The sequence below is a fragment of the Chryseobacterium candidae genome, assembly GCF_004916905.1.
GTDB classification, from domain to species: domain Bacteria; phylum Bacteroidota; class Bacteroidia; order Flavobacteriales; family Weeksellaceae; genus Chryseobacterium; species Chryseobacterium candidae.
The window spans coordinates 173,015-230,685 of the sequence record NZ_SDLV01000003.1; the positions used below are offsets into that span (position 1 = coordinate 173,015).

45 protein-coding genes and 1 riboswitch (2 of these 46 running past the window's edge) are annotated in these 57,671 nt (G+C 34.5%); of the genes, 31 read left to right on the top strand and 14 right to left on the bottom strand.

The genetic code is table 11. The features are described from left to right. The 6 genes from EK417_RS01580 to EK417_RS01605 all read left to right on the top strand — a co-directional run. On the top strand, nucleotides 1-540 hold the final stretch of the coding sequence (locus EK417_RS01580) for a SpvB/TcaC N-terminal domain-containing protein (protein WP_136521137.1). Its footprint begins 1,713 nt before the window's first position; only the last 540 of its 2,253 coding nucleotides appear in the window; its start codon lies beyond the left edge, outside the window; the stop codon is at nucleotides 538-540. A 24-nt stretch (nucleotides 541-564) separates the two neighbouring features. Next, a complete protein-coding gene (locus EK417_RS01585) occupies nucleotides 565-5,187 on the top strand; it encodes an RHS repeat-associated core domain-containing protein (RefSeq protein ID WP_136521138.1) in 4,623 nt (1,540 codons plus the stop codon). Next, on the top strand, nucleotides 5,184-5,741 hold the full coding sequence (locus EK417_RS01590; RefSeq protein ID WP_136521139.1) for a hypothetical protein: 558 nt from the start codon (nucleotides 5,184-5,186) through the stop codon (nucleotides 5,739-5,741). The genes EK417_RS01585 and EK417_RS01590 overlap by 4 nt, the downstream gene beginning before the upstream one ends. 213 nt (nucleotides 5,742-5,954) lie before the next feature. Then, nucleotides 5,955-6,440 carry a hypothetical protein gene (locus EK417_RS01595; RefSeq protein ID WP_136521140.1) on the top strand — a complete coding sequence of 162 codons (486 nt, stop codon included), beginning with the start codon at nucleotides 5,955-5,957 and terminating at the stop codon, nucleotides 6,438-6,440. Between the two features lie 350 nt (nucleotides 6,441-6,790). Further along, the gene (locus EK417_RS01600) at nucleotides 6,791-8,638 is read left to right on the top strand and encodes an RHS repeat domain-containing protein (RefSeq protein ID WP_228457869.1); all 1,848 of its coding nucleotides are present in this window, start codon (nucleotides 6,791-6,793) and stop codon (nucleotides 8,636-8,638) included. A gap of 7 nt (nucleotides 8,639-8,645) precedes the next feature. Further along, on the top strand, nucleotides 8,646-9,320 hold the full coding sequence (locus EK417_RS01605; protein WP_136521142.1) for a hypothetical protein: 675 nt from the start codon (nucleotides 8,646-8,648) through the stop codon (nucleotides 9,318-9,320). Nucleotides 9,321-9,423: 103 nt separating this feature from the next. Here EK417_RS01605 and EK417_RS01610 read toward each other — a convergent pair whose 3' ends face one another. Together EK417_RS01610 and EK417_RS01615 are read right to left on the bottom strand one after the other, a co-directional pair. Beyond that, the gene (locus EK417_RS01610) at nucleotides 9,424-10,917 is read right to left on the bottom strand and encodes a RagB/SusD family nutrient uptake outer membrane protein (RefSeq protein ID WP_136521143.1); all 1,494 of its coding nucleotides are present in this window, start codon (nucleotides 10,915-10,917) and stop codon (nucleotides 9,424-9,426) included. 18 nt (nucleotides 10,918-10,935) lie between these two features. Then, nucleotides 10,936-13,869, bottom strand: a complete 2,934-nt coding sequence (locus EK417_RS01615; protein ID WP_136521144.1) for a SusC/RagA family TonB-linked outer membrane protein — start codon at nucleotides 13,867-13,869, stop codon at nucleotides 10,936-10,938. Nucleotides 13,870-13,952: 83 nt separating this feature from the next. Next, nucleotides 13,953-14,052: riboswitch (SAM riboswitch) on the bottom strand. A 244-nt stretch (nucleotides 14,053-14,296) separates the two neighbouring features. Here EK417_RS01615 and EK417_RS01620 point away from each other — a divergent pair. Beyond that, nucleotides 14,297-14,704 carry a type II 3-dehydroquinate dehydratase gene (locus tag EK417_RS01620; protein WP_076595936.1) on the top strand — a complete coding sequence of 136 codons (408 nt, stop codon included), beginning with the start codon at nucleotides 14,297-14,299 and terminating at the stop codon, nucleotides 14,702-14,704. Nucleotides 14,705-14,869: 165 nt separating this feature from the next. Here EK417_RS01620 and pckA read toward each other — a convergent pair whose 3' ends face one another. The 8 genes from pckA to EK417_RS01660 form a co-directional block, all read right to left on the bottom strand. After that, nucleotides 14,870-16,486 (bottom strand): phosphoenolpyruvate carboxykinase (ATP), encoded by a 1,617-nt coding sequence (pckA, locus tag EK417_RS01625; RefSeq protein WP_136521145.1) that lies wholly within the window; start codon nucleotides 16,484-16,486, stop codon nucleotides 14,870-14,872. 127 nt (nucleotides 16,487-16,613) lie between these two features. Continuing rightward, complete coding sequence (locus tag EK417_RS01630) at nucleotides 16,614-17,519, bottom strand: GYDIA family GHMP kinase (RefSeq protein WP_136521146.1); 906 nt, start codon at nucleotides 17,517-17,519, stop codon at nucleotides 16,614-16,616. A gap of 7 nt (nucleotides 17,520-17,526) precedes the next feature. Next, nucleotides 17,527-18,402 (bottom strand): ACP S-malonyltransferase, encoded by an 876-nt coding sequence (fabD, locus tag EK417_RS01635; RefSeq protein ID WP_076595939.1) that lies wholly within the window; start codon nucleotides 18,400-18,402, stop codon nucleotides 17,527-17,529. A gap of 70 nt (nucleotides 18,403-18,472) precedes the next feature. Further along, entirely contained in the window at nucleotides 18,473-20,440 is a 1,968-nt protein-coding gene (locus EK417_RS01640) for a LysM peptidoglycan-binding domain-containing protein (RefSeq protein ID WP_228407974.1), read from the bottom strand. Between the two features lie 38 nt (nucleotides 20,441-20,478). Further along, a complete protein-coding gene (bshC, locus tag EK417_RS01645) occupies nucleotides 20,479-22,065 on the bottom strand; it encodes a bacillithiol biosynthesis cysteine-adding enzyme BshC (protein WP_110366464.1) in 1,587 nt (528 codons plus the stop codon). A gap of 12 nt (nucleotides 22,066-22,077) precedes the next feature. Next, complete coding sequence (locus tag EK417_RS01650) at nucleotides 22,078-24,015, bottom strand: putative porin (protein ID WP_136521147.1); 1,938 nt, start codon at nucleotides 24,013-24,015, stop codon at nucleotides 22,078-22,080. Nucleotides 24,016-24,107: 92 nt separating this feature from the next. After that, complete coding sequence (locus EK417_RS01655; protein WP_136521148.1) at nucleotides 24,108-25,547, bottom strand: RagB/SusD family nutrient uptake outer membrane protein; 1,440 nt, start codon at nucleotides 25,545-25,547, stop codon at nucleotides 24,108-24,110. A gap of 12 nt (nucleotides 25,548-25,559) precedes the next feature. Beyond that, nucleotides 25,560-28,355 (bottom strand): SusC/RagA family TonB-linked outer membrane protein, encoded by a 2,796-nt coding sequence (locus EK417_RS01660; protein WP_136521149.1) that lies wholly within the window; start codon nucleotides 28,353-28,355, stop codon nucleotides 25,560-25,562. A 384-nt stretch (nucleotides 28,356-28,739) separates the two neighbouring features. On the opposite strand from EK417_RS01660, the gene EK417_RS01665 reads away from it, so the two are divergent. Then, entirely contained in the window at nucleotides 28,740-29,417 is a 678-nt protein-coding gene (locus EK417_RS01665; protein ID WP_136521150.1) for a hypothetical protein, read from the top strand. A 69-nt stretch (nucleotides 29,418-29,486) separates the two neighbouring features. Here EK417_RS01665 and infB read toward each other — a convergent pair whose 3' ends face one another. The 3 genes from infB to rimP form a co-directional block, all read right to left on the bottom strand. Then, a complete protein-coding gene (infB, locus tag EK417_RS01670) occupies nucleotides 29,487-32,456 on the bottom strand; it encodes a translation initiation factor IF-2 (RefSeq protein WP_136521151.1) in 2,970 nt (989 codons plus the stop codon). 76 nt (nucleotides 32,457-32,532) lie between these two features. Then, nucleotides 32,533-33,768, bottom strand: coding sequence for a transcription termination factor NusA (gene nusA, locus EK417_RS01675; RefSeq protein WP_034691439.1), 1,236 nt, complete (start codon nucleotides 33,766-33,768; stop codon nucleotides 32,533-32,535). 16 nt (nucleotides 33,769-33,784) lie between these two features. Then, a complete protein-coding gene (rimP, locus tag EK417_RS01680) occupies nucleotides 33,785-34,252 on the bottom strand; it encodes a ribosome assembly cofactor RimP (RefSeq protein WP_076595947.1) in 468 nt (155 codons plus the stop codon). A gap of 214 nt (nucleotides 34,253-34,466) precedes the next feature. Here rimP and EK417_RS01685 point away from each other — a divergent pair, with 214 nt between their 5' ends. From EK417_RS01685 to EK417_RS01795, 23 genes are all read left to right on the top strand, one after another. Then, the gene (locus tag EK417_RS01685) at nucleotides 34,467-35,780 is read left to right on the top strand and encodes a UDP-glucose dehydrogenase family protein (protein ID WP_136521152.1); all 1,314 of its coding nucleotides are present in this window, start codon (nucleotides 34,467-34,469) and stop codon (nucleotides 35,778-35,780) included. Between the two features lie 4 nt (nucleotides 35,781-35,784). After that, on the top strand, nucleotides 35,785-36,864 hold the full coding sequence (rfbB, locus tag EK417_RS01690; protein ID WP_076595949.1) for a dTDP-glucose 4,6-dehydratase: 1,080 nt from the start codon (nucleotides 35,785-35,787) through the stop codon (nucleotides 36,862-36,864). A 131-nt stretch (nucleotides 36,865-36,995) separates the two neighbouring features. Next, entirely contained in the window at nucleotides 36,996-37,859 is an 864-nt protein-coding gene (rfbA, locus tag EK417_RS01695) for a glucose-1-phosphate thymidylyltransferase RfbA (RefSeq protein WP_076595950.1), read from the top strand. Nucleotides 37,860-38,033: 174 nt separating this feature from the next. Further along, nucleotides 38,034-38,882 (top strand): ABC transporter permease, encoded by an 849-nt coding sequence (locus EK417_RS01700; protein ID WP_110366470.1) that lies wholly within the window; start codon nucleotides 38,034-38,036, stop codon nucleotides 38,880-38,882. Nucleotides 38,883-38,926: 44 nt separating this feature from the next. Continuing rightward, on the top strand, nucleotides 38,927-40,186 hold the full coding sequence (locus EK417_RS01705) for an ABC transporter ATP-binding protein (protein WP_136521153.1): 1,260 nt from the start codon (nucleotides 38,927-38,929) through the stop codon (nucleotides 40,184-40,186). Continuing rightward, complete coding sequence (locus tag EK417_RS01710) at nucleotides 40,183-40,584, top strand: sugar 3,4-ketoisomerase (RefSeq protein ID WP_110366472.1); 402 nt, start codon at nucleotides 40,183-40,185, stop codon at nucleotides 40,582-40,584. Before EK417_RS01705 ends, EK417_RS01710 begins: the two co-directional genes overlap by 4 nt. Beyond that, a complete protein-coding gene (locus EK417_RS01715; protein WP_110366473.1) occupies nucleotides 40,574-40,999 on the top strand; it encodes a sugar 3,4-ketoisomerase in 426 nt (141 codons plus the stop codon). Before EK417_RS01710 ends, EK417_RS01715 begins: the two co-directional genes overlap by 11 nt. Then, the gene (locus tag EK417_RS01720) at nucleotides 40,986-41,915 is read left to right on the top strand and encodes a DegT/DnrJ/EryC1/StrS family aminotransferase (protein ID WP_136521154.1); all 930 of its coding nucleotides are present in this window, start codon (nucleotides 40,986-40,988) and stop codon (nucleotides 41,913-41,915) included. The genes EK417_RS01715 and EK417_RS01720 overlap by 14 nt, the downstream gene beginning before the upstream one ends. Next, nucleotides 41,902-42,390, top strand: coding sequence for an acyltransferase (locus EK417_RS01725; RefSeq protein ID WP_136521155.1), 489 nt, complete (start codon nucleotides 41,902-41,904; stop codon nucleotides 42,388-42,390). The genes EK417_RS01720 and EK417_RS01725 overlap by 14 nt, the downstream gene beginning before the upstream one ends. Then, nucleotides 42,380-43,312: a GNAT family N-acetyltransferase gene (locus EK417_RS01730; protein ID WP_136521156.1), complete on the top strand. Its 933-nt coding sequence runs from the start codon at nucleotides 42,380-42,382 to the stop codon at nucleotides 43,310-43,312. Before EK417_RS01725 ends, EK417_RS01730 begins: the two co-directional genes overlap by 11 nt. A 3-nt stretch (nucleotides 43,313-43,315) precedes the next feature. Continuing rightward, nucleotides 43,316-44,416, top strand: coding sequence for a DegT/DnrJ/EryC1/StrS family aminotransferase (locus EK417_RS01735; RefSeq protein WP_110366477.1), 1,101 nt, complete (start codon nucleotides 43,316-43,318; stop codon nucleotides 44,414-44,416). 3 nt (nucleotides 44,417-44,419) lie between these two features. Continuing rightward, on the top strand, nucleotides 44,420-45,919 hold the full coding sequence (locus EK417_RS01740) for a glycosyltransferase family 4 protein (RefSeq protein ID WP_136521157.1): 1,500 nt from the start codon (nucleotides 44,420-44,422) through the stop codon (nucleotides 45,917-45,919). 15 nt (nucleotides 45,920-45,934) lie between these two features. Next, on the top strand, nucleotides 45,935-47,047 hold the full coding sequence (locus EK417_RS01745) for a glycosyltransferase WbsX family protein (RefSeq protein ID WP_136521158.1): 1,113 nt from the start codon (nucleotides 45,935-45,937) through the stop codon (nucleotides 47,045-47,047). After that, nucleotides 47,044-48,168, top strand: coding sequence for a glycosyltransferase WbsX family protein (locus EK417_RS01750; RefSeq protein ID WP_136521159.1), 1,125 nt, complete (start codon nucleotides 47,044-47,046; stop codon nucleotides 48,166-48,168). The genes EK417_RS01745 and EK417_RS01750 overlap by 4 nt, the downstream gene beginning before the upstream one ends. Continuing rightward, nucleotides 48,161-49,006, top strand: coding sequence for a glycosyltransferase family 2 protein (locus EK417_RS01755; RefSeq protein WP_136521160.1), 846 nt, complete (start codon nucleotides 48,161-48,163; stop codon nucleotides 49,004-49,006). Before EK417_RS01750 ends, EK417_RS01755 begins: the two co-directional genes overlap by 8 nt. Before the next feature lie 66 nt (nucleotides 49,007-49,072). Next, nucleotides 49,073-49,741 (top strand): NAD-dependent epimerase/dehydratase family protein, encoded by a 669-nt coding sequence (locus EK417_RS01760; RefSeq protein WP_136521161.1) that lies wholly within the window; start codon nucleotides 49,073-49,075, stop codon nucleotides 49,739-49,741. A gap of 174 nt (nucleotides 49,742-49,915) precedes the next feature. Continuing rightward, nucleotides 49,916-50,824, top strand: coding sequence for a glycosyltransferase family 2 protein (locus tag EK417_RS01765; RefSeq protein ID WP_228457870.1), 909 nt, complete (start codon nucleotides 49,916-49,918; stop codon nucleotides 50,822-50,824). 227 nt (nucleotides 50,825-51,051) lie between these two features. Continuing rightward, nucleotides 51,052-52,083 (top strand): hypothetical protein, encoded by a 1,032-nt coding sequence (locus tag EK417_RS01770; protein ID WP_136521163.1) that lies wholly within the window; start codon nucleotides 51,052-51,054, stop codon nucleotides 52,081-52,083. Next, nucleotides 52,067-52,993: a GDP-L-fucose synthase family protein gene (locus EK417_RS01775; RefSeq protein ID WP_136521164.1), complete on the top strand. Its 927-nt coding sequence runs from the start codon at nucleotides 52,067-52,069 to the stop codon at nucleotides 52,991-52,993. The genes EK417_RS01770 and EK417_RS01775 overlap by 17 nt, the downstream gene beginning before the upstream one ends. Further along, entirely contained in the window at nucleotides 52,993-54,066 is a 1,074-nt protein-coding gene (gene gmd / locus EK417_RS01780) for a GDP-mannose 4,6-dehydratase (RefSeq protein ID WP_136521245.1), read from the top strand. Before EK417_RS01775 ends, gmd begins: the two co-directional genes overlap by 1 nt. Before the next feature lie 82 nt (nucleotides 54,067-54,148). Further along, a complete protein-coding gene (locus EK417_RS01785; protein WP_136521165.1) occupies nucleotides 54,149-54,973 on the top strand; it encodes a glycosyltransferase family 2 protein in 825 nt (274 codons plus the stop codon). Between the two features lie 29 nt (nucleotides 54,974-55,002). Then, complete coding sequence (locus tag EK417_RS01790; RefSeq protein ID WP_136521166.1) at nucleotides 55,003-56,001, top strand: acyltransferase family protein; 999 nt, start codon at nucleotides 55,003-55,005, stop codon at nucleotides 55,999-56,001. 9 nt (nucleotides 56,002-56,010) lie between these two features. Beyond that, the gene (locus EK417_RS01795) at nucleotides 56,011-56,949 is read left to right on the top strand and encodes a glycosyltransferase family 2 protein (RefSeq protein ID WP_136521167.1); all 939 of its coding nucleotides are present in this window, start codon (nucleotides 56,011-56,013) and stop codon (nucleotides 56,947-56,949) included. 48 nt (nucleotides 56,950-56,997) lie between these two features. On the opposite strand, the gene EK417_RS01800 is transcribed toward EK417_RS01795, so the two are convergent. Next, nucleotides 56,998-57,671, bottom strand: partial view of an acyltransferase family protein gene (locus EK417_RS01800; RefSeq protein ID WP_136521168.1) — the 3' portion only. Its footprint extends 361 nt past the window's final position; 674 of the gene's 1,035 nt are visible here — the last part of the coding sequence; the start codon falls outside the window, past its right edge; it ends in the stop codon at nucleotides 56,998-57,000.

The window sequence follows — 57,671 nt, forward strand, 5'->3', positions numbered from 1 at the left end:
TTAGAAGATAAGAAATGTAAGTATGTAATCATTGTTCCTGATCCCCCAAAAGGAAGATGGCAATGCAAAACACAAGGTAACAGATATTTGATTGTAGATAACAATGACTTACAAAATAATACAATCCATATCCCACAAATTACAACACCAAAGAATATTTTAGGTAATGGAGGCATTATGGATTTTGATAAAGACGGAAAACAGGATATTTTATTCATTGAGCCAACGGGATCCAATACCCAGGTAACCTATCTTACAAAAAATAATACAGGAGGATTCAATGGAATACCACACTATGAATATGGTTCAAAAACCATAAACACACCTTTAAATACTCTTAAACAATATAATCTAACAAAAGAAGGTAATGATTATAATATAAATTTAGCAAAAAGCCACACCGTAAAAGGACTTAGTGAAGGAGTGCAGTTTGCAGACTTCAATGGAGATGGGAATATTGAAGTTCTCCTACCTCTTGCTCTTCGTTTAGATTCTGGTTCAAGTGGAGGATTTAATGGAACTATAGACCCCAATAATTAAGGAAATGACGGATGGTCAATATATTTGAATAAAGGAAACAATTTAGATGAAAGTTTCAGAAGCCTTGTTCCTTATAATCCTAATGGAGTTGAGGAAAGCGGTTCTATGACAAATTATTATAAGAATGGATTTATTGATATCAATGGAGATGGAAAAACCGATATTATCAAAACATTATCGAAAGTGAACTATGTTCCAAACATGGGTGTATATAAAACATTTTTCTATTTTTCAATACTATCGGAATTTCAGTATAACGAAAATGCAACTGGCTATAAATGGGAAAACGAAAAGCTTTTTGATGCTTTTTCCAAAGAATACGACAGACTTCAGGTCACTCCTATATTTGGAAATTTCAGAATTAACAACAGAGTTAATAAATTAGTCCTTCTTACCGGTAATGTTGACAACCAAAATGATAGAAAAATAATCTACTATAATAACTTCAATCTGCAAAGCGATCAATATATTACTAAAATAGACCAAGGTGATAATTTATATGAAATAACTTATCAGGAACTCGATCCTGTAATCAACCCGAATGTATACGCTCCTGTTAAACAGGAAAAATATCCTTATATGGAGATGGAGAGGTTGTCACAGGTATATGCTGTAACCCAACTAAAAGCATTTGGAAAAAAACAGGATTTCAGATATAGAGGGTATCTAGCACATTTACAAGGAAGAGGGGCAATTGGTTTCCGCCAAACAGCACGCTCTTCATGGTATGCAGATGGAATGGAAAATACCAAAATATGGAATGGAACAGAAATAGATCCACTCAATGAAGGAGTTCCTATTAAGGAGTGGTCTATAAGGACAAATAATGAATCCAATATTTTCCCGGCAGACCTTTCTGAAAACAACACTCAGCTATTGAGTTTCAAATCTACCATATATCAAACCGACAAATTGTTAAACGGGCAGATTGTTAATTCAGTTTCTTATGCTGACAGACCTAATATTGTAACAGCAGTAATACCAAAAAGCACTAAAATTAAAGACTTTTTAACGAATACTACTACCGAAGGAACTGTTACTTATGGAAACTATTATCTTCCGGTTCAAAGTGAATCGAAAATCAATAATGGATATGGAATAACAACCTCTACTTTTGAATATATAAACAATCCAAATGGTACAGGAGTCGATTATTATATTGGTCGCCCTAAGTCTAAGACAGATATAGTGCAAGCTTATGGTGATACAAAATCAGCCAAAGAAGAATATACCTATGAAAACAATTTGCTAAAAAACCAAAAAACATGGAATAGAGACAATACAGGATGGTTGCAAACCAATTATAATTACGATAGTTTTGGAAATATTGTCCAAAAAACAACATTAAATAGTATAGATTCTCAGACACAGACTCAAAGTTCACAATATGATCCACAAGGAAAGTCTGTTATTAAAACAATAGACAACTTAGGTCTAGAAACCAACGTCATCTATAATGATCAGGGACAAATTATAAAACAAACTGATCCTTTAGGAAATACTTTGGACAATGTGTATGATAATTGGGGTAAATTACTGAAATCAAAAACTAATTTAGGAGGAACTACAACCTACCAATACGAGAAGGATAGTAATTCTAATATAATTATTACCCAGTATGATCCAGATGGTAATATTTCAAAAAAATATACCAATAAATGGGGACAAGAATACAAAACGAGTACAAAAGCATTCGGACAGGGACAATATCTTTCTAAAGACATTCAGTATGATGCTTTAGGAAGAAAAAAGACAGAAAGTGAACCCTATTTTGAAGGACTAAATGCTTATCAATGGAATTCTCTCATCTATGATGACTCTGTATTTCCAGCTAAAATTTCTTCTTTATCATTTAACGGAAAGGAAATAGAAACCACTATTTCTGGTTTTACTACAACAGTGAAAGAAACAAATGGAAATGGAAGAACAACCTCTAAAACCACTGATGCTTTAGGCAATACTGTATCTACAACTGATAAAGGCGGTACAATTGTATTCTCCTACAACGCAGCCGGAGAACAGATCAAGGCACAGTATGCTGAAAATATCGTAACTACAAAATATGATGTTTGGGGAAGAAAAACTGAGTTTAATGATCCCTCAAATGGAATTTATAAATATGAATATGAAGGATTCGGACAACCAAAAAAGACCACAAGTCCAAAAGGCACTAAGGAATACACTTATAATAACTTAGGCCAACTTATTTCTCAAAAAGAAAAATCTATAACAGATGGAGGACAATCAACTGATAAGTTTATATCCTACACTTATGATAGTAAAGGAAGAATAATTTCAAGATCAGGAACATCTAAAGGAAAATCTTTTAGTTCGAATATATCGTATGATCCTCAAGGAAGAATTCTATCCTCTTCTGAAAGTAGTTATGGTAAATATTTTATACAGAAAGGAATGACTTATGATGATAAAGCAAGGGTTATTTCTTATGAAAAACAGTTATACTCTTCCGGGATTATGACTAAAGTAAATATTGAAAATATTTACAGCAGCTGGAATGGAGACTTGTATCAGGTAAAAGATAAAACTTCAGGAAAAATATTATGGCAACTTAAAGAAACCAATGATAAAGGACAAATACTGAGAGCACAATTAGGAGCCTCAGAAATTTATCAAAGTTTTGAGACTGATGGTTCATTAAGCCAGTTAGCTCATTCTTCAGCTATTAAACAAAATATTTTACGCCTTTCCTACAATTTTAATGTTATTAAAAATGAATTAAAGAACAGGACAACGGGAGGTGATTTTCAAATTTCGGAATCATTTGATTATGACACCAATAATAGGCTTGTAAACTGGACCAATCCTGTAACAGGAATAAAACCTAATGACCATCGTAATGTTTATGATACCAAAGGAAGAATTCTAAAAAATGACCAGGTTGGGGATATTAAATTTGATAATGCTTCTAAAATTTATCAACCTACAGGAATGACCCTAAATACCTCAGGAGAACAGAATTATAACAATGATCTTATCCAAAGTATAACTTTCAACGAGAACAATGATCCCGTATTTATTGATGGAGAAAAGGGAGATGTTGGCTTCCAATATGGGCTGACAGCCATGAGACAAACCGTAACATTTGGAGGAAATTTCAGCACGGATGGAGAAGGTAAGTTCACCAAATTTTACAGTGAAGATGGAAGTTTTGAAATAGTGAAGGACAATATTACCCAACAGGAGAAGCATATTATTTATATTGGCGGCAGTCCTTATGAAAGTAATATCGTATATTTAAAAAACTATACAGAGAGCAGTGGTTCTTACAATTTTTTGCATAAAGATTATTTGGGAAGCATATTGGCCATTAGTGATGAAGCAGGAAATAAACTTGAGCAAAGGCATTATGATGCATGGGGTAATTTAACCCATTTACAAATTGGAAACGGCCCAATTATTACCGATAAAAGTATTATAAATCAATCTTCATTACTTATTGACAGGGGATATACCGGACATGAACATTTTGCTGAAGTTGGAATCATTCATATGAACGGAAGGTTATATGATCCTTTATTAAGAAGATTCTTAAATGCCGATGAAAATATACAGGATCCATATAATACACAGAATTATAATAAATATGGATATGTAATGAATAATCCACTGATGTACAATGATCCTAGTGGAGAATTTATCTGGACAGCAGGATTTTTCTTAACTTATGTAGCTCCAGTTATCTGGGGTGCGATTATAGGTACGGCAATTAGTGTCGGTATATATGCTATCCAGTCCGCTATTAATAATAACTGGACAATGGGAGGATTCGGAAAGGCTGTTTTATTAGGATCAGCCACCGGAGCCGTCTCTGGAGGCCTTGGTCAGATTTTCAGTGCCAGTGGTTTCTGGGGGACAGTAGGAAATGCCACATTAGCTGGTGGAGGAAGCGGGGGAATTGCTTCCTTGCTTACCGGACAAAATTTCCTTGAAGGAGTGATTAAAGGCGCTGTAATTGGCAGTGCAGTAGCAGCAATGAGTTACACTGCAAATTATTTTTTAAAATATGCAGGTATGAAAGATGAATTCAAATATTACGACGGTGAAGAGCCTCTTACAGAAAATGAAAAAAATGTAGAGTACTCTGAAAAAAGCATCCAAAAAATGAGAAAAGATAATTTCACCCCTGGGGAAATTCGAATATTTAAGGTTGGAAAAGATATAATTGGATCTGAAAAATATTCACAAACATCAAACGGGTTTTTCCAGACATCTAATGGTAGGGCATATGCTTATACAACCAAACCCAATTTCTTTTCTGGAACTTCTAATATTCATTACGCCAAAGCAGCTTTTGCGTCCAAAGAATTACTTTTCACAACCATGGTTCACGAAACAGGTCATGCTTATATAATGAATGCAGGAAACTTTTTTATTAAACAATATGATAAAACAAAATTATTTAATAGAGGATATGCATCAACTATAGATGATTTGGGACACGCAGCAATTTTTGATGGAGAAAATTATTTATCCACAATAAATAGATTTAAATTTAATCCAGCAATAGGTGTAGACAGTGATGTAATAAGTGATGCTATCAATAATAACATCACGGGGAACAACAAACAAGGGTTGAATTTACTTAGGCAATTTTTATTACCTGTTTTTAATCGTATAATGAAATGAAAAGAATAATTATATTAACAATGATTACATTAGGAATGTACTCTTGTTCAGATGTGCATAAGAATGAGTGTAAGCTTATTAGCTTAGAAAAAAAATATAATAAGAATCAAGAAAATCCTATTATAGATTTAAGTTACAATATTAATAAAAAAACAATAGAATTATCAGTTTTAAATTTAAGAAAAGACTCTGTTGTTTTCACACTTCCAAAATTAAACTTCGTTTTAATGGAACCTAATAATAAAGCAAGTAATGATAATATTGTAATAAAACCATATATATCGTATGTCTATATTAACAAATCAATTTCATATATAAGAAATAATTCTAATACTAAAGTTATTAGTACTGATTTTACTATGCAAAGAAATGAAAAATATCTTCCCGTCAAAATTGGATTTAAAGAAAAGTTTATAAAAGAACTTTATATAGATTGTAAAAAATCTGATATAGGAAATTATATGATTTATTTCTTAACAAAAAAGGATCCAAAGAATGATAAGGTTATTCAAATCCAATATCCACAAAATGCTATTTTAAGAATAAAAAATTAGTGCTAAATATTTATAATTATTTAGAGATGATAAAATTATAATATGGATATACAGACAGAAATCTTATATCTAGAACTAAAAGATTATATAGGAGACCTCCCAATAGATTTTATAATAATTTAGACCAGATTTCTCAAAGTATAGTTAATAATGCATATAATAAGCTTATGCCAGTATTTAACAGATTTATGTTTTATACCAAATAAATAATATATGAAAAATTATAAAATAGCCACTTTATTTTTGCTTATTTTAAGTGTACAAAGTTGTTTCGCTCAAGAAAAAAACAGTGATTTAAATCTTAGTTATAAGAAGATATTTGTTAGAGATAATAAAATAACCAGGTCGTTTATTTACAATAGTAAAACCGCAATCTATGAAGTAAAACAATTATTTCCCGATGGAAATTTTAAGAAAAAAACTGTCACTGTAAATCTGACACCAAAAAACATTAATGAAATTCATGATTTATATTTAAAGCTACAACCTAAAAATATGCGCAATTGTACATTTAATGATATTAATGAACTCTTTTCCAGTTCAACAATCAGTTTTAACAGAAATGAAAATGTGGATAATTTACCATGTAATACAAATTGGGAGGATAAAGAGAAGTATAATCAGATTGAAGCAAAATTATATGAATTCATTTTACCTACATATAAGTTACAATTTCCGGATGAATCTGTACAGAAGTAATAGCAATACTTCAGATATGTTAGCAAAACAATGAATAAAATCTATCCCCCAATCATTTGGGGGATTTTTATTTCACAAAAAAACCACCGCAAAAGCAGTGGCTTAAAAAAATCAATCTAATTATGGACTATATCTTATAAATTCGGGTTGTTTTCAAATTCCCTTTGTGGAATGCTGAATAAATAATAGTTACTGTTGGATACAAAAGCAGATTTATCCGGGAAGTTAAGAACAGAAATATTCTGCAACCCTCCTACTCATTCGATGCAATCAGAAATGAACTAAAGAGCAGAACAACAGGAGGAGATTTTAACATTAATGAGTCTTTTGATTATGATGACAATAACCGTTTGGTCAACTGGACGAATCCGGTAACCGGAATCAAGCCAACAACGAACAGAAATGTCTATGACATCAAAGGAAGAATTACCCAAAACGATCAGGTAGGAACGATCAAGTTTGAAAATTCTGCTAAGATTTATCAAGCTACGGGAATGACATTAAATGCTGCCGGAGAACAGAATTATAATAATGATTTAATACAAAGCATCACTTACAATGAGAACAATGACCCTGTATTCATTGATGGAATGAAAGGAGATGTTGCCTTCCAGTATGGATTAACTTCAATGAGACAGAGAGTAACTTATGGAGGTAATTTTAGTGCCGATAGTGATGGTAAGTTTACTAATTTTTATAGTGAAGATGGAAGCTTTGAAGTCGTGAAAGATAATACAACAGGAAAGGAAAAGCACATTCTTTATATTGGAGGGAATCCTTATGAATCAAATATTGTATATTTAAAAAACTTTACAGAGAATAGTGGTTCTTACAAATTCTTACATAAAGATTATATCGGAAGTATCCTGACGATCAGTGATGAAGCCGGAAACAAATTGGAACAAAGGCATTTTGATGCATGGGGTAATTTTACTCACCTTCAGATTGGGAGCGGGACAATTATTACAGATAAAAGTATAATTGAAAATGCTTCATTACTTATAGAAAGAGGTTATACCAGCCACGAACATTTTGCAGAGATAGGAATTATCCATATGAATGGAAGATTATACGATCCTATATTAAGGAGATTCCTAAATGCAGACGAAAATATACAAGATATATTCAATACACAAAACTATAATAAGTATGGGTATGTTTTGAATAATCCATTAATGTATAATGACCCAAACGGAGAGTTTATCTGGTGGCTGCCATTGGCAATAGCTGTGGTTTCAGAAGGAATTAATATGTATGTTACCCAGACCCCGTTCAGTTTTGACAGACTGTATATGGGATTAATTACCTCATACGTTAGTGCTTCAGTGGCTTCAGGAATTGGGGCTGTATTTCAGGCCGGAGGTGCTATTGCCAATTCACTGGGAAACATCTGGACCATTATAGCGAGAGCCGGGGCTCATGCTATAACCCAGGGAACGCTTTTCTACATGCAGGGAGGAAACTTCTGGAGTGGAGCTTTAAGCGGAGCCTTTACAAGTGCTTCTAATGATTTGTTAGATTTGGCCGTAAAAAATGTAGGTGAAAATAATATACTTAGAAGCGATGGTTTTGCTCTATTCAACGGAGCTGTGAGTGGTGGCGTTGGTTCTGTCCTTGGAGGAGGAAACTTCTGGATGGGTGCAGGACAGGGATTGATTGTAACTGCTTTTAATTTCTTAGCACATAAGGAAACATTCCGAACTAATCTAAAAGAACAATTAGATAAAGCCGGATATGAACTAGATGGTAAACCAGATTTTTCTGATGAAGCAATAAAGAAAATGATTGATACAGTTCCTGAGTTAAGAAGACTATTCGAACTTGGTGGCAAAACAGCTGTAATAAGAGCTATTGAATATATTCCCGGAGAAAATCTGAATACTCGAAGTCGAGACATGGGATTAACTAAAGGCAATAATGTACTTATATCTAAAAGTTTAAATTTAACTAATTGGGATTTAGCCATCACATTAGGACACGAAATGATTCATGTTTATCACAATGTTTATCTGACCTCAAAAATAAGAGAGTTTACAAAAAAAAGCTGGAGAGCCGGATTTGACATTTCTGAAATTGAAGCATATAGTTGGGAAATTGAAATGGGAAATACTATTCATGGTAAGGCAGGATTAGCTAAATATCAAAGCATACTCAAAAGCACTTATAATATTGAATATAAACCTAATAGATTTTACTAAAATACTTATGAAAAATACATTCATCATATTACTCTCCATCGCTTCAAATTATTGTTTGGGACAAAATGACCTCGAAATAAGAATTGTAAATGATACTATAAAAAAAGTCTCCTATTTTGATCAAAATAATATCGTTTATAACATAACTAATAATTCAGAAAAAAATTATTTATTAATTTTGGATGCTGCAGAATTCAATGAAGACCCTGAATATGCAGTAGAACCCTTTTTCATTGGATTACCAGACTATTATCTTTACGAAAAAAACACACTTCTATCCCCTATGTTTTCTTTTGGAGCGCGCAGTACCAATAGCCATCATCAATTCGACCTAAGCTCAAAAGAATTTCAAAAATTTAGAAAGCAGTTTTTAAAAGAGTTTGACGAATTCGAGATGAAGATTGCGTATAGAATTTCAAAAAAAATTATCATAATAAAATCCAAAGAAAAGAAAATCTTCAGTACTAAAGTTAATTTTCCAAGTTATATGGGAAGATATTTTAACATGGAGAATTCCAAAGATTATTATTTCCAAGTAAGCTTACAAAGCCCACAGGAACTTATTTCTAAATATTACAAAGTACTACAAAACAAAAATAAAGAACTGGAGCCCATAATATTTACTGGTCAGATATTTTCAAATAAGATCCCTTTAATATATGAAGTATATAATAATCAATAATTCAATCCCCTGAAAAATCGGGGGATTTTTATTAAATAACATTCACAAAAAACCACCGCAAAAGCAGTGGCTTAAAAAAATCAATCTAATTATGGACTATATCTTATAAATTCGGATTATTCTCAAACTCCCTCTGTGGAATGCTGAACAAGTAATAATTACTATTCGGTACAAAAGCAGATTTATCCGGGAAATCAAGCACAGAATGTCCTTTACCGTCTACGGTTTTCACGGTACCGTCCGGCGTGGTTATCTGAACTTTTATCGGTTTGCCATCTGCATCTACAAACGGTTTTCTTACTACTGTACCCTGCGTTCTGATAATATCTGAAAGCGAAAATCCTTCTCCAAACAATTCTTTTCTTCTTTCAATCAAAATGGCATCTACTACTGCATTCTGTGACAATGATCCAGAATAAATATTAGCATTTCTCGCTGATTTCAATTGATTCAAAACAGCTACAGCCTGAGAGACATTTCCGTTTCTCGCTTCAGCTTCGGCTTCAATTAAATACATTTCTGCAGCTCTCATATACACAATGTCTGCAATAAGAGTAGGTTTAAATTTAAACTTAGCATACCTCAGCAATCCCTCTCTACCTTTCTGCCCATCCCATGAAAACAACTGGGATCTGATGTCATTAGTATCAAAAAGATCCTTAAAATAAGGGTCTGCCATAAAACTGTAATAATAACTTCCCGATGAAGACACATCCAGATAATGGAAAGCATAACTCGCATCCGACTGCTCCTGTGTCTGTGCATGTCCCCAGATCCATTCTGCATTGTTGATATCATTGAAGCCATCCTTATATTTTTCCGAAGCCATCAATGGGAATCCTTCTCTTGCAATTTTCGCAGATGCTGAAGCTTTGCTCCATTCACCTGTATTCAGGTAAGTTCTTGCTAAAAGCCCGTTCACTACAGCACGGTTGATCTTGTCTTTATTATTTCTTGTATAACTTTTTAACAGGTTATCAGCATCCATAAGATCGCTTTTAATCAAGGTATAAATATCCTCAAGGCTTGCTCTTTTCTTCCCTACCGTACTTGTTGTAGAAGGTTCAGTATAAATAGGAGCCGTCAAAGCCGACTTATCTTTAAGATAGCTGAACTGATAAAAACTCGCCAGATTAAGGTAGCAGAAAGCACGTAATGCTTTTGCCTGTCCTTTCACCTGATTCTTTTTCTCCTGACTTCCTTCCGTTCCATCAATTCTTGTAATCACATTATTCATATTATTGATGGTGGAATATAACATCGTCCAGATAAATAAAGGTCTGCTTGCCGTACTGTTCACCATTTCGGTGAAAGCATAAGTAGAAGCAAATCCATATTTATTGGTAAGTACCGCCACATCACTTCCCATCGCATCACTGGCTCTTAAAACTGTGGAATAACCGATATTGGCATAGGTTGTTCCATCGTTATTAAACTTTGCCCAGGTACCATTTACAACAGTTTCTGCACTTTCAGCTGTTTTGAAAACCTCCACGCTGTTGGCCTGATCAGTCGGAGCTGTGTCCAGATCATTTTCACAGCTTGTCAATGACAAAAACCCGATAAGTGCAAATGATATGTATTTTAATTTTTTCATTGTTTCAATTTTTAAAGGTTAAAGAGTTGCCTGAAGGCCAAAAGTGATTGTTCTCATTGCAGGATATCTGTAATACGTCGTTCCATCCAAAGCCTGTTCAGGATCCATTCCTTTATGTTTATAGAAAGTCAGAAGGTTTTCTGCCTGAATATAAATTCTGAACTTTTTCAATCCTATTTTCTCAAAATAATCCTCAGGAAGTGTGTATCCTAAGCTTAGATTTTTAAGTCTTGCATACGTCCCGGAATACAGGAATCTTGAAGAAGTTGAGGTCCAGTTATTCGTTGTTGTACTCAATCCGGGAACGTCTGTATAAGGATTTTCCGGTGTCCATCTGTTCAATATTTCAGCACTCCATGCGCGTCCTCCGGCACTTCCGTTATGCATAATGGAAGTATAATCGGTATCTAAAATTTTTCCTCCGATTTTAAATGTCAGCAATCCTGAAAAATCAAAATTCTTATAGGTGATGCTTGTACTTATTCCACCTGTCAGCTTAGGTAATGCAGAACCTTGCAATAGTTTTGTAGCTTTTGAATATTCCGAAGTCGTTCCTTCCACTGAGTTTCCGCTGGAATCGGTAGTAACCGTCTTCCATAAAGGTTTTCCATTGCCTGGATCTACACCTATCCATTCCGGAATAAAGAAATCATATACTGAACCTCCCACTGTTAATAACTTCGTTCCTACCACAAGAGAACCTCCTGGTAATTTGGTTACTTTGTTGTTTAAAGTACTTAGGTTAACATCCACATTCCACTGGAAATCATCAGTTTTAACAGGGGTTGTAAATAATGAAAATTCAAATCCTGTATTCTGGATGGTTCCGATATTCGCAGGATAATCACTGATTCCCAATGATGGTGCAACCGGCATATTAAACAGAAGATCCTGGCTTTTTCTTTTAAAATATTCGATATTCCCTTTAATCCTGTTATTCAGAATCGCGAATTCCAATCCAACATTTAAATTAAGGTTGGTTTCCCATTTCACATTATTGGTAGAAGTCTTTTCAAGGGTTGTTCCCGGCTCTCCGCCAAGGCTTATAAATCTATAAAGCTCCTGATACGCATAATAAAGCGGCTGCCCATTAGGTCTAAGTAATTTATCATTCCCCTGACCTCCGTAGCTGGCACGCAATGTCAACTGATTGAAAACATTCAGGCTTTTAATAAATTCCTCGTTCGAAATTTTCCACGAACCTCCTACTGACCAGAATCTCCCCCATCTGTTATCCTTCGCAAATCTCGAAGAACTGTCTGCCCTTCCTGAAGCTGACAGGAAATAGGTATTATTATAGTCATACTCTACTTTTCCAAGGAAACTTAATAAACTCAATTTATTGCTGTTTCCACTGAAACTTCCCAGCAGAGAAGCAGCATCCGGTTCATAGTAATAAGGAAGTGAAAACTGGCTTCTCGTTCCTGAAATGGTCTGATAATCGTATTTATAAAACTCGTGTCCTGCTAAAGCATTTACATGGTGCTTTCCAAACTTTTTATCATACGTCAGAATATTGCTGGTTGTATAAGAAAGTGTTCTGGTATTGGTTTTCGTTACCGAACCTCCTATTTCAGCACCTTGCCCCAATAATGGATTTGAGTAATAATGTCCGTTATAATTCACTAAATCCACAGAGAAGCTGGTCTTGAATTTCAACTCCGGCAAGAAAGTGAATTCCATGAATCCTTTTCCGGAGAAGTTATCTTCTTTGTTTTCGTTTTTGTCTAAAGGCAGTGTTGCAGCGGCATTCTGATTCTGAAGCGCATTTGTAGGCCTGTATTTTCCAAAATCATAAACCGGGTTTCCATCAGCATCCAAAATATAAGTACCATCTGCATTTCTTTCATAATAAGGATAGAATGAAGGAATAAATCTTGCTGCGTTGATGATGTTACTCGCCTTGGAATCCGAAGAAGTAGGCGCCTGCTGAATACTGTTTGTATAATTCAGGTTTACTCCAACATTAAGCCATTTTTTCACTTCGGAATTGATTTTTAATCGGGTATTATATCTTTTAAAACCGGATTCAATCGCCATCCCTTTATCATCCAGATATCCCAGTGAAAAGAAGTAATTGCTTTTATCACTTCCTCCGCTGATATCAAGATCCACCTGATTTCTTGAAGCTACTCTCTGTAAAATATCTCTCCAGTCATCATTCCAAAGCGGCGATGCACCAGGTAATAATTTCCCATCTGTTCCTACCGGTTTTGGATAAGCAGTGCCATATGGATTAATTCCAAGGGTCGAAACAAGATTATCTGTTGCCATTTGTGCAGCCTGCTGAGAAGAAACTTTGCCAGACTGATATCCGTTTTTTAATGCTTCCCAATATAATTGAAAGTATTGATCTGTGTTTACCTGTTCATAATCTTTGACAGCTCTTCCTGAGAATCCCTGACTGATATTAAAATTAACTCTGGCTTCTCCTTTTTTCCCTGATTTTGTAGTGATGATAATAATCCCGTTTGCTCCTCTTGAACCATACAAAGCACTTGCTGTAGCGTCTTTCAAAACACTTATAGATTCAATATCGCTTGGGCTAATGGAGTTCAGGTTTCCGTCAAAAGGAATCCCGTCCACTACGTATAAAGGATCACTGGAAGCACTGATTGAGCCAATTCCTCTGATACGGATGGTAGAAACTGCTCCGGGCTGTCCCGATGCACTGGTAGTTTGAATTCCGGCAACCTGTCCTTCCAGTGCTTTGGTAATATTCGTAACTGGTCTGTTATTGATTTTATCGCTGGAAATTGTAGCTACAGAACCGGTATAGCTGTTTCTTTTTGCTTTTCCGTACGCTACCACTACTACCTCATCAAGTTCCTTTTCATGAAGGCTATCTTTTTTCGGCATGGAATTCTGTGCATTGATGCTGGTTATTCCCAGAAAAAAAGCAGCAACCGGAGGTATCCATGCTTTAGAATTGAATAAATTTTTGCTAATCATAATCAATTTTATTTATCATATATTAAAATTTTACCCTTTGCAGAAAAGTCAGCAAAGGGCATCGATAAATACGACAAACCAAATGCTTATTTTTCCTTAAAAGGCTGAATGTAACACCTTGCCCCACGAGGTAGGTTGTTAAGATTTCACAGGGTCAGTTCCCTCCATCTTTCTTTATAAGCCGATCGAAATATGATTGCAAAGCTAAAAACTTTTAGTCTACAAAACAAGTAGACTTATTTATTTTTCATGATAATTTTTTAATAATTAACATAAATTTTTAATAAAACCCACTACAATAAGAAGTTGCAGACCTTATCATTTATTCAAACATGACAAATATCATTGTCAATAATTCAATAGCATGAAAATTCAGTATACCTTAATTTTTGTGTGATTTATTGAAAAAACTTTTTAATTTTATGCTATGAAAGTTTTGATCATCAATGGCCCTAACCTCAATCTGTTAGGCACAAGAGAACCGGAAATCTATGGAAATGTTTCTATGGAAAGTTATTTGGAAAATTTAAGATCCGAGTTTCAGGCTTATGAATTACAATATTACCAGTCTAATATTGAAGGTGAGCTTATCAACAGGCTTCAAGAAGATGATTTTGATGCGGTGGTAATTAACCCGGGAGCTTTCACCCACTATTCTTATGCAATTGCTGATTGCTTGAAGAATATCCGCAAGCCGAAAGTAGAAGTTCACATCAGCAATATCTACAAAAGAGAAGAATTCCGACAGAAATCTGTAACAGCCGCTAATACGGATGCCGTTTTATCTGGCTTTGGAATGGATGGGTATAGATTGGCTTTATTGAGTCTGAAATAATTCAGTCGTTTATTTTCCCACAGATGGCACAGATTTTCACAGATAATTATAGAAAAAAAATACATATGTCAGTAGTTACACTGCTGCAAAAATCTATTAAATTTTGAGAAATAAAATACAAAAGCCTCATCAATGATGAGGCTTTTGTACGTTTATGGTTAACTATTAAATAGTTTGTTCATGTAATTGAGGTCCTGAAGCTACTAACTTCTTACCTTCTTCAGTATCACAGTACTGTTCAAAATTCTTGATATATCTTGAAGCAAGATCTTTTGCTTTTTCTTCCCATACCGAAGTATTTTCATAGGTATCTCTAGGATCTAAAATACCTGCAGAAACGTTTGGTAATTCAGTAGGAATTTCAAGATTCATAATTGGAACCTGAGCTTTAGGAGCATTATCAATAGATCCATCAATGATTGCGTCAATGATTGCTCTGGTATCTTTAAGCGAAATTCTCTTTCCTGTACCGTTCCAGCCTGTATTTACCAAATAAGCTTTTGCACCGTGTTCCTGCATTTTACCGATCAATGTTTTAGAATACATTGTTGGGTGCAATGTAAGGAATGCTTCCCCAAATGCAGGGGAGAAAGATGGTTCAGGTTCTGTAATACCTCTTTCCGTTCCGGCTAATTTTGATGTATACCCGCAAAGGAAGTGGTACTGAGCCTGATCTTCATTCAGGATAGAAACCGGAGGAAGTACTCCGAATGCATCTGCTGAAAGGTATACAATCTTCTTGGCATGACCTGCTTTAGAAGGCAATACAATTTTGTTGATATGATATATTGGATAAGAAACTCTTGTGTTCTCAGTGATTGAACCGTCTGTATAATCTGCTACTCCATTGTTAATAACAACGTTTTCAAGAAGTGCATCTCTTTTGATGGCAGCGAAGATATCCGGTTCTTTTTCTTCAGATAAGTCAATCACTTTAGCATAGCATCCTCCCTCATAGTTGAATACTCCGTTGTTATCCCATCCGTGCTCATCGTCACCGATAAGGTATCTTTTAGGATCTGCTGATAAAGTAGTTTTACCTGTTCCAGAAAGACCAAAGAATAAAGCAACATCACCTTTCTCTCCAACGTTCGCAGAACAATGCATGGAAGCCATACCTTTTAACGGAAGGTAATAGTTCATCATGGCAAACATTCCTTTTTTCATTTCACCTCCGTACCAGGTACCTCCGATGATCTGTAGTTTTTCAGTAAGGTTGAACATAATGAAGTTTTCAGAGTTTAATCCCTGAGCTTCCCAGTTCGGGTTTGTTGTTTTTGATCCGTTGATTACGGTGAAATCCGGCTCACCGTAGTTTTCAAGTTCGTAGTGAGAAGGACGAATGAACATATTAGTAACAAAATGCGCCTGCCATGCTACTTCAACGATAAATCTTACTTTAAGTCTCGTATCTGCATTCGTTCCGCAGAATGTATCTACTACATAAATCTTTTTAGATTCAGCAAGCTGGTTCAGCACTAGTTCTTTACAAGACCCGAAAATTTCTGCTGTTGTAGGTAGGTTTACTTTACCATCCCAGAAAATTGTATCTCTTGTAACATCATCCTGAACAATATATCTGTCTTTAGGTGAACGACCTGTGAAAATTCCTGTTTTTACCGATACTGCGCCAGATTCCGTAAGCTCAGCTTGCTCAAACCCCTGATTTTCAGGAGAAACTTCAGCCTGATATAATTCTTCATAAGAAGGATTATACACTACTTCATAGTTTCCTTTAATCCCTAATTTCTCTAAATCCTGGATGATTTTAGTGTTTTTCATTTTACTTATATTTTCTATTTCTTTATTGACTTCAACAAAAATAATATTAATTATTTGTTAAAGGTGGTTTAAATATACTGATATAAGTCAGAATGACAAATAAAAAAAAAGGATTGCAATTGCTTGATTATAAGCTGATTATATTTTCCCATTCTAAAACAGTGGAAAAACCTTTCTCCCAAAAATAGTTCTTATAGTCCCCAAATTTGGCACTCATTACAAAATCTCCACCCCATGCACCTAAACTTTTGACAAATAAAGGGCAATCTGAGAATAATTTTTCTTTAACTGTGAGAATTTCAAGAAAATTTGCAATTTTATGCTCATGAATCATCATTAATTCGGAAAATTTTTCCAATTCATTGCATAACAATATTTTTTTTGTGAGATCTGAAAATTCATTCACCAATTCCGGAGACTTCTTTTTGGACTTGTATAAGTTGATTCCCTCTCTACTATCCTGCTTCTGATTTAAATGGATAAAAATCAGTTCATTTTTAAAGGATGGACTGAAATCTACCTTCTCATATTTTATCTCAGGTTTACTCTGGAACAGAACTGCAGATTTTTCTTTAGCTACAGCGATATCGTATCCACTGCCACCTAAGCTGATAGTATTAAGATAAAAAGGATCAACCTCTGCCCATTCTGCCAGATTGTTCATCAGGGTGGAACTGCTACCAAGCCCATAATCCGCCGGAAACTGAAGATTGGTTTTTAAATGATAAGTAAGGTCTGCTTTGAATTTACTGCTAGAAAGCTGCTGAACATTTTGTAGTGTTTTGGTAATGAATTCAGCACTTGATGGAATATTGGTTTCCAGAATCTGCCAGTTTTTATAATCTATGACAGCTTTTAACCATAATGTATTCTGATGATAAGCTTCCCAAAAAATAAGAGATTTTCCATCTTCTTTTTCTTCAAAGAAAAACTCTTGTCCTAGCCTGGTAGGTACCGCTAAGACAAGAGCTCCATCTATTGCGAAATATTCTGAAGTAAGCATAAGCTTGCCCGGTGAAAATATCGCGTTCATATTTTTATTAGATTGCAGAAGTTGCTTCTACAGATCCGTCAATTTTTTTGATCAATCCCTGAAGGGTTTTTCCTGGCCCTACTTCTACAAAGTTTGATGCACCGTCTTTAATCATATTCTGAACAGACTGTGTCCATTTTACAGGACCGGTAAGCTGAGCGATCAGGTTTTGTTTGATCTCATCGGGATTTGTTACCGCTGTAGTCGTGATATTCTGGTATACAGGAATTGTTGCTTTTCTGAATTTTGTTTTTTCGATAGCTGCGGCCAGTCTTTCCTGTGCAGGCTGCATCAATGGTGAATGGAAAGCTCCGTTTACTGGCAATAACAATGCTCTTTTAGCTCCTGCTTCTTTCAGTTTTGCGCAAGCTTCTTCTACTGCGGGTGTTTCTCCGGAAATTACCAATTGTCCCGGACAGTTATAGTTGGCAGGAACAACAATTCCGTTGATCTGTGCACAGATTTCTTCAACCTTAGCATCTTCTAAACCTAAGATAGCTGCCATAGAACTTGGATTGGCATTGCAAGCTTCCTGCATAGCCTTTGCTCTTTCAGAAACTAATTTCAAACCGTCATCAAAGGATAAGACTCCGTTGGCAACCAAAGCTGAAAACTCTCCTAAAGAGTGTCCTGCAACCATTTCAGCACCAAGACCATTTACGGCTTTTAACGCTGCTACTGAATGTATAAATATTGAAGGCTGGGTAACCTCTGTTTTCTTAAGATCCGCATCCGTACCGTTAAACATAATGGAAAGAATGTCGAAACCTAAAATTTCATTGGCAGATTCCATCAGATCTTTAATATCTTTTCTAGAATCATACAATTCTTTTCCCATTCCTACGAACTGAGATCCCTGCCCTGGAAATACAAGTGCTTTCATGTATTGAATTAAATATTATGCAAATATAACTATAATGTTAATAATATTCTTTTAAACAGCTATAAATCATTTAAGGTACTAACCTGATTACTCTATAACCGGTATTTACATAAGCACCATTAGCTTTAGATTTTACAAACTCAAATTTGGTAGCAAGCTGAGTCTGAACTTTATTCATCTGTTTAAAGATCTCTCCTTTTTTATTTTCTCTGGTTAACATGTCATTAACAACATCAAAACCTACGATTGCATATTTTGGTGGAGTTTTACAGTATTTGCTTTTATAAGCAGCCAGAATTTCTTTTTCAAAATTTCCGTCCGTATTAATCTTTCTATCCATCAGATATACCAGACTTGCCTGGCTCAGTTCGTCTACTCTCTTCTCAAAAACCGGAGAATAGAACATACTGAATGCTTTTATTCCCTGAACTTCTTTAGAAATAGCGATCATTCTGTTGGCAAAAGAATCTCCAGCAGCATTATCATCATTTGCTAAAATGGCAATAACCGGTGCAGACTGTCCTGTCATCATATTCTGATCCGGCTGAATATCTGCCGGGGAATTAACAATAATGATATTAGGATTTTTCACCGCTTTTTCAAGTCCGGCTTTGATATAATTGGCATTTTCTTTTTTAGCATCTGCCACTATATATATTTTCTGATCTGAATAAATTCCTTTTACCTCTTCTACAATCTTATCAGCATAGGTCTGATTGTTGGTCTCAACAATAATAAGATTACTGTAGTTATAGAGTTCCGGAGAGTTGGCAAATGGTGCTACAACCGGAATTTTCTGATTTTTGGTAAAATCAAGAACATCAATTACATTGGATTTAAAGAAAGGCCCTATGATAAGGTCTGTATTATCAGGATTGATCTGTGTTAAAGAGTTTTTGAATGAAGCTTCATTTCCAGAATCTACCACTTTAATATCCAGTTTTTGTCCTCCTCTTGCATTTCTTTCAATGGCAAGTTTAGCTCCTGTCAAAAAATCAAGAGCCATTGCTCTATACTGAGTTTCGTTGGTACTGTATCCGAAAGGAAGCATTAAGATAACACTTAAAGCATCACCGTTTTTCTTTACGTATGCAGCATCCTGCTTTTTAATTTTTAAAACCATTCCGGTTTTCAAACCATGTGAAAGATCCGGGTTAAGAGCAATAAGCTCATCAATAGAAACACCGAATTTGTTAACGATAGAGAATACTGTATCACCCTGCTGAACTGTATAGGTTACATAATCATCACCTGCGGCAACATTGGAAATAGTTGTTGATTTTTCGTTCCCGGAATCCATTTTTGCTTTTGGATTGGCAGTTTCTGCAACAGTATCAGTATGAGTCGTTGTATTTATTCTTTTTATTTTAATGGTATCACCTGGTTTCAGTCCTTTTTCTTCCAATCCCGGATTTAAAGCATAAAGGTCCTGCTGGCTGATGCCAAACTGTTTTGTAATTCTGTAATAATTATCTTTAGCCTGGATAACATAAGACTCTCCTTCTACAGCAGCAGTAGCGGTTGTAGGGGTAATCGTCGTTATATTTTTTTCTACAGCGGGTTCAGCATGTTTTTCTGCTGTTACAGCCTGCTGCTCACCACCATATTTTTTAATGCTGGCAAGAGGTAAGGTGATTTCGTCCCCTATTTTCATGTGAGAATCCAGTTCAGGATTCAGTTTTCTCAAATCAGTTTCGGAAATTCTGTATTGTTTTGTAATACCATATATTGTTTGCTTTGGCAGTAAAACAATTTTACCCAGAGAAGAAGCACTTGTGTTTGAAGTTACTTTTTCTGCCGGAGCAGTTTTTGTTACAGCCGGAGTGGCTGCTTTGTCTGATTTTATGGTTAAAACATCTCCAATCGCCAGTTTGCCATCTTTATGTTTGGGGTTTAGCTTCAGCAATTCATCTACAGTCATTCCATACTTTTTGGCAATGTTGTAAGGATTGTCACCTTGCACAACCGTATGTGATTTCTGGGCTGAAACTCCCAAAACCATACATAAACTGGATAGAATAAAAAACCTCTTTATCATATTCGATAATTATAATTTACAAAAATACTTCTTTAAAATTAAATGGCAATAATTATTAATTTGGAATCATCAACCACCATCTCTTCCAAACAATTTTCAAGCCACGAGTAGCCGTAATCTGAAAAGAATACACTAAAGTTATAGACTCTTTCCTGCCATGTTTTTGCGGGATGAACATCTAAAAACAGATTTTCAAGCCGTTCCAGCAATTCGTTCTGTTTTATTTTTTCAGCATGAAGCAGACGTTTTTTCATTCTTTTAAAAGATTTCAACTGTCGTACTTCTTCTGCCTTTACCATATTTCCAAAAGATTTTTCAGTGGTTTCCGCCGAAGCTTTCAATGCAGAAAAATTACTCATCAATAATTCTTCTTTTTCTTCAAGTAATTGTAAAATCGGATTATCTTTTAACATCTTCTGATGGGTAAGTACCGAGAAGTTATGGAAAAAATCTTCAATTTTAAGATCAAGTTTCTCAATTTTCCCCAATGTTTTTTCTTTCAGGAATAGCATCGAGTTTCTTGGAATAAGGATAGGGAAAGGTGTATTAATTTTTGAGAAATAATCTTTCAGTTCCAGCCAGTACATGATTTCGGCATTTCCACCGATGTAGGCCAGATTTGGCAGTACATTTTCCTGATACACCGGACGCATCAATGCATTCGGACTGAATTTTTCAGGATGATTTTCCAATTCTTCAAGAATTTCTTCTTCTGTAAACTGAATAGGTTTATCTACAATACTATATTTCTGTCCGTTAAATTCTATTCTGTCTCTGGTTTCAGAAAGGTAGAAAAGGTTTATTTCACGAGGGTTCACCTGAACCTTTCCGTATTTCTCTGTCAGAAACTTTACTTTATCTTCAGAAGTTTTCTGTAAGCTAAAATGAAGAAGCTCATCTTTAAAAATGGTCTTCATCTGATTTTTAAGTTCCTTAGAATCTCCGTCTACAATCAAAAGCCCAAATTCTGAGAAAAGACGATTGACAAGAATCTTAATAGCTTCCGTTAAAGTGTTTCCTGCCTTATAAGCTTCTTTCATCATTAAGATCAGCTCTGTACCGAAAATAGAATCTTTGAATTCTTTTTCAAATTCCGAAATAAAATAGGTATCAGTGATTTCAATTCTCCCTACCGGACCTCCGGATTTCTCATGGGTTTCGTAATAATTATTCTCGGTTTTAAAATGATTGATCTCCGCAAAGTCATGGTCTTCCGAAGCCATCCAATACACCGGAACGAAATTAAAATCCGGGAAATTTTCTTTCAGATAAGTACATGTCTTTATCGTCTGAAGAATTTTATATACGAAGAAAACAGGTCCTGAAAACAAGTTTAGCTGATGCCCTGTCGTAATGGTGAACGTGTTGGGCAGTTTAATATTCTCAAGATTTTCTTTCTGCCTTGAAGATAGGGAAAGAGTTTCTAACTGACCTTCTAACACATCAGCTAAAATATTTCTTTTTTCTGAAGCAAAAGAATCTTTTTTCAGATGAATCTGCTGTCTGAAATGCTCTAAGGAAAATGTATAATTTTCAAAACCTTCAATTTTCTGATGTAAAAAATCTTTTACCAATTGAGGAATGCTTTCTATATCGTTAAATGATATTTTATTAATTGTTTTCAACCTGTAAAGTTTTTAGTTGAACAAATACCACACGATTCCGATATTCAATCTGAAATCATACACCGGGTAATGTGGAAATGCATATGCTTTGTTATTGGAAATCACTGTTCCTATCTGCTGTCCTTCTATGAAAAAGAACATTTTCTTCACCTTCATATTAATATAAACATCAGCGATAGGCTGTCCTCCAATGGAGAATGAATCTGCTCTTGGAAGGATATATTCATTAAGAACAGGGAAGTATTCTCTTGAAGCGAATTTAGAAAAGTAATATACTTTAACACCTGCCTGAATTTCTGCTGCTTTTTTGAAGGCCTGAGTCTGGTAGAAGAAATTGGCTCTACCAATGAAGCCCGGCATTGGAAGCAGATCTTTGTTCGTTAAGGTATTCTGGAAATGCACTCTTGTATTCAGATGGAATTTGTTGAAGCTGAATGTAGCATCTCCTCCGATCTGAGAGATATTGACTGAATTGTCACTTTGCTTCGGACTTCCATTGCTGTCAAAGTACGTATAGTTATCAACTCTGAAGTAATTGGCGAAAATTTCAGTTTTAAACCATTTCAGATTGATACTTCCTCCCACTTCCATTACAGACTGGTTCTTTGCATCTTCAAGATAATAATTGAAATTATTATAAACGGAGGTATTCAATAAGTAATTGAATGAAGGATAGGCACTTTGGAAGTTCACTTTTGCATTAACAAAATAATCTTTGATGGGTTCAAATTTCAGATTATTGGTTGTTTTAAGGTAGCTTTTAAACTGGCTACCGTTTGAAAATTCCAGGAATGAATTCAGTTGAATTTTATCCCAAAGTTTTACCTGCAGATTTCCTACGGCTCCTATTCTGTTTTCTTTGAGTTCACCAGGAAAAGGCACATTGTTGAGTGCAACAATATCTCTTATCCCGAATTTAATCATCTGATAACGTACACCAGCATCCAGCTTGAATTTTTCATTATTAAAGATAAGGCTTACTGTATTGCTGAAATTTTCAGAATATTTCTTGGTTGTGAGTGGAAAACCATTGACTAAATCTGTAGGATCATCATACCAATAAGATTCCAAAGCGGTTTGGTTATAATAGTATTTATTTCCCTGATGAGAAAGAATATGTCTTATGCTGAAAGGAAATTTCTCAGAATTGAATGGAGTAAACTGATGACTCAGATAATATCTTCTGTAAGAAAACTGCGAGCTTGAAGAAGCCAGATTTACCTGTGCGTTTTGTCTGTTGCTATAATTACTGTCTCCACTCTGAAACAGATTATCTTCGGTAATCCCTCCACTTTCCTGATTATTTACATTCTGATGAAGATAATGGGCAAAAAGCTCATAGTTTCCGCTTTTCGAAATATAATGCCCCGAGAATAACGTATTGTTGTTTGCTGACAATGAGTTTCTGTAAAGCCCCTGAGAACGAAGTCCCATATATTCAAGAGCGAAGTTGAATCTCTTTCCGATATTCTGGGTATAGGTTGATTTCAGAGCAGCTCCGTTACGCATTGCATTATGATAAATAAATGATGCGGTAGGTGTTTTTACATCATAGTATTTCACATCATTGGCTCCAATGATCATGTAAGATTTATTGGAAGGCAGTAAGGAAAGGTTTTCTTCCGGGTTTACCTCAAATACAAGTGGATTGAATCCTGAACCAATGTTGGCAGGCTGTACTCTTCCGAAGTTATCTTTATTATTTTGCTGTGAAAAGATATAGGTTTTATCAAAAGTCATTACGGTATCAAAAACTTTCTTTTCAGAAAACTGAGTCTGATACTGGTAATCATTAATGGTAGGCTTAAAAATTTTCAGGGAATCTTTTTTCCCGGAATCTATCACAAGGGTATCTTCTTTTTTGGACCGAGGCTTTGTCTCTGCTTTATTAACGACCTGAGCCCTGGCTACAAAACTTAAAGAGAAGAGTATGAAAAGGATGTACTTCATTATTCATTATTGTACAGCAAAAATAAGAAATAAAAGGACATAAAAAACCCCTGCTTTGAGCAGGGGTTCTATATAAAATGATTATTGTATGATTAATAACCAGGATTTTGCTGAATCTGAGGGTTATTATCAATTGCTCCTTGAGGAATTGGTAATTGCCACTTATGACTTGCAACAGGAAGCGACAATACAGTCGCAGGGTTTCCTGTTCCATTAGATTCAGGACCAAAGTTAGATCTTTGAATTGGCAACGCAAGTCTTTTTAAAGTAAAGAATCTGTCTGTTTCAAATGCTAATTCCAGTCTTCTTTCTAACATAATTGCGTTCCAAAGAGTTTGCCCAGTTTCTGTTCCAGAAACAAAGCCAGTATATCTTTGTGCCCTTAACGTATTTAATAAACCTAGAGCTCCAGCTTCATTTCCTTTCTTATACATTGCTTCAGCAACATTTAATAGTACTTCCGAAGTTCTTAAATACTTAACATCAACAGCTTCAATAGGTTTATCTGTAGCTTGTTTGTATTTAATTACATTATTATAATTTTTACCATTAAAAGGAGAAGTTACAATGTAAGAAGACTTTCTAATATCTATGTCCTTAAATTTAGTATATAAATCATAGTCTACAACATATTCTGATTTAATCTGGCCTCCTACAGTCTGGTTATAAGCAGAGCCAGTTTTAATGTTTTCAATACTTGAATTCAATACTTTAAATAAAACTCCATCAACTGAAGTATCATTCCAGATATTTTTGAAAGTTCCAATTGTACCTACACTTGGTTTTAGAGCAAGAGCTTTTTGTCCCCAAGTAATAGTATTATCATAATCACCCTTGTATAGATATACTCTTGATAGCATTCCTTGTACAGCAGCCTTTGTAAGTTTGCCTACATTCGCAGATTGTGTAATGTTTTGTTCCGCAAAAAGTAAATCACCAATAATTTTGTCATAAACCTGGTTTACGTTCAAATTTCTTGTAGTCATTAAGAACGGATCAAATTTATCTACATATGCTATCCCCATTGACCCACCAGCATCCGCAGACTGAGTAGGTATTTTACAATATCTTCTTACGATATCAAAGTGAGCAATCGCACGAATTCCCCTTGCTTCAGCCTCTATATTAGTTCTAAATGCTCCTGATGGTAAATTATTAATCTTATCAAGAACCGCATTAGCTCTGGCTGCTACAGCATAACCTCCTCCATAAACAGAAGTTATTTCTCCTACGTTTCCAGCAAAATTTAAATTGTAACCATCGTTATTTGATCTTCTTCCCTGAGGATTCTGGATTAAGTTATCTGAAAGAATATCTGGAATTATTAATTGGCTATTATCACCAGCATAATATCCTCCAATCTTAAACGCGTCATAAGCATAATCTACTCCTCTTCTGAAGTCTCCCTCGGTTGTATAATAGTTATCTACAATCAGTCTATCATTTGGCACTACACTTAAATCATCAGTACAAGACGCAACAGTGAAAGCCATTGATGCAAATAATACTATTCTTACTATATTTTTTTTCATGATAAAATTGAATTAGAAGTTAACTTGCACTCCCATTAGGAATGTTCTTGTATTTGGATAATTGTATAAACTTAAAGCTCCTGGAATAAATGCTCCATTATTAATTTGAGTTTCAGAAGCTACAGCAATTTCTGGATCTCCTGTGAAGTTTGTCCAAAGAGCTAAGTTCTGACCTGAACCATAAACTCTAATACTATTTACAGGAAGTTTTTCACCTAAAAATTTCTTATCAAATGTATATCCGATTTCTACTGATCTTAATCTTACAAAATCTGTTTTTTGTAAGAACTGATCTGTAGTTTGAAGACCATTTACATTTGGTTTTGGTAATACACCTGAATCACCTGGATTTTTCCAATAGTTGAACGCATCAGTACTTAAGTTTTGGTTATAAGCAGAGAAGTCAACAAGGTTTTGTGCTACAATATTATAACTATATCCACCTGTTTGGAATGAGAAATCTGCGTTTAAGTCAAAGCCTTTATATCTGAACGTTGTCCCAAAACCTCCATAAGCACTTGGCAATGTAGATTTTCCTGGCAGGAACTGAGCATCACCTGAACTATATACATTAGTGATAGAACCATCAAGTTTGTAATACAATGCATCTCCAGTTGTAGGATCTACACCTGCACTTTTAACCATTTTAAATACAGTTGGTTCATTTCCAATGCTCATGAATGTATAACCATCTAAACTAAGCTGAGTATTAGTTCCATACAAGCTCTTCACATTATATTTAAGCATTGAAATATTTCCTCTTACAGACCAGTCAATATCTTTACTTCTAATAATATCAATGTTTAATTCAGATTCTAAACCTTTAATTTCGATGTTACCTGCATTAGTAACACTCGAGAATAGATATCCACCTCCTTCATATTGTGTACTTGGAATTGCATAAAGGAAGTCCTTTCTATCATCCTTAAATACTTCCGCACTTAATTTCACTCTGTTGTTCCACATTACGAAATCAACCCCTAAGTTTTGAGATGTTTTAGATTCCCATTTAAGGTTTTTATTTCCAACGTTGTTAGATGGACCAGAAGTAGGATCTAAACCATAGTCACCAGATACGATCGAAACAAGGTTTTGGTAATCAGCAAGAGCAGAGATATTACCTGTTGTACCAATACTATATCTGAATTTAATATCATTGAAGAAAGGAACATCAAAGAAAGATTCTTTTGCTAAATTCCATGCTGCTGAAGCAGACCAGAAATTACCATATTTATTACCTTCCCCTAGTCTGGAGTTACCATCTCTTCTGATTGATCCGGATACTATATATCTGTTAGCATAATTATAGTCAACAACTCCTAATAAACTCACATAGTTTGTTGTAGTTGTGTTACCTGTAATAGCGAATGGAGTAGCTGCCGAACCTACGTCAGTAATATCTGGTCCTAGCATAACTCTTTTTGTACCAGATAAACTTCCAAATTGTTCCTGGCTATATTCGAATGCTGCAACTGCAGATACTTTATGTTGTCCGAAAGATCTTGAGAAGTCAAATCTGTTATTGAATACATATGTCCAGAAATCTGATCTTGTATCTCTGATACTTCCATCCGGATATCCATATACTTTAGCAATATCTGAACCTTTTCTTACAACATATTTGTTTTTTCTAAGGTCATAAATTGTACCGAAAGTAGACTTAAATGATAATCCTTTAAAGAATTCATAGGTACCGAATACCTGCCCTGACAATCTTGTTCTCCAATCTGTTGTCACCTCATTTCTTCTAAGATCAATTGGGTTAATAGAGTTTGTTGTAGGGTTGAATGAACCATTTGAATTATAAATAGGTTCATATGGATTCAGTGAATATACTGAATAGAATGGGCTTAATGCATTGTATGAGAATCGCTGATCCTGTGTCTTAACATTTACGACACCAAAATCAAAACCTAGCTTCATTTTATCCGTAATCTTCTGATCGAAGTTAAATCTTGCATTGTATCTTTTGAAACCTTCTAATTCCTGTAAGATCCCTGAGTCAGAATCATAACCAATAGAAGCATAATATGAATTTTTATCACCTCCACCTCTTACAGACAAGTTATGGTACTGAATACTTGAGTTTCTTAAAATTTCTTTTGACCAATCATGATCCTGCGCTAGCAATGCTGCTTTTTCTTGGTCTGTATAAAGCGGGTTTGGATTGATTCCAATTGTAGACATTTCATCTTCAAACTGAATCTTTTGTGCAGTATTCATCATTTTAAAGTTGATATCCTTTGGCTTATAAGCAAAACCAAATCTTGTATCATATGTAATGGCAGGTTTTCCTAATTTACCCCTTTTAGTAGTAACTACGATAACCCCATTTGCAGCCCTAGCTCCATATACAGCAGTAGAAGCAGCATCTTTCAATTCGGTAACACTTTCAATATCTGTTGGAGGAATCGAGTTAAACTGACGCTGTGTCATATAAATACCATCAACCACGAATAATGGATCAGATGCTCCTAGAGTAGAAGACACATTGATAGCTCCTCTGATTCTAATTGATCCTGGTTCTCCTGGTTTACCAGAGTTTGTAGATACCTGCAAACCTGACATTTTACCTTGAAGCATGTTTGTAATACCGGTACTTGAAGCAGCCATCCTAGTTAGCTCATCTCCATTTACTACAGAAACAGCTTGGGTAACTTCTTCTTTTTTCTTTTTTTGTACCCCAACTACAACAATCTCATCAATTACTTTAGTATTTGCTGTATCTTTTTTAGTTGTTTGCGCAAAAGCGGATTGTCCTAAAAAGAACATAACTCCTGCACTCAATACACATAATTTAACATTCATATTAACAAATTTTAATATATTTTAGGAGCAAATATGTTAATAAATATTAACACTAGCAAATTTTTCACATTCACAAATCATAGATATATTCATTACAAACCAATATAATATCACAAAGAACATTAAAATTCATAATATTACATGTAAAAAAATATTAAAATTTAAATTAGAAACTTAAATTATTTACTTTTTAACACTTTGAAACCAAAAGAAAAATAATTATTTATAATGAATCTAAATTAAAACAATACTAATATTCAGCCTTATAGCCGTTTTTTTTTATTTATATGATTATTATTTTTTATTTTTTTCAACACAAATACTTTATCCAATTAAACAGATAAAAATTATCTAGTTTCTTTTCATTAATAACCAAAAAAAAACATGAGAAAAATAGTGTTAACAGCTTTAGCCATATGCTTCAGTTTTAGCTTTGCACAAAATACACTTTCGGTAAATGGTGCGACAGGAGCACAATCCGTATTTGATGGCATCAACTCAACTACAGGTAAAACATTTAAATATGATGAGATTGCAGGAGATTCCCCATATATTGGGAAAGAATTTTCTGATGCAAAGATTGCTGTTAATTATGAGCAGATTCCTATACGCTATAACAGCTACACTGATGAAATAGAATTTAAGAAAAACGGAAATGTTCAGGTTCTTCCAAAAACCACAGATTTTTCAAGAATTGAAGTTCTGTCTCCTAGACAAGTAATCGTTTTACTTGATACTTCAGATAATTTAAACGGATATTTTTTTGAATTGATCAACGGAAAAAACAATCTGTACAAAAAAATCAAAACTAAATTTACTGATGTTGTACCAGCCGCAAATTCTTATGCAAGTGAAAGACCTGCTAACTTCAGAACATTGCCTCCAGTGTACTACATCAAAACACAAAACGGCTTTATCAAGAAGCCTAAAAATCAAAAGGATATTATTAATCAGTTTCCAGATAAAAAAGACAGCTTAACCACCTTCTTTAAATCCAATAAAATAAAGTTTGATAAGGATGAGGATTTAATAAAGCTTGTTACCTTTTTGAATGAAAATTAACGAAATATTTATAAACAATCATAAAAAAAAGCAGGCATCTGAGATGCCTGCTTTTCTTTTCTTAAATTATTATTTCAATTTCTTCTTGACTGCTACTTCTTCGTAAACTTCAAGAATATCTCCGATTTCAATGTCATTGTAACCTTTAAGGTTTAGACCACATTCATAACCCTTAGTGACTTCCTTCACATCATCTTTGAAACGTTTTAAACTTTCAAGCTCTCCGTCGAATTTAACAATACCGTCTCTTAATAAACGTACTTTGGATTGTCTTGTCACTTTTCCGGTAAGAACCATACAACCTGCAATTGTTCCCACTTTAGAAATCTTGAATACCTCACGGATTTCAACATTACCAATCACCTGCTCCTGAATCTCCGGAGAAAGCATTCCTTCCATAGCTTCTTTTACCTCATCAATTGCCTTATAGATTACAGAATAGGTTCTGATCTCAATTTCTTCACGATCTGCAAGCTCTTTCGCATTAGCACCCGCTCTTACGTTGAATCCGATGATAATTGCATCTGATGCAGCCGCTAAGTTGATATCAGATTCTGTGATCTGTCCAACCCCTGAGTGAAGAATTTTAACGCTGATTTCTTCTGTTGATAATCTTTGTAACTGATCAGAAAGAGCTTCTACTGAACCATCCACGTCACCTTTAAGGATAATATTCAATTCTTTGAATTCTCCTAAAGCAATACGTCTACCTAATTCTTCAAGTGTCGTATGCTTCTTAGTTCTGATTGACAATTCTCTCTGCAGCTGTTCTCTCTTATTGGCAATAGCTTTACCTTCACTTTCATCAGCATATACCCGGAATTTATCACCTGCAGTAGGTGCCCCATCCAAACCTAAGATTGTAGCAGGAATTGATGGACCGGCTTCATTAAGATTTTTACCTCTTTCATCAAGCAAAGCTTTTACTTTACCATGATTTTTACCTGCTACCACATAATCTCCAACTCTTAAAGTTCCGGTCTGTACCAGCATTGTTGCTACATAACCTCTACCTTTATCTAAAGATGCTTCAATAACAACTCCGTTTGCTGCACGTTCAGGATTTGCTTTTAATTCAAGCATTTCAGCCTGTAGTAAAACTTTCTCCAACAATACATCTACGTTATTACCGAATTTGGCTGAGATTTCTTGTGCCTGTACATTTCCACCCCACTCTTCTACCAAAACAGGAGGGTTTAAACCTGAAAGTTGCTGACGGATGTTATCAGGGTTGGCATTTGGCTTATCCACTTTATTGATTGCAATAATCATTGGTACCTGCGCGGCCTGAGCGTGAGCAATTGCTTCTTTCGTTTGTGGCATCACATCATCATCGGCAGCAATTACGATAATTGCAATATCCGTGATCTGAGCACCTCTTGCTCTCATCGCTGTAAAGGCTTCGTGACCTGGTGTATCTAAGAAGGTAATTCTCTGACCGTTTTCCAGTTTCACGTTATAAGCACCGATGTGCTGAGTAATTCCTCCTGATTCACCAGCGATTACGTTGGTTTTTCTGATGTAATCCAATAATGAAGTTTTACCGTGGTCAACGTGTCCCATTACAGTAACTACCGGAGCTCTCTGTAATAAGCTTTCTTCAGTATCCACTTCATCTTCAGCATCTGTATCTTCAAGATCAGCATCTGAGAATTCGATTTTATAACCGAATTCATCTGCTACTAATAATAAGGTATCCGCTTCAAGTCTCTGGTTCATGGTAACCATTACCCCTAATGAGAAACAAGCAGAGATTACTTCCGTTGGAGAAACATTCATCAAACTTGCCAATTCACCTACTGTGATGAATTCTGTTACTTTCAGCGTTCTGTCTTGTGCTTCAAGCTCCTGCTGACGCTCATCCTGCTCTCTACGGAAAGTTCTCTTGTCTTTTCTGTGTTTTGCAGATTTAGACTTACCTCCTTTGTTAGTAAGTTTTTCTAATGTTTCCTTGATCTGGTTTTTAACTTGTTCGTCAGTTAATTCAACTGGCATAACTCTTTGTCCGGGTCTGTTGTTCTGGCCTCCTTTTTTGAAGCCACCACCTTGCCCCTGACGGTTTCCACCCCCTTGGTTATTTCCAAAACGGTTTCCACCCTGGCCACCCTGACCTGGAGGACGATTTCCTTGTACTCCCTGACCTTGGCGGTTTCCACCTTGTCCACCGTTATTATTCTGACGGTTTCCCTGGCCCTGACCACCCTGGTTGTTATTATTTCCTGAGTTTTGATTATTCCCCTGACCTTGTTGGTTATTCTGGCCACCTGGTTTTTCAATTCTCTTTCTTTTCTTTTTTGCTCCTGCACCCGGCTTTGGCGCAAACTGAGTTAAGTCTATCTTTTCACCAACGATCTTAGGACCGTCAAGTTTCTGATACACTGTCTCAATTTTCTGTGGTTCCTGAGATTCAGGCTCAGCCTCAGCTTTCGGAGTTTCCACTTTTTTCTCTTCTACAATAACTGGTTTTGGAGTTTCTTTTACTGGTTCCACAGGTTTAACTTCTTCTTTTTTCTCCTCCATTTTTGGTTTGTCTTTTTTCACAGGTCTGTTTCTAGATTCTATTTGAGACAAATCAATTTTATCCAAAACTTTAAATTCCTGCTTTTCTGGTACTGTTTTAACTTCCGGTTGCTGTTCTTCTTTCACGATTTCTTCTTTCTTTTCTTCAACCGGTGTTGCAACAGGAGCCACAGGAGCCGCAGGAGCTTCTTCAACTTCAGGCTTCTTAGGCTCTAAGTCTATTTTACCTAAAATTCTGGTTTCTGGTTTATTTGCTTTAGCTCTTATCACTTCAGGGGTTTTCTTTTCTTCAATTTCCAGCTTTTCTTCCGGAACTTTAGTGATCACCACCTCATGGGAAGCCTTTCTTTGTTCGCCGTCTTTAGCAAACTCAGCCTCCAATGCAGAATATGCCGCTTCTTCCAATTGAGCGTTAGGATTGCTTTCAACCTCGAACCCCCTTGACTGTAAAAACTCTACTAATCTGGACATCGAAATGTTGAATTCCTTAACCGCTTTATTTAATCTAATTTTTGGCATTTATATTATTTACTGTTTTTAATTTTTAAAATTAAAGTATTTCTTTTTTACTGTTTATTAAGATTTATTTACAATCTTAATCTTCAAATTCTTCTCTCAGAATACGTTTAACCTCTTCGATTGTTTCTTCTTCAAGGTCAACCATATTTAAAAGACTTTCAGTTTCTTTATCCAATACTGATTTTGCAGTTGTAAGTCCTACTTTCTTAAACTCATCCAAAATCCACTGCTCGATATCATCGTTAAATTCTCTCAATTCAACATCGTCATCCTCGCTGGATTCTCTGTATACATCAATTTCATATCCTGACAACCAAGAAGCCAGTCTGATATTCTGTCCTTGCTTTCCAATCACTTTAGAAATCTCTTCAACAGGGGTGTAAACCAATGCATAGTTTTGATCCTCGTTGATGTCAATTTTATTGACGGTCACATTTCCTAATGCTCTCTTCACCAAAATCTCAGGGTTTTTAGACCACTGAATAACATCGATGTTTTCATTTCTCAACTCTCTTACAACGCCATGAATTCTGGATCCTTTAACTCCAACACAAGCTCCTACCGGATCAATTCTGTCATCATAAGCATCTACTGCAATCTTTGCCTTTTCACCAGGAATTCTCACTACCTTTTTCAGGATAATTGTTCCGTCCTGGATTTCAGGAATTTCCAGCTCTAATAACTTCTCAAGGAACTTAGGTGCAGTTCTGGAAATAATAATCTGTGGTTTAGAACCTTTAAAATCTACTGTCTCAACAATAGCTCTGATATTCTCACCCTTTTTAAAGAAATCGGATGGGATCTGGTTTTCTTTTGGTAAAATAAATTCATTTCCTTCATCATCCAGCAGAATCACGTGCTTATGACGGATATGATGGATTTCACCAACAACGATTTCACCAATTTTATCTCTAAACTGTTCGTACAGCATTGCATTATTGTGCTCCTGAAGTTTTGTAGCCAGAATCTGCTTAAGGGTAAGAATATTTCTTCTTCCCAATTGTGCAACAGGAATTTCCATTGTAAAGTCTTCTCCTACTTCGAAGGTAGGATCAATCTTCTTAGCTTCAGAAATTTCAATTTCCAAATCATCATCTTCAGACATTTCGTCCTCTACAATTGTTTTATTTAAAAATATCTGAAAATCTCCTTTATCCGGGTTTACAATCACATCAAAATGATCATCTGAATCAAATCTCTTTCTTAAAAGAGTCTTCAGTGAATCTTCAATAATTGCCATAAGATCAATCTTACTGATCCCTTTTTCGTCTTTAAAATCACCAAAGGATTCAATCAACGCTATATTATCCATCTATTCTTTTTTCTTTTTAAAATTTAATTACTACTAATGCTTTTTTGATCTCAGGATAAGAAATCTCTTTCTCCTCCTCCACATCTACTTTTCCTTTTCCGATATCTTTTGGCTTACGGTAACGTAAAACAAGTGTGATCTTCTCATCGTCTACTTTTGACAATTCTCCTTCAATTTTGGAAGAATCCTCCAGCATCACCTCAATCTCTCTTCCAATGTTTTTATTGAACTGTCTTGGTGTGGATAATGGCTCGCTCAGTCCTGCAGACATCACCTGAAGGCTGAAGTCATGCTCTTCACGATCCATATTAAATTCAATGGCACGGCTTGCATCAAGACAATCCTGCAAAGAAACTCCGTTATCACCATCCAAAATCACTGTAATATCATCCCCTGCAGAAATTTTAAGATCGATAAGAAACAGATCTTTTCTGGTCTCAAGGAATTCATTTAATAATTCTTCAATTCTTTTTCTAAACTCCATATTTATTTATCTTGATTTACAGTACGAAAAAAGGCTTTCTTCCGAAGCCTTCCCATTTTTTCCGTAAATCCATTGCAAATATAAGCTTTTTTTCTAAAAATGCAAAATTATCTTAAGTATCAAGTAAATAGCGCAAGATTCATTTACAATAAATTAAAAGAATATGTCACAGGATTTTTATTACTTTTGTGTTTAGAATTTTAAAACAAACATTTTGAATATAACGATTGTAGGAACAGGTTATGTAGGATTAGTTACAGGAACTACTCTGGCAGAACTTGGCAATTCAGTATACTGTGTTGATATTGATGAAAAAAAAGTAGAAGGTATGAAAAGCGGCATTGTTCCCATCTATGAGCCGAACCTTGAAGAAATGTTTTTAAGAAACATCCAGTCTGAAAGATTATTTTTCACTACCAATCTTAAAGAAGCGCTGGACAAAAGCGAAGTTATATACCTGGCATTACCTACTCCTCCGGGAGAAGATGGATCTGCGGATCTGTCTTATGTACTTCAGGTAGCTAATAATATTGGTGAACTGATGACTGAATACAAAGTCATTGTCAATAAAAGTACGGTTCCCGTAGGAACTGCGGACAGAGTGAGAGAAGCAATTGCTTCCAAAACAGATATCGCTTTTGATGTAGTTTCAAACCCTGAATTCTTAAGAGAGGGCTTTGCTGTTGAAGATTCAATGAATCCCTCAAGAGTGGTGGTTGGCGCAAGTTCAGAAAGAGCTAAAGACATTATGTCTAAAATATACCAGCCTTTTACCAATACAGGAATTCCAATTATCTTCATGGATGAGAAGTCTTCAGAACTTACCAAATATGCAGCAAATTCATTTTTAGCGGTAAAAATTACCTTTATGAATGAAATTGCCAACTATTGTGAAAAGGTAGGTGCAGATGTGGATAAGGTAAGACTGGGAATGGGTAGTGACGACAGAATCGGGCACAGATTCTTATTCCCGGGAATCGGATATGGAGGAAGCTGCTTTCCTAAAGATGTAAAAGCGCTTATAAAATCCGGAAAACAGGAAGATTTTAATTTCCAGATTCTGGAAGCTACTGAAAATGTGAATACCACCCAGAAAGTTATTTTAGTTTCTGAAATTGAAAAATATTTTGGCGGAAGCATTGAAGGAAAGAAAATTGCCATGTGGGGGCTTGCCTTTAAAGCAAACACAGATGACATCAGAGAAGCTTCCTCTTTAGATAATATTGCTCTTCTGCTGGAGAAAGGAGCTGAAATCATAGCCTATGATGCGGTTGCAGAAAATAATGTACAGAAACTCTTAGGCAATAAAATACAGTATGCCAAAGGGATGTATGACGCACTGGAAAACGCAGACGCACTATTTATTGCTACAGAATGGCCGGAATTCAAAAACCCTAATTTTGAACTGATGGCTAAAAAAATGAAAAACAAAGTCATTTTTGACGGTAGAAATATGTACCCGCTGGAAATCCCTGAACAAAACGGATTTCATTATAAAAGTATAGGAAGAAAGACCATCACAAAATAAATCAATGAAAAACATTATCATCACAGGAGGTGCCGGATTTATCGGTTCTCATGTTGTAAGAGAGTTTGTAAAAAACAATCCGGATACTACAATCATCAATCTTGATGCTCTTACCTACGCCGGAAATCTGGAAAACTTAAAGGACATCGAAAATGAGCCTAATTATGTTTTCGAAAAAGCAGATATCACAAAACCGGAAGAACTTAGAAAAGTTTTCGAAAAATATAACCCGGATGCTGTTGTACATTTGGCAGCAGAAAGCCACGTAGACAGAAGTATTACAGATCCAATGGCATTTATCAATACGAATGTAAACGGAACTGCTAATCTTCTGAACCTTTGTAAAGAATTCTGGACATTAAATCCTGATCATACTCACGGCAGATTCCCGGATGAAAAAAGAAAGAATCTTTTCTATCACATTTCTACTGACGAAGTATATGGAAGCTTAGGCGAAACCGGGTTCTTTTTAGAAACAACGTCTTACGACCCTCAATCTCCATATTCTGCTTCAAAGGCTGCTTCCGATCATTTGGTGAGAGCTTACGGAAATACCTATGGAATGCCTTTCATCGTATCAAACTGTTCCAACAACTACGGTCCGAATCATTTCCCTGAAAAGCTGATTCCTCTTTGTATTTCTAATATTATCAATGAAAAACCGCTTCCCATTTATGGCGACGGAAAATACACCAGAGACTGGTTATTCGTCATTGACCATGCCAAAGCGATTCATCAGATCTTTAAGGAAGCAAAAACCGGAGAAACTTATAATATAGGAGGTTTCAACGAATGGCAGAATATTGACCTTGTAAAAGAACTGATCAAACAAATGGATGCCAAACTGGAAAGACCCGAAGGCTATTCTGAAAAACTGATCTCTTTTGTAAAAGACAGACCGGGCCACGATAAACGCTACGCCATTGATGCAACAAAACTGAATAAAGATTTAGGCTGGAAACCTTCAGTAACTTTTGAAGAAGGGCTGGCAAAAACTATCGACTGGTATCTTGAAAATAAAGAGTGGCTTGAGAATGTAACTTCAGGCAACTATCAGGATTACTACAGCAAGCAATACAGCTAAATTTCCTGCTATTAAGGAAGAATTATAGAATCTGGGATAATTAATTACATTTCAGTTTTTATCATCAACCAGAAATAGCTAAATAAATGCATTTACAACACAAAAGAAATACGCGTAATACGTACCAAAACATGAAAGGAATAATACTAGCCGGAGGTTCCGGAACAAGACTTTACCCTCTTACCATTGCAGTAAGCAAGCAGCTGATGCCTGTTTACGACAAACCCATGATTTACTATCCGCTTTCCACACTACTTTTAGCAGGAATCAAGGATATTCTCATCATCACTACTCCACATGACCAGGAAGGTTTCATCAAGCTTTTGGGTGATGGCTCACAAATTGGCTGTAATATAGAATATGTTGTACAGCCTAGCCCGGACGGTTTAGCACAAGCTTTTATTCTGGGCGAACAGTTTATTGGGAATGACGCCGCTGCACTGGTATTGGGAGATAATATTTTCTACGGTTCAGAAATGGGAACTTTATTGAAAAACAAAACCAATCCGGAAGGAGGAGTTGTTTTCGCTTATCACGTAGCGGATCCGGAAAGATATGGTGTAGTGGAATTTGACAAAAATCTGAAAGCTGTTTCTATTGAAGAAAAGCCTTTAAATCCTAAGTCAAACTATGCTGTCCCTGGCCTTTATTTTTATGATAACAGCGTAGTGGAAATCGCTAAAAACATCAAGCCTTCTGCAAGAGGCGAGCTGGAAATCACAGATATCAACAATGTTTATTTAAACAATGGAAAACTTGAAGTAGCTGTTCTTAACAGAGGAACCGCATGGCTGGATACAGGAACTTTTGATTCTCTTCATGACGCTTCAGAATTTGTGAGTGTTATTGAAAAAAGACAAGGATTTAAAATTGGCTGTATTGAAGAAATTGCCTTCAGAAACAAATTCATTGATGAAGAGAAGCTGCTTGAAACTGCGACTAAATATGGCAAAAGCGGATACGGTGAATACCTGAAACAACTTATCGGAAAATAACACATATAATTTATAAAATTCATAGACTATTGGCTTTATGGTCAATAGTTTTTGCTCATACCAACAAATATCAATATATTAGTTGTTGATTTTTAGTTTTATTGACAATGAAAATTCATAAACTAATACATAAGGTAAGAATTAATTATTATAAATTTGCAAAAACTTACACAGATGAATGAACCACAACAGAAGTGGACAGAAACGATTGATGCAGATCATTCGCTATTTGACTTGAAGCTAAAAGAAGTCTGGAGATACAAAGACCTTGTTTATATGTTTGTAAAAAGAGATTTTGTATCCAGCTTTAAACAGACTATTTTAGGCCCGATATGGTTTTTTATCAATCCCATTTTAACGACTATCGTTTATCTGGTTATTTTTGGAAGAATTGCCAAATTGCCTACAGACGGAGCTCCGCCACTGCTTTTTTATCTGGCTGGTGTTACCCTTTGGAATTACTTTTCTTCCTCATTAATGGCCACCTCCTCTACTTTCACCGGAAATGCCGGAATCTTTGGAAAAGTATATTTCCCAAGACTGGTTACTCCGTTATCTATCGTTATTTCAAACCTGATGCGGTTTGGAGTACAGTTTGTCTTATTTATTCTTGTGTGGGCATATTACCTGAACGAAGGAAAGGTTCATCCTAACATCTGGATTCTTGCGACTCCGTTCCTTATATTCTTAATGGCACTTTTTGCCTTAGGAGTTGGGATGATCTTTTCGTCACTGACTACAAAGTATAAAGATCTTGCTATGTTACTGGGTTTTGGAGTAAGCTTATATATGTATGCAACTCCCGTAATCTATCCTGTTTCTTCACTACCAGGATTCTTTAAAAAACTGGCTTATTATAATCCTTTAACCGGTATTTTTGAATGTTTTAAATATGCTTGGATAGGTGCTGGAGACTTTTCTCCCGCCATGCTTGGAATCAGTACGGTGATTATTCTCATTCTTTTAATGACAGGAATCGTCGTATTCAATAAGGTTGAAAAAAGCTTTATGGATACTGTATAGCATCTATTGAGAAACTTTCGTATTAATTTTTAAATCATTTAAATATGCTGGCTTTAAAAGCAGAAAATATATCAAAACAATACCGTCTGGGACAAGTCGGGACAGGTACTCTTTCCCATGACCTTAACAGGTTCTGGCATAAAGTAAGAGGAAAAGAAGATCCTTATCTGAAAATTGGAGAAGCCAATGACAGAACGACAAAAGGAGATTCAGAATACGTATGGTCTCTTCGGGATATCGATTTTGAAATCGCACAGGGAGATGCTGTTGGAATTATCGGAAGAAACGGTGCAGGAAAATCTACACTGTTAAAGGTTTTAAGTAAAGTTACAAAACCTACTACAGGTAAAATTTATACCCATGGAAGAATTGCATCATTGCTGGAAGTAGGAACAGGTTTCCATCCTGAAATGACGGGACGGGAAAATGTCTTTCTGAATGGAGCTATTCTGGGAATGACAAGAAAAGAAATTACCAGGAAATTTGATGAAATTGTAGACTTTTCCGGTGTTGAAAGATATATTGATACTCCTGTAAAAAGATATTCTTCCGGAATGTACGTCCGTCTTGCTTTTGCTGTAGCAGCGCATTTAGAGTCTGAGATCCTTATCGTAGATGAAGTTTTGGCCGTAGGCGATGCCGAGTTTCAGAAAAAATGTTTGGGTAAGATGAATGATGTGACCAGAGGTGAAGGCCGAACTATTCTTTTTGTAAGCCACAATATGACTGCCATAAAAGAGTTATGTTCAAAAGGAATTCTTTTAAACCAGGGAAAAATTGATTACCAAGGAGATATTCTTAATACCATTATAGAATATCAAAAAAGCAGCACAAAAGAAAGTTCCTATATCTATAATGGGAATCTTGATGAGGCTCTGGGAAATGAAAATATCAGAATAAAAGAATTTTCAGTATCTCCTATTAAAGGAGATTTACTGGATATTGATTCCGGGGTACATGTAAAACTTGTTTTCCATAATTACTGCCCGGATATTACACTTGACACAACATTTGAGTTAAAAAATTATGAAGAACTGGTGATTTTCCATGTTGGAAAATTTGTTTCTGAGAACAATGATTCAAAAATTGGAGAATATACTGTAGAATTTGATATCCCTGCCGGACTTTTGAATGCCGGAAACTATTATTTCAGACTCTATTTTGGAAAAGATCAAAAAATTCTGCTCTATGGAATTGATGAATTTATCGGTTTTGAGGTAGAAAACGTAAAAGTGGGAACAATGATGCACATCTATCCGGGAATCACCAGGCCGTTTTTTGAATATAAAGTACAAACACCATGAGTCCTAAGATAATAGAATTGCCTAAAATATATGATAAAAGAGGGAATTTATCCTTTTTTGAACATCCCAATCAACTGCCATTTGAGATACAAAGGACATATTGGGTATATGATGTGCCAGGAGGAGAAGTAAGAGGAAGCCATGCATTCAAGGAACAGCAGGAATTTATCATTGCTCTTTCAGGTAGCTTTGATGTGGTAATAGATAATGGAAAATCAGAGCAGAGATTTTCACTGAACAGATCTTACTATGGCTTATATATTCCTAAAATGTTTTGGCGAAGATTGGAAAACTTTTCGACTAACTCATTAGCACTTATTGTTTCCGACAAAGAGTACAATGAAAATGACTACATAAGAAATTTTGAAGAATTTAAAATACTGACTAATGAAGAATAATATTTCTGTATTTGACTGTAATGTTATTGATTTAGGTAAAATCAGTTTTGATGAAGGTAATCTTACAGTAGTTGAAAACAATTCATCTTTTCCTTTTAATGTAAAAAGAGTTTTCTATTTATATGATATTGCCGGAGGTGAAAGCAGAGGGGCTCATTCTCATAAAGAATGTCACCAATTTCTCATTGCAGCAAGTGGTAGTTTTGAAGTTTCTTTAGATGATGGAAAATTTAAGCGACAGGTTTTCCTTAACCGTCCTGATTTAGGATTACATATTCCTCCCGGGATATGGGCTTCTGAAATTAATTTTTCTTCAGGAGCAATTTGTCTGGTACTTGCCTCTCATTCTTACAATGAAGCAGATTATATAAGAAATTATGAGGATTTCAAAAAATTAAGAAATGATCTTTTATAAAGGGCAAATCATAAATCCTGAAAATTTCAGACAACCGTCTTTTTTCATTAGTCCATTCAGAACATCTGATTTAGGAAAGAATGATTCAATTATAAAGGACGAATACCCTTCTGATGAAGAATTATTAAAAAAATTTCATTCATTTTTTGGAGAAACGCATGAATACTTTTTGAGCGGCAAGGAAGCAATAAACCAAGCATTAAGTCTCTATAATCTTGAAAGTGATGATGAAGTTCTCATCATCACTACAACTTCCAATTCTTACATAAGCAGCTGTGTTACTAAAGAAATTGAAAAATTTTGTCAGTGGTCCAGAGAAAAGACAAATAAAACGAAATTAATTTTTGTTATTCACGAGTTTGGAAAGGTTTACCCTGATATGGAAAGAATAAAAAGTTATAATATTCCTATTATTGAAGACTGTGCCATGAGTATGCTGTCCAACAACTCGCAACATCAAATAGGTCAATATGGAGACTTTACTATTTATAGCATTCCGAAATTTTTCCCAGTACAATTTGGTGGAATATTAAGGATTAATAATAACTATAAATTAGAAACTCAAAAACCATATCAGAATTATTTGCAGAAGATATGCCTATATTATCTAAAAGATATTGAAAATATTACTATACAAAGAAGAGCAAATAATCAATATTTAATTTCAAAATTAGAAAAAATAGGTTTCAAATCATTCTTTGATTATAATGAGCATGAAACTCCTTCTGTTTGTATGTTTGAAAATAACGGCTGTGATCTATCTGAATTAAAAATATTCCTTCAGCAGAATGGAATAGAGTGTAGTATATTTTACGGTAAAGATGTATTCTTCATACCAGTTCATCAAAACCTGGGAACTTTTGAAATGGATTATATTGTTAACCTTATAGAATATTTTGTGTATGAAACTAAGTAATATTTCATTAGGTGAAAATGTTGTTATTGATCCTACTACATCAATAAACAACGTGAAAATTGCAGATAATGTTAAAATTGCAAAGCTATGCAGTATTTATGGATCCGAAAAGAACCAGCTGGAAATCGGGCAATCATCTTATGTAGGTATGTTCAGCATCCTTAACGGATTTAGCAGAAAACTTACAGTAGGTAAACATGTTTCTATAGCGCAAAATGTAAACATTATGACAGATTCCGGTCCTAATGCAAGTGAAGAAATGCAAAAAATATTTCCTCTTATCTCAGGAGAAGTACAAATTGGTGATCACAGCTGGATTGGTGCCAATGCGATTATTATGCCGGGCGTACACTTAGGAAAATTCTGTGTAGTAGCAGCAAACAGTTTTGTCAACAAAAGTTTTCCGGATTATTCGATGATTGGAGGAAACCCTGCAAAACTTATAAAAACATTACTATCACCTGATGAAATTTGAAATAATCAAATATAATAATTCGTATAAAGAAATTTGGAATTCTTTTATCTCAACATCAAAAAACGGGCTTTTCTTTTTTGAGAGAGATTTTATGGAATATCACTCTGATCGATTCAAAGACCATTCTCTTATAATTCTTAAAAATAATAAAATTACAGCATTATTTCCTGCTAATGAATCTGAAAAGCAGATTATTTCTCATGGCGGATTAACTTTTGGGGCTTTAATTATATCTCATACTGTAAAAACAAGTGAAGTTCTGGAGATTTTTAGTGAAATAAAGCAATACTATTCTGAGCTTTCTTTCGATGAAATAATATACAAAGCGATTCCCCATATTTTTCATAAGTATCCTGCAGAAGAAGATTTATATGCACTTTTCCGTAATGATGCCAATCTGTACAGAAGAGATATTTCATCAGTTATCGATCTTTCACAGCCTATCCGATTTTCAGAGACCAAAAGGCAATTGGTAAGAAAGTGTAAAGAAAATAATGTAACTGTTACAGAAAATACAAACTTTGAAGAATACTGGGGCTTACTTACTTCTGTTCTTCAGAAGTTTGATGCAAAACCAGTACATACAATAGAAGAAATTACATTATTAAAAGAAAAATTTCCAGAAAATATAAGACTGTATGAAGCTCAAAAAGATGGCAACATCTTAGCTGGTATTGTTATTTTTGATTTCGGAAATGTCATTCATACTCAATATATGGCAGCATCTCCAGAAGGAAGAAAAGCAGGAGCATTAGATTTCATCAATCATTTTCTCTTGGATACATTCAAAGACAGAAAATATTACAGTTTTGGAATTTCCACAGAGAAACAAGGTACATACTTAAATGAAGGGTTAATTCAGCAGAAAGAAAATATGGGAGCAAGAGGAATTACCTTAGATTTTTATTCAATTAAACTTTAAATTATGATTAAATTTCTTGATTTACAAAAGGTAAACTTACAATATCAAAATGAAATAGAGGCTAAACTTTTAGAAGTTTTCCGCTCCGGATGGTATCTCATGGGTAGCCAGCTTTCAAGCTTTGAAAAAAATCTTTCGGATTATATCGGGACCAAGCACTCTATTGGTGTCGCCAATGGTTTGGATGCTTTAAGACTCATTTTAAGAGCCTATATAGAATTAGGAGTAATGAATATCGGGGATGAAATCATCGTTCCTTCCAATACTTATATTGCTTCTATTCTAGCTATTTCAGACAATGGCTTAGTTCCTGTTTTAGTAGAACCAGAAATTAACACTTATAATATTAACATCTCTAAAATTGAAGAAAAGATAACTTCCAAAACCAAAGGTATTCTTATTGTACATCTTCAGGGAAGAGTTGTTTTTTCTGATTCACTTAAAGAAATTGCAAGAAAGCACAATCTGAAAATTATAGAGGACAATGCCCAGGCAATTGGAGCAGAATGGAATGGAATAAAATCCGGAAATCTTGGGGATGCTGCGGGTTTTAGCTTTTATCCGGGCAAAAACCTAGGAGCTTTAGGGGATGCAGGCGCTGTCACCACAAATGATGATGATTTAATGAAAGTAATTAGAGCATTAGCCAATTATGGCTCTAATCAAAAATATGTCAATATATATAAAGGATTAAATTCAAGGCTTGATGAAATTCAGGCTGCGGTTTTGGATATTAAACTAAAATATATCGATAACGAAAATAAAATCAGACGAAAGATTTCAAAGCGTTTTATAGACGAAATAAAAAACCCGGCAATTATTCTTCCTGAATATCCTGCTGATGAAAATGAACATGTTTGGCATGTATTTGTTATCCGCTCTGAAAAAAGAGATGAGTTACAGACATATCTTACAGAAAATGGGGTGCAGACTTTAATCCACTATCCTATTCCTCCTCATAAACAAGAAGCTTACAAAGATTGGAATAATCTTTCATTTCCAATCAGTGAAAAGATTCATGCTGAAGTATTGAGTCTTCCAATTTCTCCTGTTATGGAGGATGAAGAAATAAATAAAATTATTGAGATTATAAATAAGTTTTAGTCCATGTCAAGACTATTAGAGAATAAGAAATTTTTCCTTAAAACATTAAAAATCGCTAAACTTCTTTTTGACGAAAAGAAGTTTAATGACTGTTTGATGTATATAGAGAAAATATCATATTCAGCATGGTATAATTTTCCGGGATATTACACCTCTAATTGTTTTGAATCAATTATCAGAAACATTGCTCTTGAAAGTTTAGATTTTGAGAACGTAAGTATTCAAGATACCACAGAAGATAAAACATTACACATTTTTTCTGAAATAAGCAGCATTGGAGGACATTCAAAGCTTATCTTCAGCTGGATAGAAAATGATAAAAAAAGTAAACATTATCTAATGAGCACCTGGCAAAATTTTCAGGAGATTTCTGAAATAGCCGGATCCTATCAATATAAAATAGATAATAATGTTTTTACTTATGATCAGAAGCTGAGCATTATTGAAAAATCTCAAAAAATAGTAGATACTTTAAAGGAAAATAATTTTAGTAGAATTATCCTGCATATTCACCCACATGATGTAATTCCGTCAATGATTTTTTCTTCCAATAAATTAAAAAGTCCTGTATTTTTTCTTAATCATGCTGAGCATACTTATTGGCTGGGTGTACCTGTTACAGATTTTCTGCTTCAGATAAGAGAATCAAATATTTTAAAAGATTCTAAAAACAGAAATATTCCTGTACAAGATCAGTTCTTCTTGCCAATACCTGTAGATGAGTCATATTCATTAAAAAAGACAGAAAAAAATACATTCAATATTATTTCGATTGGCAGAGAATCAAAGTATGAACCCAATCAGGAATATAATTTCTATCAGGAAGCGTTAAAAATTGTAAAAAAATTTGAACATGTCGTCTTTACTATCATAGGTATTGAACTAAATAATCCCAACAGGAAGATTTATTCTCATGAACGATTAATTTTCATTCATCCTACAAGAGATATTAACCAATACATTGAAAATGCAGACTTATATCTGGAAGGGTTTCCTATACCATCTTTCACATCACTTCTGGAACCGGCAATGGCTGGAGTTCCTTTTATAATGCACTACAATCCCGCAAGTGTCTATAAAGTTTTTGAAGATAATAAAGAAAAAGGGATATTTTATCCGAAAGATCTGAAAAGCTGGGAGCGTGAAGTAGAAAAGATGATCACAGATGAAAATTATAGAAACCTCGTCAATAATTTACAAGTAAAATATTTACGTGAAAAATATTCCTCACAAGGCTGGAGTATGAAGCTAGAAGAGATTAAAAGTTTTTCTAAAGATAAAAATCATATAGTTAGGCCTATTCCTAGCAAAGAAAAATATAGAGATGGAAGAGATGAGGAATTAGTGTCTGTTATTGAAACAAAAACAACCAATCATTATTCTTATACAAAAAGTTTAGGATTTTTTTCAAAATTAAAAGTTATAGTATTATCTTTTGATAATCCTTCATGGGTAGAAATTTTACCTTGGAAACAAACGATCAAATATTTATTTAATAGATAATTTAAGCACATAAATATGAAATTAAGACCAATCGCCATACATTTACCACAGTTTCATCCGTTCCCGGAAAATGATGAATGGTGGGGAAAAGGTTTTACAGAGTGGACTAACGTCACAAAAGCAAAACCATTATTTGAAAACCATTATCAACCACACTTGCCCTCAGATCTTGGTTTCTATGACCTAAGGCTGGAAGAAGCAAGAATTGCCCAGGAACTTCTGGCCAAACAATATGGAATCTATGGGTTCTGTTATTATCATTACTGGTTTAATGGTAAAAGATTAATGCACGAACCTATTGACAGAAAATTGAAAAATCCTAAAGAGGATCTTCCTTTCATGCTCTGCTGGGCAAATGAAAACTGGACCAGACGTTGGGATGGTAATGATCAGGAAGTATTAATTGAGCAAAAATACTCTGATCAGGATAATGAAGATCATATCGATTTCTTACTTCCCATCTTGATGGATGATAGATATATTAGGGTAAATAATAAACCTGTTATTGTTATTTATAAACCCAATATTTTGCCTAATATGCAGGAGACAATCAAATGCTGGCGAGAGAAAGCAAAAGCAGCTGGCTTAGAACTGTACATATGCCATATGGTTTTCTCCTATCAAAAAGGTTGGGATCATTTGGTAGAAGGTTTTGATGCCGCAATTGATTTTGAACCTTTTGGAATACGCAGAAAAAGTGTCTTTCAGGAAATTCGGGAAAGCAATAAAAAAAATAAAAGTGGTATTCTAAACAAAGTCAAAAATATTTTCTCTGAAAAAGAGACAGACAATAGATATAACAGGATTCCATATAAATGGATGGGGGAAGGTTTAGCTCATCAAAAACAATTTGATTTTAAGCTTTACCCCTCTCTTGTACCCGGATGGGACAATACATCCAGACGGGGCACAAACCCCACTCTGATACTTGAAGACTCTACGCCTGAGTATTTTGGAGACTGGCTTTCAAAAATTAAGTCAGATTTCACTCCCTATTCTGAGGAAGAAAATTTCATTTTTATTAATGCCTGGAATGAATGGGCGGAAGGGAACCACTTAGAACCTGACCACAAATTTGGAACACAATATCTGGAATCCGTTAAAAAACTGTTTTTAAATCAATTATGAAAAAAATAAAGCCCCTTGCATTTTATCTCCCTCAATATCACCCTGTTCCTGAAAATGACGAATGGTGGGGAAAAGGTTTTACAGAATGGACCAATGTAGGAAAAGCTAAACCTTTATTTGAAGGACACGAACAACCTATATATCCTGGAGATCTGGGGTATTATGACCTGCGTGTTCCTGAAGTAAGAGAACAGCAGGCTCAGATGGCAAAAGACTATGGGGTACATGGATTTATTTATTATCACTACTGGTTTGGTAACGGCAAACAACTGCTGGAACGCGTGGCAAATGATGTATTACAATCAGGAGAACCAGATTTCCCTTTTTGCTTCTGCTGGGCCAATGAAACCTGGTCAGGAATATGGCACGGGTTATCAGAAAAAATACTTGCTGAACAAGTCTATCCTGATGAGCAGGACTTAATTGCCCATTTCGAATATCTTCTGCCTTTCTTCAAAGACGAGAGGTATATCAAAATAGACAACAAACCTCTTTTCATTATCTATGATCCGAATCATTTAAATGAAGGTGATCCGCAATATATTACAAAATTCAAAGAGCTCGCCAGAAAAAACGGATTTAATGATCTTTACATTATGGCATCCAATAAACTCCGTGATGACCTGGATTTTAAATCTATGGGATATGACAGTAAGATCTCCAATGCATTTCAAAAGGCCTGGATCCCTCATATTGCGAAGAAAGAATATATCTCTCACTCTCAATATTATAAAAACAGGATAAAAGGATTAATAGGAATTAAGAAAAAAGAACAGCCTAAAGTTAAAATTCAGGATGCCAAGGCAGTAGTAAATGACTTAAAGTTTGAAGAAAGCAATATTCCTACCTATCCATGTATACTGCCCAATTGGGACAATACTCCAAGAAGCGGCTACAGAGGAATCATTCTGGCTAACAATTCCCCGGAACTGTTCGAACAGCAAGTAGAAAAGGCTGTAGAATATCTTGAAGATAAAAAGGAGTATCCGGAACAGTTTTTAATTATAAAATCCTGGAACGAATGGGCAGAAGGAAACATCCTGGAACCAGATAGAAAACATGGTTTTGGATATTTGAATGCATTAAAAAAAATCTTGAACAAACACAGTCGAAATGAGTAAAATCAGTGTACTTATCGCCAACTATAATAATGGCCATTTTTTTGAAAAATGCTACCAAAGTTTAGTTGCTCAGACAGAAACAGACTGGGAAGCGGTAATTTTGGATGATGGCTCTACTGATGATTCTCTTGAAGTCATAAAAAAAATCATAGGTAACGATTCCCGGTTTAAAATCAATCAGAGTGATAAAAACAGGGGAATCGGATATACAAAAAGAAGATTAATAGAGCTTGCTGAAGCAGAAATATGTGGTTTTTTAGATCCTGATGACGGGTTAACAACTCATGCTTTGGAAGTTGTTTTAAAGGCACATTCTGAATATCCCGAAGTGGGTTTGGTGTATTCAAACTTTATCCGTTGTGATCAGTACCTCAACCCTCAGTCTGTACACAAAGCAAAACAAATTACAGAACTGGATCAATCCTACTATAATTTCAATGCAGAAATTTCACATTTTGTAACCTTTAAAAAGAAAATATACGAGAAGACATCAGGCATTGATCCTTTTTTGAAAATTGCTGAAGATAAAGACTGGTATATGAAAATGTGTGAGATAGCTCCTGTTAAATATATTGATGAAGATCTATATTTATACAGAATTCATGATACTGGTATTTCTACTACTAAAAATGCTGAGAAAGCACTGTTCTGGCACTGGGTAGCACTGATAAAAATGGCAGAAAGAAGAAACATCAGTGTCGAAGATCTTTTTCTTCAAAGCTATGTTCCAAAAAATAAATATGAACATGCGCTCAACCAATTGAATCATGTAAAAAATTCAAGATGGGCAAAACTGGGAAATAAAATTGGGTTATTTAAAATCTTTAAAAAACTCTAAAATCTATTGATCCCGTTGAAAGATTTAAAAGATATACAACTAACATCTTAAGTATACAAGAAGCATATGATTATTGGTAATGGAATTCTGGCAAACGCCGTAAGACTTTATGATAAAGAAGATGTTATTTTTTTTGCATCAGGAGTTTCCAATTCGTTGGAAAAAAATCCAGCTGAATTTGAAAGAGAAATATCTCTCATGAAATTGATGATCAGCCAGTATCCAGATAAAAAGATGATCTATTTCTCCACATGCAGTATTTACGATCCCAGTAAAACTGACAGCCCTTACGTATTGCATAAACTCGCTATTGAAAACGTAATTACTGAGCACTGTGCGAGCTATATCATTTTCAGGGTAGGAAATGCTGTAGGCCGGGGAGGAAATCCCAATACACTGATCAATTTTCTCAAAAATTCAATTTTGTCTGAAAATAAACTGACAATCCACAGTAATGCAAGAAGGATTCTGATTGGAACAGATGACATTGCCTCATTTGTTGGAAAATACATGAAAAATTTCAACAATGAGATTGTTAATCTCGCCTATCCCTACCAATATGCGCTACCTGAGATCTTAACTCAGCTGGAAGATCATCTAGCCAAAAATGCGACTTATGAAAGTATAAATGAAGGTTCTTTTTATAATATAGAATTCAACAGCCTTACAAAAGATTTTTTCGCTGGCTGGTCACCTGATGAATATTTAAAAAAGCTTTATACATCCTATTTGTAAGTGATAATACCATAAAATATGATGTATCCCGTTCTGTATCCGAAAAAATAATGTTGTACCTTCGGCCAGAAAAATTCAGTGATCATCAGCCTAACAAAAGCAGTGTATATGACTGCCAGTTTATGATCAATTGAAGTATAAAAAACACATTAAACCTACTGAATAAAAATGAAAATGAATCCCAAAATATCCGTAATTGTTCCCTGCTATAAACAGGCTCGTTTTTTAGATGAGTCTTTGCAGTCTGTACTGGACCAAACCTATAAAAATTGGGAATGCATTATTGTCAATGACGGATCGCCTGATAATACTGACGAAGTAGCTGATAAATGGGTAAAAAAAGACAACCGCTTCAAATACCTCTATAAAGAAAATGGTGGATTATCTTCTGCAAGAAATGCAGCTTTGAAAATCGTTACCGGAGATTATATCCAGTTTTTAGATTCTGATGATATCTTAGTTGAAACCAAGTTTTCAGATTCATTAAATTTGATACAAGACCAAGAAGCAATAGTAGTGTCAGACTTTTGTTTATTTGATGATTCCGATAAACAAAAATTATTACCTCCTTTTTGCAAGCTGTCTCAAGATTTGCTGAATTTCGAATCTATTTTATATCAATGGGATTTTACATTCACAATTCCTATTCATTGTGGAATTTTTCCAAAATCTCTTTTTGAAACTATTCATTTTAATGAAAATTTAAAAGCAAAAGAAGACTGGCTTTTATGGATTCAAATTGCACAAAAAAATATTAATTTTATTTATTTAAATGCTCCTCTGGCTTTGTATAGAAAACATGCAAGGAGTATGTCCCGAGATAGAAAACATATGATTTTATATCAAATGCTGTTCTATAATGAAGCTGAAAAAGTGATTTCAAATTCTGATTTCAATAAATTACTCCTAAAGCATTTAGATGTTAATTATAATAAAGTCAACGAACTGACCATTGAGATAAGAAATCTAAAAGAATCAAAAACTTTTAAACTCTTTTTATTTTTAAAAAAAGTGATTAAAAATATGGGGTTATTAAATTTGTCTAAAACATTATTAAATTTAACATTGAAGTTTAGGAGATAAATTTCATTTATAAAAGATACAACACAGTTAAATTAGTATTGAGCGCAATTTGACTCTATGGAGAATTTTGTTATGATTCTAGTTTTGAAATTATTGTTGCAGGTAATTCTGAAGAATTCTTACAAAGTAATACAAGACTAAGAAAATAAAAATTATCAATCTCCGGAAAGTACATTATTTTTTACAATATACTAAGACATTTCAACAACTTTTACTTCCAAAATCCTATGAATATAGCCTTCACAATCTGCTCCAATAACTATTTAGCACAAGCTAAAGTTTTAAGAAATTCTATTAATAAATATGGCGAAAACTTCAAATTTGTAATAGGATTGTGCGATGAAAAATCTGATGAAATAGATTATAGTTCTTTCCAATGTGAAATTGTAGAAATGAAAGACATTGGAATAAAAAATTTTGATGACTTATGGATGAAATATGATATCATAGAATTCAATACCTCCGTGAAAGCATCCTTTTTCAAGTACTTATTATCAAAAAATCCAAATACAGAATTTATATATTACTTCGATCCGGATATTGAAATACTTGATCAGTTATCTATCCTAAATGCAGAATTTGAAAATAATGTAGATATTTTGCTCACCCCACATATTCTAAGCTCTATTCCACTGGATGGCTACAAACCAGTAGAAAACACTTTTCTTAATTTTGGCATATATAATCTGGGGTTTATCGGGCTAAGGGGTTATTCTGAAAATGCAAAAAACCTCCTGGATTGGTGGGAAGAAAGATTGTTATCTCTTTGCTATAACCAGCCAGAAAAAGGGCTATTTGTAGATCAGATCTGGATGAACTTTTCCCCTATTTTTTTTAAAAAGGTGAAAGTTCTCAATAAAATGGGCTACAATGCCGCTCCATGGAATTTGCATGAAAGAATAGGATTGATAGCTGCAGAAAACAATAAATATCTTATGCCAGACAATTCTCCTCTGGTGTTTTATCATTTTTCAAATTTTAAATATAAAAATCCCGAAACTTTAGCTAAATACTATGACCGATATTCTTTGGAAAATTCAAATTCATTGAAAAAACTATATCAAAATTATTATCAAAAGATCATTGAAAATGATATTGAACGAATCTCGAAAATAGATTGCAAATATGTAATTTTGAAAAATGATTTACCTAAAAAAAGCAAATCATTTTATGAAATTTTGAAATCAAACTTCAATAATTTATTAAAAATAATTTATTACAAAATCCGTTACAACTACAATTATGAACCAAAACTCTAAAATATACATTGCCGGACATAGAGGTATGGTGGGAAGTGCCATTTTAAGAAACTTAACTTCAAATGGCTTTCACAATATTATTACTAAAACCTCAGACGAATTAGACCTTACAGATCAAAAAAACGTACAAACATTTTTTGAAACTGAAAAACCGGAGTATGTCTTTCTTGCGGCAGCCAAAGTAGGAGGTATTCATGCTAATAACACATATCGTGCAGATTTTCTTTATAAAAATCTTATGATTGAGGCTAATGTGATTCATCAAAGTTATATACAGGGAGTAAAGAAACTGCTTTTTTTAGGTTCCAGCTGTATATATCCGAAGCTCGCACCTCAACCTTTAAAAGAAGAATACTTATTGAGTGGATTTTTAGAACAGACCAATGAGCCTTATGCCATAGCAAAAATTGCAGGAATAAAAATGTGTGATGCCTACAGAAGTCAGTATGATTGCAATTTCATTTCCGCAATGCCAACTAACCTCTATGGCCCTAATGATAACTACGACCTAAATAACTCTCATGTTTTACCCGCTATGCTCAGGAAGTTTTTTGAAGCTAAACAAAACAAAGCAGAGGAAGTAATATTATGGGGTGACGGAAGTCCTTTTAGAGAATTTTTACATGTAGATGATCTTGCAAAAGCATGTGTATTTTTAATGAATAATTACAATGAAAGTGGTCATATAAATATAGGTTCATCCAAGGAAATCTCTATATCAGAACTGGCCAAACAGATTAAAGATATTACACAATATGAAGGAAATATAGTATGGGATACAGAAAAACCCAATGGCACTCCTAGAAAATTAATGGACTCCTCTAAAATTAATTCTATGGGATGGTATCCTGATATATCTTTAGAAGATGGAATAAAACAAGTTTACAGAGAAAAATTTATAAACAAATGATGAAAAAAGCACTTATTACAGGAATTACAGGACAAGATGGCTCTTATCTTGCCGAACTGCTTTTAGAAAAAGGCTATGAAGTTCATGGTGTAAAACGAAGAGCCTCCTCTTTTAATACTCAAAGAATTGATCATCTATACCTGGATCAACATGAGCATAATGTAAATTTCAAATTACACTACGGAGACCTTACAGACTCTACCAATATCATCAGAATTATACAAGAGGTACAACCAGACGAAATCTATAATCTTGGTGCAATGAGCCATGTGAAAGTAAGTTTTGACATGCCCGAATATGTAGCAAATGTAGATGGTCTAGGTACACTCCGTTTATTAGAAGCCATTAGAATTTTAGGCCTAACTCATAAGACTAAAATTTACCAAGCTTCTACCTCAGAATTATATGGCGGACTACCTTCCAATAAAAATGAAAAAGGATTTTATGATGAAAACTCTCCTTTCTATCCTCGTTCTCCTTATGGTGCCGCAAAAATTTATGGTTTTTGGATAACAAAAAATTACAGAGAAGCATATGGAATGTTTGCCTGCAATGGTATTTTATTCAATCATGAATCTCCCAGAAGAGGGGAAACTTTTGTTACCCGAAAAATAACTATGGCAGTAGCCAATATAGCCAAAAACAAACAAGACTGCTTATATCTGGGGAATTTAAATGCTCAAAGAGATTGGGGACATGCTAAAGATTATGTAGAAGGAATGTGGAGAATACTGCAACAAGATAAACCAGAAGATTTTGTTCTAGCGACAGGAGAAACTACTATGGTAAGGGATTTTCTTAGTATGGCTTTTGAAGAAGTAGGAATAGAACTGGTTTTTGAAGGAAGTCAGGCAAATGAAATTGCTAAAGTATCACGTTGTAATAATCCAAATTACCAACTGCCATTAGGTAAAACAGTTGTAAAAGTAGATCCTAATTATTACCGTCCCACAGAAGTTGATCTACTAATTGGCGACCCTACAAAAGCAAAAACTATTCTCGGCTGGCAACCACAGTACACCGTAAAATCTCTTTGTAAAGAAATGATTGAAAATGATTTAAAAATAATGTAATTTTTAAATCATTTTCAATGATACAATATCATTTTACTTTGCAAAAAACAAACAGATATTTACCAAAAAAATATTCAAAAACATGCTCAATAATTCCATTACAATCATAACGATAAACTTCAATAACCGAAATGGTTTACAAAAAACCCTGGATAGTGTATTTCGGCAAACCAATAAAGATTTTCAATATATAGTAATTGATGGTGGAAGTTCTGACGGAAGCAAAGAACTTATAGAAAGTAATCAATCCAAAATAAACTATTGGGTAAGTGAACCTGATAAAGGGATTTATCATGCGATGAACAAAGGAATTGCAAAAGCGACTGGAGAATATCTTCTTTTTCTGAACAGTGGAGATGAACTGCTAAATGAATCAGTTATAGAAAAAGTAACTCCATTACTGCACACAGATGATATTATCTCCGGTAATTTAATCGTAGATGAAGAAAATCAAGATGTTCTTAGGCCTACTAAAGAAAATATTTCGTTTTTAGATTTAATTGAAGAAACAATTTGGCATCCCAGTACATTTATAAAAAGAAGTGCTTTTGAAAAAGCAGGTCTCTATGATGAAAATTTGAGAATTTGTTCAGATTGGAAATGGTTTTTAATTTCTATTTTCAAATACAATTGTACTTACAGACCTATTGAACAATCTATATCCCGCTTTTATAAGGATGGTATCAGTTCCGATCCCAAATCACAATCTCTGAGAAAAGAAGAAAGAAGAAAAACACTGGTAGAAAATTTTCATTTTTCTGAATTCCAGACGGAAGAATTAATCGATAAAATTAATTTATATTTTAGCGCAAAGAACTCTTTAGACAAAATAGACAAATTGAAAAAATCAAGGTTATTAAAATTTTTATATCGAATAGGTCTATTTAAAAACTATAAATATCTTTAACTTTTTAGAGATAGGATTTTTCATCTGTTATGAAGCTTAATAATATTCAGATTTTAAGAGGAATTTCAGCATTATTAGTATGCTGTTTTCACTTCCGTGATACTATTAACTTCCCTGGTTCAGCGATTGGAGATATTTTGTTCAAGAAAGGAAGCATAGGGGTTCCTGTCTTTTTTATCATCAGTGGTTTTATCATGGCTTTCACTACTCAAAAAATAAATTTCAGCACAAATTCTTTTCAGCAGATTACCTTATTTTACAAAAGAAGGGTAATCAGAATTGTTCCGTTGTATTATCTATTGACACTGGCGGCAATGATACCGGGAGGAAGTTTTCTGCTTTATTTTTATGGAGACGGGCTTTATGAACTTACCCATTCCTTATTATTTCTTCCTACCAGGAAGGGATTCCCAGTACTTTTTCTGGGCTGGTCCCTAAATTTTGAAATGTTCTTTTATTTAATATTTGGGCTATCATTATTTTTTAAAGAAAAAAGGTATTATTTCATCGTAGTTTTTTTCATTCTTACTACCATTTTGGGATATTCTATACATTTTGACAGTCCTTATCTGAAAATGGTCACCAATTCTCTCAATCTTTATTTTGTTGTAGGAATTATCTTTGCTCTCTTACTGAACAAACATACGGTTTCAAAGAAATGGGCGGCAATAGTTTCTGTAATAGGAATAACCTCATTTATACTTGTTTTACTCAGTATCATTCCTATTGGCAATGATTGGGTAAAACTGGCAATCATCTCCACGTTTGTTTTTTCTTTTCTGACTTTTGATTATGTTTTCCATTTTGAGGGAAACAAATTCTTAATATTTCTGGGAGATATTTCCTATTCATTGTACCTATCACATCCATTTGTAGAAATTGTTTTAAAAAGATTTAAAATTGAAGGTTATCTAAACATTCCTTTTTTTCTTCTTAAAATTGTTTTAGTTATTATTGTAGCCTCTCTTCTGTACTATTTTATAGAGAAAAGAGTTACCCATTATTTAAAAATTAAATTAAAAGCATAATTCGAAAAAATGAAAATTTCAGTCATCATTCCCGTCTATAACGCTGAAAAATATGTTTCTCAAGCCGTTGAGTCTGCTCTTCAATTCGAAGAAGTATATGAAGTAGTACTGGTAGAAGACAAATCTCCGGACAATGCCCTGCAGGTTTGCCGGGAACTCGCTGAAAAATATGACCGAGTAAAACTCTATCAGCATCCTGATAAAGGAAATCACGGAGCAGGTGCCAGCAGAAATTTAGGAATGGAAAAGGCAGAAGGAGATTTTATTGCTTTCCTTGATGCGGATGACTACTATCTTCCTAACCGTTTTGATGCAGAAAAAAAGCTTTTCATCAATCATGAAGTAGATGGAGTGTATGGTGCTATAGGGGTTCATTATTATTCTGAAAAGGCAAAAGAACAGTATTATAAGGTTTTTGGAGACCGCCTCACTACAGTGTATAAAGAACATCCTCCTAAAGACGTGTTCCCGGGACAGCTTAATATGAGGGGAACTTTCGGACTTTTCAGTATTGATGCCCTGACGATCCGTAAAAGTTCTTTACAGCATATGGAGTACTTTTTCAAAACCCATTTAAAGCTTCACCAGGACACTGAATTCTTATTCAGACTCTCCTACTATCTGAATCTGTATCCGGGAATTCTTGACAAAGCCGTAGCCGTGAGAGGTGTTCATGAGAATAACAGAATTACCAAAGTAGATTCAGGAGAAGTAAAACCGGCTTCCACACGGGTTGTATTATGGAAGGAAGTGAACTATTGGGCAGAAAATGAAAATAGTATTCCTGAAGATATCAAACTTCACATCAAACGTGTATACAGAAGTTTTCAGATAGCCAATGCTCCACTTCTGAAAAAATGGGGAATGATCACAAAGTATCTGTTTACGGATTATAAAAGCATACGCTCAGGGCTGTACAATATCAATTTCAGAAATGATCTGTTCTGATTATACTCTTAAACTAAACATGTAGTTTAAAAAACCTTCATCCGGATATTAGTGTTTTGCAAAATGAATCTTTCTTAAAAGATTGCGCATCGGCTTTTCTATCAACTGATAAAAGATTGCGGAACTCAACAGCATTACGAGAATGTAAATCAAAAATACCAGATCAATACTGAATCTGTAATCCCTCCATTTTAAAAACTCCCTTACAAGATAAAGCACAGGAATATGGGTGATGTATATACCATAGCTTATTTCTCCCAGATATTCCAGTGGTTTCAATGAAAAGAACCTTGTAACCCTGCCATTATTAGCAGAGATAAGAAAAATTGCAGGAACAAAAAATAATGCCATCAAACCATTATGATAGAAAAGCGGGACAAACATCAGGGAAAGAAGGATCAGTAAAAAGACTGCGATAACGTGGTAATCATAATTTTTCTGCCTGTAATTTTTCACAAAATATAATCCTGCAAGATTTCCGATCAGGAATTCATTAAGATGCCAGAAAGGGAAATAATACAGAAACTCATGGCTTTTGGTATGAGGCCCTTCATAAGCTCCATACACCGGGTAAAGATTAGAAAACACCTGAGTAATTAGCCAAAGACCAATGGCAAATCCCCAGATCATTTTGTTTTTCCTGACATAAAAATAATTATACAAGACCGGAAAAAGCAGATAAAAAAAGAACTCTACGGAAATCGACCATCCCGGAAAATTCA

Excerpts from the sequence above, each read along its gene's own strand:
- EK417_RS01590 (WP_136521139.1), top strand. The coding sequence starts at position 5,184 with ATGAAAAGAATAATTATATTAACAATGATTACATTAGGAATGTACTCT.
- EK417_RS01595 (WP_136521140.1), top strand. The coding sequence starts at position 5,955 with ATGAAAAATTATAAAATAGCCACTTTATTTTTGCTTATTTTAAGTGTA.
- EK417_RS01605 (WP_136521142.1), top strand. The coding sequence starts at position 8,646 with ATGAAAAATACATTCATCATATTACTCTCCATCGCTTCAAATTATTGT.
- EK417_RS01610 (WP_136521143.1), bottom strand. The coding sequence starts at position 10,917 with ATGAAAAAATTAAAATACATATCATTTGCACTTATCGGGTTTTTGTCA.
- EK417_RS01615 (WP_136521144.1), bottom strand. The coding sequence starts at position 13,869 with ATGATTAGCAAAAATTTATTCAATTCTAAAGCATGGATACCTCCGGTT.
- EK417_RS01620 (WP_076595936.1), top strand. The coding sequence starts at position 14,297 with ATGAAAGTTTTGATCATCAATGGCCCTAACCTCAATCTGTTAGGCACA.
- pckA (WP_136521145.1), bottom strand. The coding sequence starts at position 16,486 with ATGAAAAACACTAAAATCATCCAGGATTTAGAGAAATTAGGGATTAAA.
- EK417_RS01630 (WP_136521146.1), bottom strand. The coding sequence starts at position 17,519 with ATGAACGCGATATTTTCACCGGGCAAGCTTATGCTTACTTCAGAATAT.
- fabD (WP_076595939.1), bottom strand. The coding sequence starts at position 18,402 with ATGAAAGCACTTGTATTTCCAGGGCAGGGATCTCAGTTCGTAGGAATG.
- EK417_RS01640 (WP_228407974.1), bottom strand. The coding sequence starts at position 20,440 with ATGATAAAGAGGTTTTTTATTCTATCCAGTTTATGTATGGTTTTGGGA.
- EK417_RS01650 (WP_136521147.1), bottom strand. The coding sequence starts at position 24,015 with ATGAAGTACATCCTTTTCATACTCTTCTCTTTAAGTTTTGTAGCCAGG.
- EK417_RS01655 (WP_136521148.1), bottom strand. The coding sequence starts at position 25,547 with ATGAAAAAAAATATAGTAAGAATAGTATTATTTGCATCAATGGCTTTC.
- EK417_RS01660 (WP_136521149.1), bottom strand. The coding sequence starts at position 28,355 with ATGAATGTTAAATTATGTGTATTGAGTGCAGGAGTTATGTTCTTTTTA.
- EK417_RS01665 (WP_136521150.1), top strand. The coding sequence starts at position 28,740 with ATGAGAAAAATAGTGTTAACAGCTTTAGCCATATGCTTCAGTTTTAGC.
- infB (WP_136521151.1), bottom strand. The coding sequence starts at position 32,456 with ATGCCAAAAATTAGATTAAATAAAGCGGTTAAGGAATTCAACATTTCG.
- nusA (WP_034691439.1), bottom strand. The coding sequence starts at position 33,768 with ATGGATAATATAGCGTTGATTGAATCCTTTGGTGATTTTAAAGACGAA.
- rimP (WP_076595947.1), bottom strand. The coding sequence starts at position 34,252 with ATGGAGTTTAGAAAAAGAATTGAAGAATTATTAAATGAATTCCTTGAG.
- rfbB (WP_076595949.1), top strand. The coding sequence starts at position 35,785 with ATGAAAAACATTATCATCACAGGAGGTGCCGGATTTATCGGTTCTCAT.
- rfbA (WP_076595950.1), top strand. The coding sequence starts at position 36,996 with ATGAAAGGAATAATACTAGCCGGAGGTTCCGGAACAAGACTTTACCCT.
- EK417_RS01700 (WP_110366470.1), top strand. The coding sequence starts at position 38,034 with ATGAATGAACCACAACAGAAGTGGACAGAAACGATTGATGCAGATCAT.
- EK417_RS01705 (WP_136521153.1), top strand. The coding sequence starts at position 38,927 with ATGCTGGCTTTAAAAGCAGAAAATATATCAAAACAATACCGTCTGGGA.
- EK417_RS01710 (WP_110366472.1), top strand. The coding sequence starts at position 40,183 with ATGAGTCCTAAGATAATAGAATTGCCTAAAATATATGATAAAAGAGGG.
- EK417_RS01715 (WP_110366473.1), top strand. The coding sequence starts at position 40,574 with ATGAAGAATAATATTTCTGTATTTGACTGTAATGTTATTGATTTAGGT.
- EK417_RS01720 (WP_136521154.1), top strand. The coding sequence starts at position 40,986 with ATGATCTTTTATAAAGGGCAAATCATAAATCCTGAAAATTTCAGACAA.
- EK417_RS01725 (WP_136521155.1), top strand. The coding sequence starts at position 41,902 with ATGAAACTAAGTAATATTTCATTAGGTGAAAATGTTGTTATTGATCCT.
- EK417_RS01730 (WP_136521156.1), top strand. The coding sequence starts at position 42,380 with ATGAAATTTGAAATAATCAAATATAATAATTCGTATAAAGAAATTTGG.
- EK417_RS01735 (WP_110366477.1), top strand. The coding sequence starts at position 43,316 with ATGATTAAATTTCTTGATTTACAAAAGGTAAACTTACAATATCAAAAT.
- EK417_RS01740 (WP_136521157.1), top strand. The coding sequence starts at position 44,420 with ATGTCAAGACTATTAGAGAATAAGAAATTTTTCCTTAAAACATTAAAA.
- EK417_RS01745 (WP_136521158.1), top strand. The coding sequence starts at position 45,935 with ATGAAATTAAGACCAATCGCCATACATTTACCACAGTTTCATCCGTTC.
- EK417_RS01750 (WP_136521159.1), top strand. The coding sequence starts at position 47,044 with ATGAAAAAAATAAAGCCCCTTGCATTTTATCTCCCTCAATATCACCCT.
- EK417_RS01755 (WP_136521160.1), top strand. The coding sequence starts at position 48,161 with ATGAGTAAAATCAGTGTACTTATCGCCAACTATAATAATGGCCATTTT.
- EK417_RS01760 (WP_136521161.1), top strand. The coding sequence starts at position 49,073 with ATGATTATTGGTAATGGAATTCTGGCAAACGCCGTAAGACTTTATGAT.
- EK417_RS01765 (WP_228457870.1), top strand. The coding sequence starts at position 49,916 with ATGAATCCCAAAATATCCGTAATTGTTCCCTGCTATAAACAGGCTCGT.
- EK417_RS01770 (WP_136521163.1), top strand. The coding sequence starts at position 51,052 with ATGAATATAGCCTTCACAATCTGCTCCAATAACTATTTAGCACAAGCT.
- EK417_RS01775 (WP_136521164.1), top strand. The coding sequence starts at position 52,067 with ATGAACCAAAACTCTAAAATATACATTGCCGGACATAGAGGTATGGTG.
- gmd (WP_136521245.1), top strand. The coding sequence starts at position 52,993 with ATGAAAAAAGCACTTATTACAGGAATTACAGGACAAGATGGCTCTTAT.
- EK417_RS01785 (WP_136521165.1), top strand. The coding sequence starts at position 54,149 with ATGCTCAATAATTCCATTACAATCATAACGATAAACTTCAATAACCGA.
- EK417_RS01790 (WP_136521166.1), top strand. The coding sequence starts at position 55,003 with ATGAAGCTTAATAATATTCAGATTTTAAGAGGAATTTCAGCATTATTA.
- EK417_RS01795 (WP_136521167.1), top strand. The coding sequence starts at position 56,011 with ATGAAAATTTCAGTCATCATTCCCGTCTATAACGCTGAAAAATATGTT.